Annotated in this window: 54 protein-coding genes (2 of these 54 cut by a window edge); 30 read left to right on the forward strand and 24 right to left on the reverse strand. The window is 72.5% G+C overall.

What is annotated here, in order from left to right:
• The 5 genes from lhgO to FLW16_RS30545 all read left to right on the forward strand — a co-directional run.
• Positions 1-965, forward strand: the 3' portion of a protein-coding gene (gene lhgO / locus FLW16_RS30525) for an L-2-hydroxyglutarate oxidase (protein WP_142563587.1). The gene continues 220 nt to the left of window position 1, outside the view; only the last 965 of its 1,185 coding nucleotides appear in the window; its start codon lies off the left edge, out of view; it ends in the stop codon at positions 963-965.
• 18 nt (positions 966-983) lie between these two features.
• Positions 984-1,706 carry a response regulator transcription factor gene (locus FLW16_RS30530; protein WP_142563588.1) on the forward strand — a complete coding sequence of 241 codons (723 nt, stop codon included), beginning with the start codon at positions 984-986 and terminating at the stop codon, positions 1,704-1,706.
• Between the two features lie 3 nt (positions 1,707-1,709).
• Positions 1,710-3,104, forward strand: a complete 1,395-nt coding sequence (locus tag FLW16_RS30535) for a HAMP domain-containing sensor histidine kinase (protein WP_260615736.1) — start codon at positions 1,710-1,712, stop codon at positions 3,102-3,104.
• A 61-nt stretch (positions 3,105-3,165) separates the two neighbouring features.
• Positions 3,166-3,537: a hypothetical protein gene (locus FLW16_RS30540; RefSeq protein WP_221891361.1), complete on the forward strand. Its 372-nt coding sequence runs from the start codon at positions 3,166-3,168 to the stop codon at positions 3,535-3,537.
• Positions 3,538-3,772: 235 nt separating this feature from the next.
• Positions 3,773-4,072, forward strand: a complete 300-nt coding sequence (locus tag FLW16_RS30545) for a helix-turn-helix domain-containing protein (RefSeq protein WP_142563589.1) — start codon at positions 3,773-3,775, stop codon at positions 4,070-4,072.
• Between the two features lie 166 nt (positions 4,073-4,238).
• Here FLW16_RS30545 and FLW16_RS30550 read toward each other — a convergent pair whose 3' ends face one another.
• Positions 4,239-4,484, reverse strand: a complete 246-nt coding sequence (locus FLW16_RS30550) for a hypothetical protein (protein ID WP_142563590.1) — start codon at positions 4,482-4,484, stop codon at positions 4,239-4,241.
• Positions 4,485-4,667: 183 nt separating this feature from the next.
• Positions 4,668-6,506: an efflux RND transporter periplasmic adaptor subunit gene (locus tag FLW16_RS30555; RefSeq protein ID WP_185949657.1), complete on the reverse strand. Its 1,839-nt coding sequence runs from the start codon at positions 6,504-6,506 to the stop codon at positions 4,668-4,670.
• A gap of 145 nt (positions 6,507-6,651) precedes the next feature.
• Between FLW16_RS30555 and FLW16_RS30560 the strand changes: the two genes are divergently transcribed.
• From FLW16_RS30560 to FLW16_RS30600, 9 genes are read left to right on the forward strand one after another with little or no spacing between them, the layout of a single operon-like run.
• The gene (locus tag FLW16_RS30560) at positions 6,652-7,818 is read left to right on the forward strand and encodes an efflux RND transporter periplasmic adaptor subunit (protein ID WP_142563592.1); all 1,167 of its coding nucleotides are present in this window, start codon (positions 6,652-6,654) and stop codon (positions 7,816-7,818) included.
• On the forward strand, positions 7,815-8,585 hold the full coding sequence (locus tag FLW16_RS30565; protein ID WP_142563593.1) for an ABC transporter ATP-binding protein: 771 nt from the start codon (positions 7,815-7,817) through the stop codon (positions 8,583-8,585). The genes FLW16_RS30560 and FLW16_RS30565 overlap by 4 nt, the downstream gene beginning before the upstream one ends.
• Positions 8,582-9,868: an ABC transporter permease gene (locus FLW16_RS30570; protein WP_142563594.1), complete on the forward strand. Its 1,287-nt coding sequence runs from the start codon at positions 8,582-8,584 to the stop codon at positions 9,866-9,868. The genes FLW16_RS30565 and FLW16_RS30570 overlap by 4 nt, the downstream gene beginning before the upstream one ends.
• A gap of 28 nt (positions 9,869-9,896) precedes the next feature.
• Positions 9,897-10,520: a hypothetical protein gene (locus tag FLW16_RS43990; protein WP_185949658.1), complete on the forward strand. Its 624-nt coding sequence runs from the start codon at positions 9,897-9,899 to the stop codon at positions 10,518-10,520.
• On the forward strand, positions 10,520-11,206 hold the full coding sequence (locus FLW16_RS30580; RefSeq protein ID WP_221891365.1) for a response regulator transcription factor: 687 nt from the start codon (positions 10,520-10,522) through the stop codon (positions 11,204-11,206). The genes FLW16_RS43990 and FLW16_RS30580 overlap by 1 nt, the downstream gene beginning before the upstream one ends.
• Entirely contained in the window at positions 11,190-12,767 is a 1,578-nt protein-coding gene (locus tag FLW16_RS30585; RefSeq protein ID WP_260615738.1) for a cell wall metabolism sensor histidine kinase WalK, read from the forward strand. Before FLW16_RS30580 ends, FLW16_RS30585 begins: the two co-directional genes overlap by 17 nt.
• Before the next feature lie 5 nt (positions 12,768-12,772).
• Positions 12,773-13,291 (forward strand): hypothetical protein, encoded by a 519-nt coding sequence (locus tag FLW16_RS30590; RefSeq protein WP_142563597.1) that lies wholly within the window; start codon positions 12,773-12,775, stop codon positions 13,289-13,291.
• 48 nt (positions 13,292-13,339) lie between these two features.
• A complete protein-coding gene (locus tag FLW16_RS30595; protein WP_142563598.1) occupies positions 13,340-15,067 on the forward strand; it encodes an ABC transporter in 1,728 nt (575 codons plus the stop codon).
• Positions 15,064-16,650 carry a YfjP family GTPase gene (locus FLW16_RS30600; protein ID WP_142563599.1) on the forward strand — a complete coding sequence of 529 codons (1,587 nt, stop codon included), beginning with the start codon at positions 15,064-15,066 and terminating at the stop codon, positions 16,648-16,650. Before FLW16_RS30595 ends, FLW16_RS30600 begins: the two co-directional genes overlap by 4 nt.
• A gap of 16 nt (positions 16,651-16,666) precedes the next feature.
• Here the strand turns inward: FLW16_RS30600 and FLW16_RS30605 are convergent, their stop codons facing one another.
• On the reverse strand, positions 16,667-17,068 hold the full coding sequence (locus FLW16_RS30605; protein ID WP_079319519.1) for a Dabb family protein: 402 nt from the start codon (positions 17,066-17,068) through the stop codon (positions 16,667-16,669).
• Between the two features lie 104 nt (positions 17,069-17,172).
• Here FLW16_RS30605 and FLW16_RS30610 point away from each other — a divergent pair, with 104 nt between their 5' ends.
• On the forward strand, positions 17,173-17,826 hold the full coding sequence (locus FLW16_RS30610) for a TetR/AcrR family transcriptional regulator (protein ID WP_142563668.1): 654 nt from the start codon (positions 17,173-17,175) through the stop codon (positions 17,824-17,826).
• 103 nt (positions 17,827-17,929) lie between these two features.
• Here FLW16_RS30610 and FLW16_RS30615 read toward each other — a convergent pair whose 3' ends face one another.
• The 7 genes from FLW16_RS30615 to FLW16_RS30645 all read right to left on the reverse strand — a co-directional run bounded on the left by FLW16_RS30615 (position 17,930) and on the right by FLW16_RS30645 (position 24,308).
• Positions 17,930-19,024 (reverse strand): SPFH domain-containing protein, encoded by a 1,095-nt coding sequence (locus FLW16_RS30615; RefSeq protein ID WP_142563600.1) that lies wholly within the window; start codon positions 19,022-19,024, stop codon positions 17,930-17,932.
• 3 nt (positions 19,025-19,027) lie between these two features.
• Positions 19,028-19,459, reverse strand: coding sequence for an NfeD family protein (locus tag FLW16_RS30620; RefSeq protein WP_142563601.1), 432 nt, complete (start codon positions 19,457-19,459; stop codon positions 19,028-19,030).
• A gap of 104 nt (positions 19,460-19,563) precedes the next feature.
• Positions 19,564-19,989, reverse strand: coding sequence for a VOC family protein (locus FLW16_RS30625; RefSeq protein ID WP_142563602.1), 426 nt, complete (start codon positions 19,987-19,989; stop codon positions 19,564-19,566).
• Positions 19,990-20,035: 46 nt separating this feature from the next.
• A complete protein-coding gene (locus tag FLW16_RS30630; protein ID WP_142563603.1) occupies positions 20,036-21,217 on the reverse strand; it encodes an Ig-like domain-containing protein in 1,182 nt (393 codons plus the stop codon).
• Positions 21,218-21,255: 38 nt separating this feature from the next.
• Complete coding sequence (gene fahA / locus FLW16_RS30635; RefSeq protein WP_142563669.1) at positions 21,256-22,347, reverse strand: fumarylacetoacetase; 1,092 nt, start codon at positions 22,345-22,347, stop codon at positions 21,256-21,258.
• Complete coding sequence (locus FLW16_RS30640; protein ID WP_142563604.1) at positions 22,344-23,510, reverse strand: homogentisate 1,2-dioxygenase; 1,167 nt, start codon at positions 23,508-23,510, stop codon at positions 22,344-22,346. The genes fahA and FLW16_RS30640 overlap by 4 nt, the downstream gene beginning before the upstream one ends.
• A 144-nt stretch (positions 23,511-23,654) precedes the next feature.
• Entirely contained in the window at positions 23,655-24,308 is a 654-nt protein-coding gene (locus FLW16_RS30645; protein WP_259405771.1) for a helix-turn-helix domain-containing protein, read from the reverse strand.
• A 99-nt stretch (positions 24,309-24,407) separates the two neighbouring features.
• Between FLW16_RS30645 and FLW16_RS30650 the strand changes: the two genes are divergently transcribed.
• On the forward strand, positions 24,408-25,532 hold the full coding sequence (locus FLW16_RS30650; RefSeq protein ID WP_185949659.1) for an FAD-binding oxidoreductase: 1,125 nt from the start codon (positions 24,408-24,410) through the stop codon (positions 25,530-25,532).
• Between the two features lie 17 nt (positions 25,533-25,549).
• On the opposite strand, the gene FLW16_RS30655 is transcribed toward FLW16_RS30650, so the two are convergent.
• On the reverse strand, positions 25,550-26,704 hold the full coding sequence (locus tag FLW16_RS30655; protein ID WP_260615739.1) for a CdaR family transcriptional regulator: 1,155 nt from the start codon (positions 26,702-26,704) through the stop codon (positions 25,550-25,552).
• Between the two features lie 48 nt (positions 26,705-26,752).
• On the reverse strand, positions 26,753-26,995 hold the full coding sequence (locus tag FLW16_RS30660; protein ID WP_312847167.1) for an EF-hand domain-containing protein: 243 nt from the start codon (positions 26,993-26,995) through the stop codon (positions 26,753-26,755).
• Between the two features lie 89 nt (positions 26,996-27,084).
• On the opposite strand from FLW16_RS30660, the gene FLW16_RS30665 reads away from it, so the two are divergent.
• Positions 27,085-27,999 (forward strand): SDR family oxidoreductase, encoded by a 915-nt coding sequence (locus FLW16_RS30665; protein WP_142563606.1) that lies wholly within the window; start codon positions 27,085-27,087, stop codon positions 27,997-27,999.
• Between the two features lie 46 nt (positions 28,000-28,045).
• Here FLW16_RS30665 and FLW16_RS30670 read toward each other — a convergent pair whose 3' ends face one another.
• Together FLW16_RS30670 and FLW16_RS30675 are read right to left on the reverse strand one after the other, a co-directional pair.
• A complete protein-coding gene (locus FLW16_RS30670; RefSeq protein ID WP_142563607.1) occupies positions 28,046-30,253 on the reverse strand; it encodes a sialidase family protein in 2,208 nt (735 codons plus the stop codon).
• A 170-nt stretch (positions 30,254-30,423) separates the two neighbouring features.
• Positions 30,424-31,557, reverse strand: coding sequence for a cellulose binding domain-containing protein (locus tag FLW16_RS30675; protein ID WP_142563608.1), 1,134 nt, complete (start codon positions 31,555-31,557; stop codon positions 30,424-30,426).
• 585 nt (positions 31,558-32,142) lie between these two features.
• Between FLW16_RS30675 and FLW16_RS30680 the strand changes: the two genes are divergently transcribed.
• The 7 genes from FLW16_RS30680 to FLW16_RS30710 all read left to right on the forward strand — a co-directional run bounded on the left by FLW16_RS30680 (position 32,143) and on the right by FLW16_RS30710 (position 39,871).
• Positions 32,143-33,498, forward strand: a complete 1,356-nt coding sequence (locus FLW16_RS30680) for a cytochrome P450 (protein ID WP_142563609.1) — start codon at positions 32,143-32,145, stop codon at positions 33,496-33,498.
• On the forward strand, positions 33,495-34,391 hold the full coding sequence (locus FLW16_RS30685) for a terpene synthase family protein (RefSeq protein WP_142563610.1): 897 nt from the start codon (positions 33,495-33,497) through the stop codon (positions 34,389-34,391). Before FLW16_RS30680 ends, FLW16_RS30685 begins: the two co-directional genes overlap by 4 nt.
• Positions 34,384-35,976, forward strand: coding sequence for a prenyltransferase/squalene oxidase repeat-containing protein (locus tag FLW16_RS30690; protein ID WP_260615740.1), 1,593 nt, complete (start codon positions 34,384-34,386; stop codon positions 35,974-35,976). Before FLW16_RS30685 ends, FLW16_RS30690 begins: the two co-directional genes overlap by 8 nt.
• A 230-nt stretch (positions 35,977-36,206) precedes the next feature.
• Positions 36,207-38,489 (forward strand): nitrate- and nitrite sensing domain-containing protein, encoded by a 2,283-nt coding sequence (locus FLW16_RS30695; protein WP_260615741.1) that lies wholly within the window; start codon positions 36,207-36,209, stop codon positions 38,487-38,489.
• Complete coding sequence (locus FLW16_RS30700) at positions 38,486-38,920, forward strand: roadblock/LC7 domain-containing protein (protein ID WP_142563612.1); 435 nt, start codon at positions 38,486-38,488, stop codon at positions 38,918-38,920. Before FLW16_RS30695 ends, FLW16_RS30700 begins: the two co-directional genes overlap by 4 nt.
• Positions 38,917-39,291: a DUF742 domain-containing protein gene (locus FLW16_RS30705; RefSeq protein ID WP_142563613.1), complete on the forward strand. Its 375-nt coding sequence runs from the start codon at positions 38,917-38,919 to the stop codon at positions 39,289-39,291. The genes FLW16_RS30700 and FLW16_RS30705 overlap by 4 nt, the downstream gene beginning before the upstream one ends.
• A complete protein-coding gene (locus FLW16_RS30710; RefSeq protein ID WP_142563614.1) occupies positions 39,272-39,871 on the forward strand; it encodes an ATP/GTP-binding protein in 600 nt (199 codons plus the stop codon). The genes FLW16_RS30705 and FLW16_RS30710 overlap by 20 nt, the downstream gene beginning before the upstream one ends.
• 30 nt (positions 39,872-39,901) lie before the next feature.
• Here the strand turns inward: FLW16_RS30710 and FLW16_RS30715 are convergent, their stop codons facing one another.
• Positions 39,902-40,783, reverse strand: coding sequence for an SDR family oxidoreductase (locus FLW16_RS30715; protein ID WP_142563615.1), 882 nt, complete (start codon positions 40,781-40,783; stop codon positions 39,902-39,904).
• An 84-nt stretch (positions 40,784-40,867) separates the two neighbouring features.
• On the opposite strand from FLW16_RS30715, the gene FLW16_RS30720 reads away from it, so the two are divergent.
• The 4 genes from FLW16_RS30720 to FLW16_RS30735 all read left to right on the forward strand — a co-directional run bounded on the left by FLW16_RS30720 (position 40,868) and on the right by FLW16_RS30735 (position 44,918).
• On the forward strand, positions 40,868-41,446 hold the full coding sequence (locus FLW16_RS30720; protein ID WP_142563616.1) for a TetR/AcrR family transcriptional regulator: 579 nt from the start codon (positions 40,868-40,870) through the stop codon (positions 41,444-41,446).
• Positions 41,447-41,843: 397 nt separating this feature from the next.
• Positions 41,844-43,130 (forward strand): extracellular solute-binding protein, encoded by a 1,287-nt coding sequence (locus tag FLW16_RS30725; RefSeq protein WP_142563617.1) that lies wholly within the window; start codon positions 41,844-41,846, stop codon positions 43,128-43,130.
• Positions 43,131-43,137: 7 nt separating this feature from the next.
• Positions 43,138-44,064 carry a carbohydrate ABC transporter permease gene (locus FLW16_RS30730; protein WP_142563618.1) on the forward strand — a complete coding sequence of 309 codons (927 nt, stop codon included), beginning with the start codon at positions 43,138-43,140 and terminating at the stop codon, positions 44,062-44,064.
• Positions 44,061-44,918 carry a carbohydrate ABC transporter permease gene (locus FLW16_RS30735; RefSeq protein ID WP_142563619.1) on the forward strand — a complete coding sequence of 286 codons (858 nt, stop codon included), beginning with the start codon at positions 44,061-44,063 and terminating at the stop codon, positions 44,916-44,918. The genes FLW16_RS30730 and FLW16_RS30735 overlap by 4 nt, the downstream gene beginning before the upstream one ends.
• Here the strand turns inward: FLW16_RS30735 and FLW16_RS30740 are convergent.
• Complete coding sequence (locus FLW16_RS30740; RefSeq protein WP_142563620.1) at positions 44,908-46,425, reverse strand: glycosyltransferase family 39 protein; 1,518 nt, start codon at positions 46,423-46,425, stop codon at positions 44,908-44,910. The two genes, FLW16_RS30735 and FLW16_RS30740, sit on opposite strands and share 11 nt — an antisense overlap.
• 118 nt (positions 46,426-46,543) lie before the next feature.
• On the opposite strand from FLW16_RS30740, the gene FLW16_RS30745 reads away from it, so the two are divergent.
• Complete coding sequence (locus FLW16_RS30745; protein WP_142563621.1) at positions 46,544-47,368, forward strand: GNAT family N-acetyltransferase; 825 nt, start codon at positions 46,544-46,546, stop codon at positions 47,366-47,368.
• A gap of 112 nt (positions 47,369-47,480) precedes the next feature.
• On the opposite strand, the gene FLW16_RS30750 is transcribed toward FLW16_RS30745, so the two are convergent.
• From FLW16_RS30750 to FLW16_RS46015, 5 genes are all read right to left on the reverse strand, one after another.
• Positions 47,481-48,194 (reverse strand): hypothetical protein, encoded by a 714-nt coding sequence (locus FLW16_RS30750; RefSeq protein ID WP_142563622.1) that lies wholly within the window; start codon positions 48,192-48,194, stop codon positions 47,481-47,483.
• A 159-nt stretch (positions 48,195-48,353) separates the two neighbouring features.
• Positions 48,354-50,384 carry a multicopper oxidase family protein gene (locus FLW16_RS30755; protein ID WP_142563623.1) on the reverse strand — a complete coding sequence of 677 codons (2,031 nt, stop codon included), beginning with the start codon at positions 50,382-50,384 and terminating at the stop codon, positions 48,354-48,356.
• A complete protein-coding gene (locus FLW16_RS30760) occupies positions 50,381-50,872 on the reverse strand; it encodes a DUF6220 domain-containing protein (protein WP_185949660.1) in 492 nt (163 codons plus the stop codon). The genes FLW16_RS30755 and FLW16_RS30760 overlap by 4 nt, the downstream gene beginning before the upstream one ends.
• A gap of 193 nt (positions 50,873-51,065) precedes the next feature.
• Positions 51,066-51,998, reverse strand: a complete 933-nt coding sequence (locus FLW16_RS30765; protein WP_142563624.1) for an alpha/beta hydrolase — start codon at positions 51,996-51,998, stop codon at positions 51,066-51,068.
• 20 nt (positions 51,999-52,018) lie between these two features.
• On the reverse strand, positions 52,019-53,401 hold the full coding sequence (locus FLW16_RS46015) for an MFS transporter (RefSeq protein ID WP_185949661.1): 1,383 nt from the start codon (positions 53,399-53,401) through the stop codon (positions 52,019-52,021).
• A 106-nt stretch (positions 53,402-53,507) separates the two neighbouring features.
• On the opposite strand from FLW16_RS46015, the gene FLW16_RS30775 reads away from it, so the two are divergent.
• Positions 53,508-54,428 carry a LysR family transcriptional regulator gene (locus tag FLW16_RS30775; protein ID WP_185949662.1) on the forward strand — a complete coding sequence of 307 codons (921 nt, stop codon included), beginning with the start codon at positions 53,508-53,510 and terminating at the stop codon, positions 54,426-54,428.
• Here FLW16_RS30775 and FLW16_RS30780 read toward each other — a convergent pair.
• The 3 genes in view from FLW16_RS30780 to FLW16_RS30790 are tightly spaced (at most 52 nt apart) and all read right to left on the reverse strand, a layout consistent with a single transcriptional unit that may run on beyond the window.
• Positions 54,406-54,870 carry a hypothetical protein gene (locus FLW16_RS30780; protein ID WP_142563627.1) on the reverse strand — a complete coding sequence of 155 codons (465 nt, stop codon included), beginning with the start codon at positions 54,868-54,870 and terminating at the stop codon, positions 54,406-54,408. The genes FLW16_RS30775 and FLW16_RS30780 overlap by 23 nt on opposite strands.
• A 52-nt stretch (positions 54,871-54,922) precedes the next feature.
• Positions 54,923-55,984, reverse strand: a complete 1,062-nt coding sequence (locus tag FLW16_RS30785; RefSeq protein ID WP_142563628.1) for a glycosyltransferase family 9 protein — start codon at positions 55,982-55,984, stop codon at positions 54,923-54,925.
• Positions 55,972-56,300 carry the final stretch of a glycosyltransferase family 2 protein gene (locus FLW16_RS30790; protein WP_142563629.1) on the reverse strand. The gene runs 505 nt beyond the window's last position, so 329 of the gene's 834 nt are visible here — the last part of the coding sequence; its start codon lies beyond the right edge, outside the window; it ends in the stop codon at positions 55,972-55,974. Before FLW16_RS30790 ends, FLW16_RS30785 begins: the two co-directional genes overlap by 13 nt.

The following is a 56,300-nucleotide window of genomic DNA, read 5'->3' on the forward strand; positions in this document are numbered from 1 at the left end:
GCGCCGAGCACGGCCTGCCGTACGACGAGGCGGGCAAGCTCGTCGTGGCCTCCACCCGGGCCGAACTGCCCGGGCTGCGCCGCATCGCCGAGCGGGCCAGGGAGAACGGTGTGCCCGGCGTCGCCGAACTCGACGCGATCGGCCTGCGGGAGGTGGAACCGCACGCGGTCGGGGTCGCCGCCGTCCACTCGCCGCACACCGCGATCACCGACTTCTCCGCGGTCGCGCGCCGCCTCGCCGCCGACGTGGCCGAGGCCGGCGGGTCCGTACGGCTCTCGCGTCCCGTACGCGCGATCCGGCAGACCACCGACGGCGTGGCGGTGGCCGCCGGGCCGGAGAGGCTCACCTTCGACCGGCTGGTCTCCTGCGCCGGCCTCGGCACCGACGGCGTGGCGGACCTGGCGAGAGCGGGCGGCGACGTGCGGATCGTCCCGTTCCGGGGTGAGTACTACCGGCTCGCCGGCCCGGCACGCGACCTGGTGAGGGGGCTCATCTATCCCGTGCCCGACCCCCGCTACCCCTTCCTCGGCGTCCACCTGACCCGCAGGATCGACGGAGAGGTCCTGGTCGGGCCCAACGCCGTGCCCGCGCTCGCCCTGGAGGGCTACTCCTGGCGGTCGGCGTCGCTGCGCGACCTGCGGCGGATCGTCGCCTGGCCCGGCGCCCGGCGCATGGCGGCCGAGCACTGGCGCACCGGCCTGCGGGAGGTGTACGGCTCGCTGGCCAAGCGGGCATTCGTGGCCGCCGCCCGGAGGTACGTGCCCGAACTGGCCCCGGCCGACCTCGTACGCGCCGGAGGCGGCGTGCGGGCCCAGGCCGTGGCGCGGGACGGCAGGCTGCTCGACGACTTCGTCATCGATGTGCGCGGGCGCATCGTGCTGGTGCGAAACGCGCCCTCACCTGCGGCGACGAGCAGCCTGGCGATCGCGCGGCACATCGCTTTAACGGTTCCCTTAACTTTCTAGGTCTAGAGTGCTTCCGCCATGGTCGCTGAATCTCCCGAAGCCCGGCTGCTGATCGTCGAGGACGAGCCGAACATCCTCGAACTGCTCGCGGCCAGCCTCCGGTATGCCGGATTCGAGGTCCACACCGCCTCCAACGGCGGCGAGGCGGTCGCCGCGGCACAGCGGCACCGACCGGATCTGATCGTGCTCGACGTCATGCTGCCCGACATGGACGGCTTCGACATCGTGCGCCGGCTGCGCGGCGGCGGAACCCACACCCCTGTGGTCTTCCTCACCGCGCGGGACGCCACCGAGGACAAGATCCGCGGCCTGACGCTCGGCGGCGACGACTACGTGACCAAGCCCTTCAGCCTCGAGGAGGTCGTCGCCCGGATCCGGGCCGTGCTGCGCCGCACCGCCGGGGACCCGATGGTCACCCCGCCGCGGCTGACCTTCGCCGACATCGAACTGGACGAGGAGTCCCACGAGGTCTGGCGCGGCGGCCGGGCCGTGCCCCTGTCGCCGACGGAATTCAAGCTGCTGCGCTACTTCATGTGCAACGCCGGCCGGGTGCTGTCCAAGGCCCAGATCCTCGATCACGTGTGGGACTACGACTTCCGCGGCGACGCCGGGATCGTCGAGTCGTACGTGTCGGTGCTGCGCCGCAAGCTCGACACCGCCCATTCGCGGCGCCACCCCCGGCTCATCCACACGCTGCGCGGCGTCGGCTACGTCATGCGGACACCACCCAGCGGCGTCTGAGCCGTGTCGGGGCGCACGCCGCTGCGGTTCCGGCTCAGCGCGGCCATGCTCGCGCTGGTCGCGGTCGCCCTCGCGGTCATCGGCGTGGGCAGCGTCTCGGTGCTGAGCGACTACCTGGTCAGCCGGGTCGACCGGAAGGTCGCCTTGCTGGCGCACGAGGCAGAAAGACGGCTCGACCGGGGTCCGGCGGCGCTCGCACGGCTCAGGCTGCCGCCCGAGGGCCGGGTGGAGATCCGCGACGCCGCCGGCAGGACGCTGCTCGCGCAGGCGGGCATGGGCGCGGAGACGCTGTCGGGCCCCGGCGCCGTGACCTCCCAGAACCCCATAACGGTGCCGGCGGTGTCGGGTGACGGCGAGTGGCGGGCCCGGGTGGTGCCCGTGGAGGGCTTCGGCACGGTCGTCGTCGCGGTCGACATGGCCTCGGTCGGGCAGATCACCGGCCGGCTCGCCCTCATCGAGGCGCTGGTCGGCGGCGCCCTGATGATCCTGCTCGCCGTCGTCGGCGTCGTGATCGTACGGCGCAGCCTGCGGCCCCTGGCGGAGATCGAGGCGACCGCCGAGGCCATCGCCAGGGGGAACCTCGGCAGCCGGATCCCCGACCGCGACCCGCGCACCGAGGTCGGGCGGCTCGCCCAAGCGCTGAACGGCATGCTCGCCCAGATCGAGGCGGCGTTCGAGGCCCGGGCGGCCTCCGAGGCCGCGGCCAAGGAGTCGGAGGCGCGCATGCGCCGTTTCGTGGCCGACGCCTCGCACGAACTGCGTACGCCGCTCACCTCCATCAGGGGCTTCGCCGAGTTCCACCGGCAGGCGCCGGACGCCGACACCACGCGGCTGATGTCGCGCATCGAGAGCGAGGCCGCCCGCATGGGCCTGCTCGTGGACGACCTGCTGCTGCTCGCCCGGCTCGACCAGCAGCGCCCGCTGCGCACGCAGCCCGTGGACCTGCTGGCCCTGGCGGCCGACGCGGTTCACGACGCCAAGACCCTCAGCCCCGGCCGCGACGTGTCGCTGGTGGTCGAGGGGGACGCGGCGCTGATCGTCTCGGGGGACGAGGTGCGGCTGAGGCAGGTCGTGGGCAACCTGATGAGCAACGCCACGACCCACACGCCCGAGGGAACGCCGATCACCGTACGCGTCGGCGGCCTGGACGGTAAGGCGTTCATCGAGGTGGCCGACAAGGGGCCCGGTCTCACACCCGAGCAGGCCGGCCGGGTCTTCGAGCGCTTCTACCGCGCCGACCCCTCCCGTACGCGGCCGTCCGGCGGCAGCGGCCTCGGGCTCGCGATCGTGGAGTCCCTCGTCCGGGCCCACGGCGGTGAGGTCGGTGTGGAGACGGCCCCCGACGCCGGCGCCGCCTTCCGCGTCACCCTCCCCCTCGCCCCCGAGGCCCGCACCTGACCGCTGATTCCGTTGACTCAAGCGCCCTCAGGAGCGGAGGGTTGAGGGGCGGGAGGTATTCGTGGCGATTCCCAGGAAGGGCGCACGGCTCATCACGGTCGACGGCGTCCCCTACCGGTGGCGGATCCGCCGCAAGCCCACATACGGCCAGGCGATCGGCGAGGGATCGCTGACCTTTCCGGTCGAGCCGGCGGAAGGCCCGGGCCGGGTGCTCCTGGTGTCGCTTCCCTTCTCCCGGCCGGACGCCTGGTCGGGGGAGCGCACGATGCCCGTACGGCCGGCGCTCGTGGCGGCGGTCATCCGCATGGCCCTGCACCGCGGCTGGGACCCCTGGCAGGCGGGGCCCGCAGTCGACTTCGACGTCACCGAGGACGATCTGGCAGAGATGCTGGGCGGACCGCCCGTCTACGCAGTCCCCTTCCCCCGCTCGTGACCGCTCCCGGCCCCGGTCGTCCGCTGCCATGAGACGCTGCCGGGGCCGAATCCGGCGGGGGCGTCAGATCGCTCGTCACGGACAGTGGCGATAGCAATGCGGATCGTTCTCAAGGCTCATAGCATTGATGCTATGGATTGGGACACGCGACGAGCGTGAGATAGAGCGAGCTCGTCGGGCCCTAAGTCGCTGTATCGAGGCGGGCGCACACCGTGGATGAGGAAGAAGAAGCGGTATGAGCGAGCAGGAGAGCTGGCGGGAGCTCCGGAATCGCCGGATGGCCGAGCCCGGAGCGGTTGAAGCCTATGAGGCCGCACGTCTCGCTTATGAACTGGGAAAGACGATCCGGGCGATGCGGGAGACACGAGGCTGGAGCCAGAGCGATCTGGCTCGTATCGCTGGCATGACCCAGTCAGCGGTGGCGCGGTTCGAGGCCGGAGGGACGGTTCCCACCCTGCCTGTCATCGAGCGCCTGGCGAACGCTCTGGACGCGGATGTCGAGGTCCGCCTGACACCCCGGGCTCCCGCAGCGTGACGCCCGCTGCCAAACTTGCGCGCTTCCCCCTGCCGTCCCTCCCGTATGCGGGTCACTGGAACCAGCAACGGCCCCGGGGCGGCCTGTAGAAGATCGGCGCACCGCGTGTGGTCCTTGTCGTCGGCGTCGAGCGCCGCGACCAGGAGGCCCGTATCGAGGAGGATCGTCACATCGGACGATTCAACCCCTCGCGGAGCAGCTCCTCATGGCGTTCCGCCAGATCGCCGACTCCCGACTTCATCGCGCCGATGAACCGCAACCGCCGTCGACCCTCTTGCTCCACATCTGACCTGTCTGGGCTCTCGTTGGCCTCGACCAGTCGGAGCACGACCGCATGCAGATCGCGGGCCTGCTCGGGCCGCAGCCTGTCCACCAGAGCGTGCAGATCCTCGTAATCGTGCGCCGCGGTCATGGGCACAGTGTACGTCGTCGCCATCCGCGAACCAGGTTCACGCGCACCGCTTCGGGCGACTCCGTTCCGCTGGTGGGCTGCCCGTCACAGCGTTCTGTTCATGCGGTCCTCTCCTGCGTCAAGCGAACGGCTGCCTCTCGTCCACAGGCCTGTCGCCGGGGAGCGGGGGCCGTAAGCCGGGGGTCAGCGGGCGGCGGGGAAGCCTTCGTCGGGGAAGGCGGTGGAGGCGGCGGGCAGGACGATCTGGTCGCCTTCGGAGAGGCCGCCCGTGATCTCCACGTAGCTGTCACCGCGTACGCCGACCTTGACCGTACGGCGCGACTGGGTCCCGCCGTCGGCCACCGTGACGACGGCCGTGCCGTCGCCCTGGGCGCGTACGGCCTGCGAGGGGACGTAGAGCGCGTCGGCCGCCTCGCCGGTCGTCACCCGTACGGTGGCGCTCTGGCCCAGCAGCAGCCGGGCGGGGCGGCTGTTCAGGACGATCGTCACGCCGTAACGGACCAGGCGGTCGCTGGTGGTCGCGGTCGGGTCGATGTGGGCGACCGTTCCGGGATACTCCTGCCCCGGTCGCGTGGGCAGCGCCACGGTGGCCGCCTGACCGACCTTGAGGAAGCGGATGTCCGACTCGGTGAACAGCGCTTGCACCTGCAGGTCGTCGAGGTCGCCGAGGGTGATGAACGTTCCCGAGGTGTAGCGGGAGCCGGTGGTCCCCGCGACGGACAGGATCGTGCCGTCCGCCGGAGCCTTGATCCTCACACCGGCGAGCGCCTCCTTGGCCTCGGCCAGTTCGGTCGTCGCCTGGCTGACCTGCGCCTCGGCCTGTGCCTCGGTGAGCCGGGCGCCGCCGCCCTGGCCGCTCTGCCCCGCCTGGCCTCCCTGGCTGCCCTGGCCTCCCTGGCCGCCGCCGAAGCCCGCACGCCCCTGCGCGCCGCCGCCCTGCCCTTGCCCGCCCTGGCCTTGCCCGCTCTGTCCCTGCGAGCCCTGTCCCTGGCCGCCCTGCCCGGGTGCGCAGGCGGAGGAGGAACCCCCACGGGAGGGGCTCGGCGTGGCGGACGGCTGCCGGGACGGCGCCGTGGGCAGGATCGAGACGCTCACCTCGGGGTCCGGCGCGGTCGCGCCGTCCGTGGGGGCCGGACGGTGCGGCCTGGACGGTTTCGGGTGCGGATGCGGGCGTGGCGTGACCGTGGGCGCCGGACCGGGCTCCGGCTTGGATCCGCCGTGGTCACCACCCCGGTACGCCACCAGGCTGATGCTCGCCGCGCTCGCGCCCTTGTTCGCCGCGGCGGCCGCCGGCCGGCGCGAAGGCCGGGCGGTCGCGGAAGACCGTGACGAGGGCTGCGAGGAGGGGCGTGTGGACGCCTGCCCGGAAGGCCGGGCGGAGGGGGCCGGACACGAGGCCGGGCCACCACTGCCGGAGCCGCCCGTGTTCCCCGCTCCGGCTCCGCCGCCGGTGCCGCCCGCGTTTCCCGACCCCGGTCCGGCGCCCATTCCGCCGCCGGGGGTCCTGGCCCCGCCCGCGCCTCCAGAGCCGGTTGCGCCGGTGGGCGCTCCAGCGCCGGAGCCGCCCGCATATCCCGAGCCGGTTCCGCCGCCGTACGCGCGGACTCCGGAGCCGCCGGCACCCGGCGCGGCGGCTCCGCTCGTGGTGGCGGTGCCGTTCTCGACGTCGTCGAGGGTCTCCTGGGCGGCGGCGAGGGCGGCCTTGGCGGCCTCGTAGTTCTCCCTGGCGATGGTGTCGTCGATCCGGGCGAGGACCTTGCCGCGGCGGACCTTCTGGCCCACCTTGACGTAGATCTTCTCGACCGTGCCCTCCGCTCCGAACGCGAGATCGCGCACGCCGGTGTCGATCGTGTTGCCGGCGGCCGAGACGTACGACGCGACCGTGCCCCGCTTGACCGAGGCGAGCGCTTTCCGGTCGGCCGCGGAGGTGTCGCCGCCGGTGGCGGAGATCACGGCGACGCTCGCGATGACGATCCCCGCCAGCGCGAGCCCTCCGACGCTGAGTGGAGTGCTCGATCTCATGGCGGACATCCTGCTGACGCCACGTGACCGGTGGCTTGGCCGTACCTGAGAGTTGTCTGTGGATGCGCGTTCTGATGCGGACTGTCAGCAAACCCTCAGCCTCGGCCTAGGTTGCCCGAAGCGGGGTTTGCCATGGTTCGACGTCGTGAAGCTGTCGACGAAGCGCAGGACACTGATCATCAACGGTGTCCTGGTGGTACTGCTGCTCGGCGGGATCGCGGCGGCCTGGGCGTCCGTGGGAGGCGACTCCTCAGGAAACGGCGCCGCGCCGCTGACGACCCGGGTGACCCGCGGGACCGTGCTCGCCTCGGTATCGGCCTCCGGTTCCGTCGAGAGCGCCAGGACGCGCGCCCTCGATTTCGCTGCGAACGGCACCGTCGAGTCCGTCCTGGTCGAGAGCGGCGACAAGGTCAAGAAGGGACAGGTGCTCGCGCGCATCGACGACACGGCCGCCAGGGAGAGCCTGGAGGCGGCCCAGGCGAGCCTGGACGCCGCCGAGGAGGCCGACACCTCGACCGCCTCGGGCTACTCGCAGTACATCAGCGCGAGGAACGCCTACCGCTCGGCCAAGCGGGCGCTGGCGGGCACGGTGATCAAGGCGCCCTTCGCCGGGGTCGTCACGGCGGTCAACGGAGCCGTGGGCGGCTCCTCGGGCGCGTCCGGCGGATCCGGCGGGTCCTCCCAGGGCGGCCAGGCGCAGTCGCAGAGCGGGTCCGCGGGGTCGAGCGGCACCGGCGGGTCCAGCGGCTTCATCGAGATCGCGGACCCCGTCCACCTGCGGATCGTGGGGAACTTCACCGAGGCCGACGTCAGCAGGATCAAGGTCGGCCAGGCGGCGACCGTGTCCTTCGACGCCCTCACCGGGGTCACCGCCGCCGGCAAGGTGACGGTGGTCGACCCGCAGCCGCAGACGAACAACAACGTCGTCCAGTACGCCGTGACGATCTCGCTGACCGACGTGCCGTCCACCGTACGGCTCGGCCAGACGGCCACGGTCCAGGTGGCCGTGGGCAAGGCCGACGACGTGCTCACGGTGGCGTCCTCGGCAATCACCACGGCGGGCGGCCAGACCACGGTGACGGTGCTGGAGAACGGCAAGCAGGTCGTGAAGCGGGTGGAGGTCGGCCTGAAGGGCGACACCACCACCGAGATCAAGTCAGGACTCCAGGAGGGCGACCAGGTGGTGCGGCCCCAGGCATCGACGACCGGCGGAGGCGGCGGCATCCAGTTCCCCGGCGGCGGAGGCGGGTTCGGCCGCGGCCGCGGCTTCGGCGGCGGTGGCGGTGGCGGTGGCGGCGGAGGCAACCGATGAGGGCCGGCCCGCCACCGGTGCTCGACCCCCCTGTGCTCTGCCCTCCTGTGCTCGATCTGAGCCACGTCACCAAGGTGTACGGCGAGGGCGAGACCGCGGTGCGCGCGCTGCGCGGCGTGTCGCTGAGGGTGGAGCGCGGCGACTACGTGGCGATCATGGGCGCCTCCGGCTCCGGCAAGTCCACGCTGATGAACATCATCGGCTGCCTCGACGTGCCGTCCGGGGGGACCTACCACCTCGACGGCACCGACGTCGGCGGGCTCGACGAACGGCGGCTCGCGGTCGTCCGCAACCGCAAGCTCGGCTTCGTCTTCCAGTCCTTCAACCTCATCCCCAGGATGAGCGCGCTCGCCAACGTCGAGCTTCCCCTGGCGTACGGCGGGGTCAAGGCCGCGGAGCGGCGCCGCAGGGCGCTGGCCGCGCTCGACCGGGTCGGGCTCGCCGACCGTGTCCACCACCAGCCCAACGAGCTGTCCGGCGGCCAGCAGCAGCGGGTGGCGGTGGCCCGCGCGCTCGTCACCGCGCCGACCCTGCTGCTGGCCGACGAGCCCACGGGCGCTCTCGACAGCAAGTCCAGCGAGGACGTCATGAACATCTTCGACCGGCTCAGCGCCAGCGGCAGGACCTTGGTGATCATCACGCACGAGGAGGAGGTCGCCGCGCACGCCAAACGGGTCGTCCGCCTCATGGACGGCCGGATCGTGGAGGACGCGCGCTCCACGCCGGTCGGCGGGCTCCCCCCGCGGTTCGCGGAGGTGGCCTCGTGAACGCCGCGGAGGTCCTGCGTTTCGCCCTGCGCGGCCTGGCCGCCAACAAGATGCGCAGCGCGCTCACCATGCTCGGCATCCTGATCGGCGTCGCCGCGGTGATCCTGCTGGTCGCGATCGGCGAGGGATCCTCCCAGCAGATCCAGCAGAACATCCAGCGGCTCGGCGCCAACTCGCTGACCGTCACGCCGTCCACCTCGGGCGGCGGGGGCGGCCCGGGCGGCGGGTTCGCCCGCGGCGCCGGCGGCGGGGGAGGCGGCGGCCAGGCCGGGCGGCAGAACAGCGGCCCCCGCACCCAGGCCAAGAACCTCACCGTCGACGACGCGCGGGCGCTGGCCGACCCGGCGAACGCCCCCTCGGTCAAGAGCGTCTCGCCGGTCGTGACGGCCCAGTCCCAGACCGCGACGTACGAAGGAGCGAGCCACTCGATCAGCCAGCTCGTGGGCACCTACCCGAGCTACTTCGAGGCGTCCAACAAGCCGGTGGTCAAGGGCTCCTACTTCTACAACGACGACGTGCTCGCGGCGCGCAAGGTGGTGGTGATCGGTCAGACGGTGGCCGAGAACCTGTTCGGCACGGTCGATCCCCTCGGCAAGCAGATCACCGTGTCGGGCGTGCCGTTCACCGTCGTGGGAGTGCTCAAGGAGGCCGGCTCGTCCGGGTTCCAGGACGCCGACGACGTGGCCGTCGCCCCGCTGCCCGCCGTGCAGCAGAGCCTGACCGGATTCGGGCCGCTGGGGCAGATCCTCGTCCAGGCCAAGAGCGCCGAGGCGGTGGACGCCGCGCAGACCGAGGTCACCGAGGTGCTCGACCAGCGGCACGGCATCACCGACTCGGCGAGCGCCGACTACCGCATCCTCAACCAGGCGACCCTGCAGGAGACGGTCAGCGCGGCGACCGGGACGTTCACGGTCCTGCTCGGCGCGGTGGCCGCGATCAGCCTGCTCGTCGGCGGCATCGGCATCACGAACATCATGCTCGTCACGGTCACCGAGCGGACCAGGGAGATCGGCATCCGCAAGGCGATCGGCGCGCCCAAGGGCGCGATCCTCGGCCAGTTCCTCGCCGAGGCGACGATGCTCAGCCTCGTCGGCGGTCTGCTGGGCGTGCTGATCGCCGTGATCGGCGCACAGTTCACGATCGCGGGCGTGCAGCCGGTGATCGTCCCCACGTCGATCGCGCTGGCGCTCGGCGTCTCGGTCGCGATCGGCCTGTTCTTCGGCAGCTACCCCGCCAACCGCGCCGCCGGGCTGCGGCCGATCGAAGCCCTGCGCTTCGAGTGATGGCCGGACCCATGGAAGGGAGACGAATGTGAGCAGGCACGACACCGAGGAGCTTCTGGAGACCTCGCCGTTCGACGACGATCTCCAGGAGGTGCTGGCGGCGCGTCCCGCCCGGGTGGGCGGGTCGAAGCTGACGCTCGCCCTGGCCGGAGGCGTCCTGCTCGTGGCCGGGCTGCTCCTCGGCATCCAGGTGCAGAAGCTCCTGGGCGGCTCGGAGCCGGGCCGGTTCCCGTCCCGCGCGGCCGGTGCCGGTGCGTACGCCGGCGCCGGTCAGGCCCCCGGCGGCGGAGGACCGGGCGGTGGACTCGGCGGCGGGTACGCCCGGGGCGCGGGCGGGGGCGGCGGCTTCGCGGGCGGCGGCGCGGGGCGCGCGGGCGGAGGAGCAGGCGCAGGGGCAGGGCCCGGCGGCATGACCTTCGGCACGGTCAAGCTGGTCGACGGCGACAAGATCTACGTCCAGACCGTGAACGGCGGCGTGGTCACGGTGACGACCTCGGGCGACACCAAGGTGCGGGTCACCCGGTCGGGGAAGGTCTCCGACCTCAAGCCGGGCAGCTTCGTCACCGTCGCGGGGGCCGCCGACGCCCAGGGTCAGGTGGCGGCGACGTCCGTCACCGAGGGCTCGGCCATGGGCCGGAGGGCGGGATCGTGATCAGGGAAGGCCGTCTGCTGGTCGTCGACGACGAGCCCGACATCAGGGAGTTGCTGTCGGCGAGCCTTCGGTACGCCGGGTTCGAGGTGATCACCGCGTCCTCCGGCCGTGAGGCGGTCCAGATCGCCGCCAAGGTGCGCCCCGATCTGATCGTGCTCGACGTCATGCTGCCGGATCTGGACGGCTTCGCCGTCTCCGACCGGCTCCACGCCTCCGGGCGGCGGGTCCCTGTGCTGTTCCTCACCGCCAGGGACGCGAACGAGGACAAGATCACCGGACTCGGCTCCGGCGACGACTACGTCACCAAGCCGTTCAGCCTGGAGGAGGTGCTCGCGCGCATCCGGGCCGTGCTGCGGCGCACGCGCGGCGGCGACGCCGTCCCCGCCCGGCTGCAGGTCGCCGATCTTGAGCTCGACGAGGACTCCCGCCAGGTCTGGCGGGACGGCGTCCCCGTACGGCTGTCGCCCACCGAGTTCAAGCTGCTGCACTACTTCATGGTCAACCAGGGCCGGGTGGTGTCGAAGGCGCAGATCCTCGACCACGTCTGGCACTACGACTTCGGCGGCGACCACAACGTGGTCGAGTCGTACGTCTCCTATCTCCGGCGCAAGATCGACACCACCGGGCCGAAGCTGATCCACACGCTCCGCGGCGTGGGCTATGTCCTCCGTGCGCCGCGTCAGTGACCTGCTCCACGCCGGCGGGCCGGGCCGCGACGCCGGTGCGAAGGCCGGTGGGTCCACCCGCGCCCGCCGGTGGCGCCCGTTGTCGCGCGCGGTCGGTGCGCTGCGCCTGCTGAGCATCCGCGAGCTGCGGCGGCGGGCCGCGAGGACTCCGCTCTGGCTGCGGCTCGTGGCGGGGACGCTGCTGCTCGTGACGCTCGCGATCGCGCTGACCGGCGGCTTCGCCGTACAGCTTCTGCGTGGCTACCTGGTGGACCGGGTCGACGGGCAACTGACGGCCGTCGGCCGGCGCCCGGCGGAACCGCCGCCTCCGTTCCAGGCCACGGGCAACGCGTCCCGGCCGCCGCGGCAGTTCGGCTCGTTCTACATCGTCCTGCTCGACCGGAACGGCGCCGTCGTCCGCACCGTCCAGGAGCCGCCGAACGCCGATCCGCTGCCCGCGCTGCCCAGACCCCGGCAGGACCGCAGGCAGTGGCTGTTCACGGTCGAGGACCCCTCGGGAGCGCTGTGGCGGGCGATCGCCGTACGCGAGGAGGACGGCACCCGCTTCCGCGTCGCGGCCATCAGCCTGGCCGACATCGACGGCACGGTGTCCCGGCTGGCGGTGATCGTCCTGGGGGTCGGCCTCGCGGTGCTCGTCGCGCTCGGGATCGCCTGCTACTGGCTCGTACGGCGCAGCCTGCGCCCGCTGGGGGAGATCGAACGTACGGCGGAGGCGATCGCGGCCGGAGACCTGTCGCGGCGCGTCCCGCTCCGGCACCGTCGCACGGAGATGGGCCGTCTCGGCCGGTCCATCAACGGCATGCTCACGCAGATCGAGACGGCGTTCCGGGAACGGGAGGCGTCGCAGGAGCGGATGCGCCGGTTCATGGCCGACGCCTCCCACGAGCTGCGCACCCCGCTCACCTCGATCCGCGGCTTCGCCGAGCTGTACCGGCAGCAGAGTTCGCAGGACCCCGTCGTGCTGCTGCGCCGCATCGAGGACCAGGCCGTACGGATGGGCCTGCTGGTGGACGACCTGCTGCTGCTCGCCCGGCTGGACCAGCAGCGCCCGCTCGAACGCCGCCCGGTCGACGTGCTCAGCCTCGCCGCCGGGGCGGTGCTCGACGCGCAGACCCTCGCGCCGGACCGGGAGATCGACCTGCTGCGGCTGGACGACTCGGACGAGCCGGTGCGGGTGCTCGGCGACGAGGCGCGGCTGCGCCAGGTCGTCGGCAACCTCGTCAGCAACGCCCTGCGGCACACCCCCGCGGGCACCGCGTTCCGCGTCGGCGTGGGGATCGTGTCCGGATCGCAGGCCCTGATCGAGGTGGCCGACGACGGGCCCGGCCTGGCCTCCGGCGACGCCGAACGCGTCTTCGAGAGGTTCTACCGCGCCGATCCCTCGCGCAGCCGGTCGGACTCCGGCGGCACGGGGCTCGGGCTGTCCATCGCCGCCGCTCTGGTCCAGGCCCACGGCGGCACCATAACGGCCGACAGCGAGCCCGGCCGCGGCGCGGTGTTCCGCGTCCGCCTCCCCGTATGCCCTCCTCGACGAGAGGCCACCGACGAAAGGCTAGGGTGATCCCCTTGCGATACCTGTCCATCGCGGTCGCCGCGGCGGCCCTGGCGGTCATGGTGACCGGCTGCGGCGGCGGTGACGACACCCCTGCCACGACCACCACGCAGGCCGCCGCAGGCGGCGGTTCGAGCGCCGACCCCCGGGCCGCGTTCACCGAGTGCCTGCGCAAGAACGGCGTCACGCTGCCGACCGGGCGTCCGTCCGGAATGGCCGGCGGCAGGCCCACGGGCAGACCGACCGCCAGACCGAGCGGAGGCTTCGGCGGGTTCCGGTCGATGGACCCCGCCATGAGCAAGGCGTTCGAGGCGTGCCGCTCGCTGATGCCGCAAGGCGGCCGGGGCGGGTTCGGCGGCCGGCGCGGCGCCGATCCGCAGGCCATGCAGGCGTTCCGCACCTGCATGAAGGACAACGGCGCCGAGTTGCCCGCGGACGGGCGCGTGCGCGCTCTGGCCACGACGGACCCCAAGGTGGCCAAGGCGTACGACAAGTGCAAGGTGCTGCTGCCCGCGCCCACTCCTTCCGCCTGAGGGCCGGAGCGCCTGATTCGGCGGCCTTCCTCAGGGAAGGTCGTGAGTATGGCGGGGAACGACAGGCTGCGGGCCGCGCTGGAGAGCCTGCGGCGTCACCTCGAACAGGACCTGTTCCCCCTGGAGATCGGGGACGCCGCGGCCGACCGGCGCGTTCTCGGGGAGCTGCGCGGGCAGCTCGACGACTACCTGCTGCCCCGCCTGTCGGCCATCGACGCGCCGCTGCTCGCCGTGGTCGGCGGTTCCACCGGGGCGGGCAAGTCCACCCTGGTCAACTCGCTGGCCGGCATGCTCGTGACCGAGCCGGGGGTGCTGCGGCCCACCACGCTCGCGCCGACCCTGGTGTGCAACCCCGCCGACGCCGCCTGGTTCACCTCCACGACGGTCCTGCCCGGGCTGGCGAGGGTGACGGGCGGAGCGGCCGGCGGGGGACGCGGCGAGCCCGGCACCCTGCGGATCGCCCCCGTGGACGCCCTGCCCCCCGGGCTGGCGCTGCTCGACGCCCCCGACATCGACTCGGTCGTCACGGCCAACCGCGAGCTGGCCGCGCAGCTGCTCGCCGCGGCCGACCTGTGGCTGTTCGTCACGACCGCCGCGCGGTACGCCGACGAGGTGCCGTGGAGCTTCCTGCGCCTGGCCCGGGAGCGGAGCACGGCGCTCGCGGTGATCCTCCAGCGGGTCCCGGCCGAGGCCCGCGAGCCCGTGGCCGCCGACCTGACCCGGCTCCTGCGGGAGAACGGCCTGGACGGCACACCGCTGTTCGCCGTCCCCGAACTGGAACTGCCGTCGGAGCGCGCCCGGCTGCCCGGCCACGTCGTGCAGCCGATCGCCACCTGGCTCGCCGACCTGTCCGTGAACGCCAAGGCGCGGGCCGAGGTCGTACGGCGGACCCTGTCCGGCGCCCTGGACAGCCTCGGCACCCGGGTGCCCGACCTGGCCGACCGGGTGGAGCGCCAGCGGGCGGGGATCGCCGAGCTGCGCGACATCGCGGGCAGGGCGTACGACGTGGCGATGTCGGCGTTCGACGAGGGCATGCGCGACGGCAGGCTGCTGCGCGGCGAGGTGCTGGCCCGCTGGCAGGACTTCGTCGGCACCGGCGACCTCATGCGGGCCCTGGAGTCCCGCGTCGGCTGGCTGCGCGACCGCCTCGTCGCCGTCTTCCGGGGCCGCCCCGCGCCCGACAGGGAGCTGCGGGTCGCGCTGGAGAGCGGGGTGGAGTCGCTGATCCGCGCTACCGCCGACGCCGCCGCGGAGCGGGCCGTGGAGGCGTGGCTGGCCCTGCCCGCCGGGCGCGACCTGCTGGAGAGGTCCGGCGTCGCCGTCTCCGGGCGGCTCGGCCGCGCGTCCGCCGATCTGCCCTCCCGGGCCGGCGTGGCCGTACGCGACTGGCAGGGGCACGTGCTCGACCTCGTCCGTTCCGAGGGCGCCGACCGGCGCACGCTCGCCCGGGCGGCGTCGTTCGGCGTGAACAGCCTCGGCGTGCTGATCATGCTGGCGGTGTTCTCCACGACCGGCGGGATCACCGGAATCGAGCTGGGCATCGCCGGCGGCACCGGCGTGCTCAGTCAGAAGCTGCTCGAAGCCGTCTTCGGCGACCAGGCCGTACGCACGCTGACCCAGGAGGCGCGCGAGGACCTGCGGCGGCGCGTCCGCGCGCTGCTCGACGAGGAACGCACCCGCTTCACCTCGCTGGTGGAGGGGCTGGGCCCGGCTCCGGAGACGGCGGCCCGGCTGCGGGAGGCCGCCAAGGCCGTACAGGAGAGGGGCGTCCTTTGAAGCTCCCGCGCAGGAAGGCGGAGGTGTCGCTGGACGACCGCCTGGAGGCGCTCGCGGAGGCCGCCGACCTGGCGGAGGGCCGGCTCGGCCAGGAGGCCGTGGACCACGCCCGCGCCGTGGTCGCCCGGGCCGGCGCACGGCGCGGCCTGTCGGTGGAGCACACCGCGGTCGCCCTCGCCGGGGCGACGGGGAGCGGCAAGTCGTCGCTGTTCAACGCCCTGTCAGGGACCGAGCTGGCGACAGTGGGGGTGACCCGGCCGACGACCGCCAAGGCGCAGGCGGCCCTGTGGGGCCCGGACGGCTCGGGACCGCTGCTCGACTGGCTCGACGTCCCGTTGCGGCACACGGTCGAGGGCGACGCGACGGGACTGATCCTGCTGGACCTGCCCGACCACGACTCCATCGAGCTGTCCCACCGCAGGGAGGTCGACCGTCTGGTCGCCGCGGTCGACCTGCTGGTCTGGGTGCTCGACCCGCAGAAGTACGCCGACGCGGCCGTGCACGAGCGCTACCTGGGCCCGCTCGCCCGGCACCGGGACGTCATGGTCGTCGTGCTCAACCAGGTGGACCGGCTGCCGGAGCGGTCCGTCAAGCGCTGTCTCGACGACCTGCGCGGCCTGCTGGCGGCCGACGGGCTCGAAGGGGTGCCGGTGCTCGGGGTCTCCGCACGCACCGGCGAGGGCGTTCCCGAACTGCGGGCGCTGCTCGACCGTCAGGTCTCCCTCCGCCGCGCCTGGTCGTCCCGGCTCGCCGCCGACGTGGCCTCGGCCGCCTCCGAGCTCTGGGCGGACACCCCGCCCGCGCCGGGACAGGTCGCGGCGCCGGAGGCCGCCGTGACCAGGGCGCTGACGCGGGCGCTGGCTCAGGCGGCCGGGGTGCCCGCCGCGGTCGAGGCGGTCGCGAAGTCGCACCGGCACCGCTCGATCGCCGCGACGGGCTGGCCGGTGACGCGCTGGCTGCGCAGGCTGCGGCCCGATCCGCTGCGCCGTCTCCACCTGGCCAAGGGCGCCCGTTCCTCGCTGCCCGCGGCCACCGCCGTGGAGGTCTCGGCCGTGGACACCGCCCTGCGCGACGTCGGCGCCGCCGCCTCGGCCTCGGTGCCCGAGCCGTGGGCGACGGCCGTACGGCACGCGGCGCGGTCGCGGTCGGAGGAGTTGACGGACGCCCTGGACCGCACGGTCGCCGCGGCGATCTCGGGCCGCGTCTCCAGCGCCCCTCGGTGGTGGCGCGTGGCGGGGACGGCGCAGTGGCTGACCGTCGCCGCGATGGCCGGGGGCGCGATCTGGCTGCTCGTGCGCTTCGCGCTGGACTACCTCATGCTGCCCGGGCTTCCCACCCCCACGGTCGGCCGGGCGCCGTGGCCGACCGTGCTCCTGCTGGGCGGCGCGCTGGCCGGGGTGCTGATCGCCGCGCTGTGCCGGGTGTTCGCCTGGGCCGGAGGCAGGCGCAGGGCCCGCAGAGCCGCCAAGGCGTTGCGCGCCGGCATCGAACAGGTCGCCGGAGAGCTGATCGTCGCCCCTACACGCGATGAACTGTCGCGTTACACCCGTTTCGCCGATCGCGTGGCCCTTGCCGCGTCCTGAGCGCCGGGGGCCGCCGCTAACCGGAGACCCGGCCGTTGGGGATGGCGTCGAGGAGCCGGCCCCACTCGGGATAGGTCGCCACCTTCTTCAGGTGCATGGCGGTGATCTTCTCGTGCAGGCCGGGATCCGGGTCGTCCGACAGGCGCACCGCCGAGAGCCGGTCGAGGCGGGGCAGGATGTGCGGGTCGCCTTCCAGATGCACCGGGTCGTACATGTACCGCTCCAGCGCCGCGAGGTCCTCGACGGCGGCGAGGTAGGCGTGGGTGTAGCCGTCGGAGGGATCCCCCAGGTCCTGGCCGACGCTGGAGAACGCCACCGACTCGACGGACGCCGTGCGCCTCATCGCCGCCAGCACCTCCTCCTTCTCCTCGTCGGTGGTCCCGTCTCTGAAGCTGAACCGCAGGATGTTGACGATCACGAGTTTCCCTTCCAGATTGAACTTGCCGGTTTACTCTATTGATCTGAAAGGTTTTGAACAAGCAGGTTCACTTAAGTGGTCCCGCTGGTACAGTGCGGGTCGTGATGGCGGAGCTGACGACGGCGGGACGCCCCTACTCCCGGGGACGCATCGACAAGCGGCGGGCGATCCTGGAGGCCGCTTTCGCCGTCTTCGCCGAGCAGGGCTACGCGCAGGCGTCCGTGCAGGAGATCGCCGAAGCGGCGGGGGTCGCCAAGCTGACCGTCTACAACCACTTCGGCGACAAGGAGAGCCTGTTCCGGCAGGCGATGGAGGTCGCGGCCGACGCCGTGTCGGCGGAGAACCTGGCCGTGGTGGACAGGCTGCGGGATCCCGGTGACGATCTGCGGGCCGTCTTCGAGGACGTGGCGTACATCCTGCTCCAGGTGTGCTGCGGTGAGCGCTCGCACGCGCTGCGACGGCTGACCTACGGCCAGATCGCCCGAATCCCCGACATCGTCGAGATCGTGCAGGGGCGGACGGGGCGCCGGCTCGCCGAGGCCCTGGCGGATCGGCTGGCCCGGCTCTCCCTGTCCGGACGCCTACGTCCCTGCGATCCGGCGCTCGCGGCCGAGCAGTTCCTGGCGCTGCTCACCGGCCCGATGGAGGTGCGGACGGCGCTCGGCACCCGCACCGCCTCCCCCGAGGAGGCCCGCGGAGTGGCCGATGCCGCCGTCGACACCTTCCTGCGGGCGTACGGACCGGCGGCAGGCGCCTGACAGGGAACCGAGCTGCTGTGGTCCTCCCCTCCGCGGACCCCGCTCCGCGCGTCCCCGGTGGTCCCGAGGTGCGCGCCGCTTACCCGGCCATGGTCTGAGTGCGCTACGGGCGCTCGTCCGGGCGCACGGCGTGGGCCGGGTCGGGGTTGGGGACGCCGTCCGCGCCGAGGCCGGGGCGGCGGGCCTCGATCTGGCGCGGTCCGAGCTCGCTGTCCTCGGCCGCCGCCTTGGCCTCGGCGGCGGCGCGCTCGGCCTCCGCGACGGCCTCGCTGCCCGCAGTGCTCCGCTCGTGCTCCCTGCCGTCCGTCACGGTGGCCCGGCTGGCGGGCAGCGACTCGGTGAACGCCTTGGACAACGTGCCGAGCGCCGAGGTGACCTCGCTCGGGATCACCCACATCGTGTTGCCCTGACCCTGGGCGAGCTGGGGCAGCACCTGGAGGTACTGGTAGGCGAGCAGCTTGGGGTCGGGGTCGTTGCGGTGCACGGCCTGGAACACCTCGTCGATCGCCTGCGACTGACCCTGGGCCTTGAGGATCTGGGAGGTCCGCTCGCCCTCGGCGCGCAGGATCGCGCTCTGCTTCTCACCTTCGGCCGTGAGGATCTGCGACTGCCGCTGGCCCTCGGCCGTGAGGATCGCCGCCCGCTTGTCCCGCTCGGCGCGCATCTGCTTCTCCATGGCGTCCTTGATGGTCTTCGGCGGGTCGATCGCCTTGATCTCGACCCGGTTGACCCGGATGCCCCACTTGCCGGTGGCCTCGTCCAGCACGCCGCGCAGCTGGCTGTTGATCATGTCACGAGAGGTGAGCGTCTTCTCCAGGTCCATGCCGCCGACCACGTTGCGCAGCGTCGTCACGGTGAGCTGCTCGACGCCCTGGATGAAGTTGGCGATCTCGTACTCCGCCGCCCGGGGATCGGTGACCTGGAAATACAGCACCGTGTCGATGTCCACGACGAGGTTGTCCTCGGTGATGACCGGCTGCGGCTTGAACGACACCACCTGCTCGCGCAGGTCCAGCAGCGGGCGGACCCGGTCGATGAAGGGGATGACGAAGTTCAGTCCGGGGCCCAGTGTGCGGTAGTACCTGCCCAGGCGCTCGACGTTGCCGGCTCTGGCCTGGGGCACGATCCGGACCGCCCGCAGCACCGTCAGGATCACGACGAACGCGATGACGATTCCGGCGACCACTGCTGCGTCCATTGCTCACTCCCGGGGATAGACGAGGGCGGTGGCGCCCTCGATCTCTATGACGTCGACCGTGGCCCCCGGCGGGATCACGAGCGTCTCGTCGTAGGCACGAGCCGACCACTCCTCGCCGCCGATCCGCACCCGGCCGTCCCTGCCGGTGACCTCCTTGGTCACGTAGGCGGACTTGCCGACGAGCGCGGACACCCCGAAGCGCTTCGGCGGCGGCTGCCTGATGTGCCGGAGCGCGATCGGGCGCACCCCGGCGAGGCCGGCGGCGGAGGCGATGACGAACACGGCGAGCTGGATCGCGGGCGGCAGCCCGACGACCGCGACCACGGTCGTGAGCAGGGCCGCGACCGACAGCAGCCCCAAGGCCGCGGTCAGCGTGAAGATCTCCGCGACACCCAGCACCGCCGCCAGGATGAGCCATACGATCCAGGAGTCCATTGCCGCCTCCATAGCAATGAACGAACACCGCTCGGGTCGGGTTCCTCCTCCTCAAACCTAACGCGTACGGTCCCGGTCTCCCAGAGAGCCGACTCCTTACCGGGTTACGCTGCGGTGACGCGGAACTCGTTGCCCTCCGGGTCGGCCATCAGGATGTGGTCGTCGAACGCCTCCAGGATCGTGCCGCCGGCCCGGACCAGCCGGGCGGCCTCCGCCCTGATCCGCTCCCACCGGTCGGCGGCCGTGCCGTCTCCCGGCACGCGGACGTCGATGTGGAGCCGGTTTTCCGTCGTCTTCCGCTCGGGGACCCGGAAGATGGAGAGCCGGGGGCCGACCCCCTCGGGGTCGCAGAGGCAGGCGCCGTCGTCCTCGGCGCCGCCGGCCGGCAGGTCGAACCGCGCGGGCGACTCCTCACCGGTCGCGTACCGGGCTGCCGGGATCTCGTCGACGTAGCCGAGCGCCGTCTTCCAGAACTCGGCGAGGAGGCGCGCGTTCTCGCAGTAAAGGGCCAAATCGATTGCTACTGCCATGACTCGACCGTAATGCAGGACGCTGACTTGGACGCGGCGACCTCTGTCAAGAGACGGCGGAAGGGGTCTGTGCGCCGTCGTGCCGGAGGGCGCTGCCGGCCAGCCATCGGGGCCAGGAGAGCTGCCAGTAGCCCCAGCCGTTGTTCCACTCAAGGTGGCGCGTGGTGCCGGTGACGATGACGGGATCGCCGCGCAGCGCGTGCTCGTAGAACCACCGCGCCTGGTCGGGACCGACGTTCACGCAGCCGTGGCTGACGTTGACCCGGCCCTGCGCCCACACGTTGTCGAGCGCGTGGACGTACTCGCCGCTGTTGGAGATCCGTACGGCGTAGTCGATGAGCTTGTCGTAGTAGCCGGGGTCGCCCTTGTGGCGGCCCGGCGAGACCATGCGGACGGGGCTGCCCTTGTCCATCGTCAGGTGGATCCCGCTCGTGGTCGTGTACTCCCTGGTGGTCGCCATGCCGGCGCTGATCGGCATGTGCCGGACCACCCTGCCGTCCTGCCGCACCACCATCTGGTGGGTGCGGGCGTCGACCGAGCTGACCATGGCCCGCCCCACGGTGAAGGCCACGCTCCGGTCGGCGGCGCCGTACGTGCCGGGGGCGACGCGGACGCCGGCGAGATGGGCGGTGACGCGCACCTCGCCGCCGGCCGGCCACCACTTCCGCGGCCGGTAGACGACCTGGGTGGGGCTCGCCCAGTGCCAGGCGCCCTCGGCCGGGCCCCGGACCTCCAGTGCGCGCTCGACCGCCGCACGTTCCTCGACCGGTCTGGTGAACGTCACGATGATCGGCATGCCGATCCCGACGGTCTCCCCGTCGGACGGGACGACCGAGGCGACGGCGAGCTCATGGCGCGGGGTGAGCGTGCGGAACCGCCCCGCGACCTGGGTGGTGACGTTCTGGGGCCCGGTCGCGACGGCGTTGACGACATACTGCGTGCCGGGGCGCAGCGTCCACGACGACCGCCAGACGGTGCGGGCCGGGTCGAAGCCGCCGGGCACCGGCTCGCGCCCCGCGAACGCCAGCACGCTGGTCAGCCTGCCGCCCTCCGCCCTGACGACCAGCCCCGACTCCGGCGCGACCGCGACCGCGCCGGAGGCCGGGGTGATCGTGATGCGCGGCGCGGACGGCACGCGTACGGCGCAGCCCGCGGCAAGCGCGGGACAGGCCACGAGCAGCACCGCGAGCAGGGCGCGGGCGGCGGGAGGCGGGGTGCGTGGCTTCACGGGCACCCAAGATAGCGATGGGTGACGACAGGAACACGCTAAGTCGCAGGAAGGATCTTCCCCGAGACCTCGCCGAGGCTGATCCCGTGCGAGGTCCACGCGGTGATCGTGACGGTGTCGCCGTCCTCCAGGAAGGTCCGGGTCTCGTTCGGTAGTTTGACCGGCTCCGCGCCGTTCCAGGTCAGCTCGATGAGCGAGCCCGGCTGTCCGATCGAAGACACCGTCCCGCTCGCGAACAGGTCGCCGGTGCGGAGGCGGGCGCCGTTCACGGTCATGTGGGCGAGCATCTGGTCGGGCGTCCAGTACATGTCGCGGAACGACGGCGTCGAGACCGTCTCGCCGTTGAGACCGACGCGCAGCGTGAGGTCGAGCCCCCAGGGCGCCTGCCTGGCGAGGTACGGCAGGGGCTCGGGCTCCTGCGACCGGCCCTCGACCCTGGCCCCCTCCAGGGCGTCGAGCGGTGTGATCCACGCGGACATCGAGGTGGCGAACGACTTGCCCAGGAACGGACCGAGCGGGACGTACTCCCACGCCTGGATGTCGCGGGCGCTCCAGTCGTTGACGAGCGCCACCCCGAAGACGTGGTCCTCGAACGCGCCGGCGCGCTCGCCGAGCCGCGTCGGCACCCCGACGACGAACCCGACCTCCGCCTCGATGTCGAGCTTCTGGGAGGGGCCGAACGACGGCCGCTGCCCGCACGGCCGCCTGATCGGCGTCCCCGAGACGACGACGGTGCCGGCTCGCCCGTGGTAGCCGACGGGCAGGTGCCGCCAGTTCTGCTTCAGCGGCTCGTCGTCCGGCCGGAACATCCGCCCGAGGTTCGACGCGTGCTCCAGCGAGGCGTAGAAGTCCACGTAGTCGGCCACCTCGACCGGCAGGTGCAGGGTCACCTCCGCCAGCGGGACCATGTGGTCGCCCGTGGCCGCCGCCTCGCGTGCCCGCGCCCGCGACTCCTGCCAGGCCGCACGGCCCAGGGCCAGCAGCGGGTTGAGGCTGGGCGCCGCGTAGACGTCCCCGCCGAGGGCGGCCGCCAGGTCGAGGACCTGGTCCCCGACCCGGACGCCGACCCTGCGGGGCTCGCCGGGCCGGGAGAACACCCCGTACGGCAGGTTGTCGAGCCCGAAGCTCATCTCGCCCACGTCCACGCGTAGTCGGTGTCCTCGCAGGCGAGGGCGGCCTGGCCGAGGTCGAGCGGGCGGAAGGTGTCGATCATGACGGCCATCTCGGTCGTCTCGGTGTGCCCCTGGCGCACGGCCTCGACGGCGGCCTCCACCGCGCCCGGCTGCGGGCCGTGCGTGAAGCCGGCCGGGTGCAGCGAGATCGAGCCGACGTCGATGCCCGACCCCTTCCTGGCCGTGTAGTCGCCGCCCACGTAGAACATGAACTCGTCGGAGTCCACGTTGTGGTGGTTGTACGGGATCGGCACGGCCTCCGGGTGGAAGTCCAGCGGCCGGGGACAGAACGAGCAGACGACGAAGCCCGGGCCCTCGAAGGTCTGGTGGACCGGCGGCGGCGCGTGGGTGCGCTTCACGATCGGCTCGAAGTCCTGGATGTTGAACGCGTACGGGTAGAGGCAGCCGTCCCAGCCCACCACGTCGAAGGGATGGTGGGCGTAGGTCAGCCTGGTCAGCCCGCCCCGCGTCCTGACCAGGACCGGGACCTCCTCGCCGTCCACGAGCAGCGGCTCGGCCGGCGCGCGCAGGTCGCGCTCGCAGTACGGCGCGTGCTCAAGGAACTGGCCGAACTGGGACAGGTAGCGCTTCGGCGGCCTGATGTGCCCGGCCGCCTCGATCACCAGCGCGGTCACCGGGCCCTCGGGCACCCACCGGTGGATCGTCCCGGTCGGGATCACCACGTAGTCGCCCTCGGCCACGTCGAGCGCGCCGTACGCCGACTCGAACCGGGCCCGGCCGCGCGCGATGTAGACGCACTCGTCGCCCATCGAGTCGCGGTACAGCTCGCTGGGCGTCTGCGCCGCGGCGTACGAGATGCGGACGTCGGAGTTGCCCGCGAGCAGCATCCGCCCGGAGACGAGGTCGCCGTCGGGAGTCAGGTCCTGGGTGCGGAAATGGCGGGGGGACAGCGGCAGGTTGGGCGTGAGGCCGGACGCTCCCGCGTCCACGGCCTCGGCCTTGACGATGGCGGTCGGCGCGTGACGGTGGTAGAGCAGCGAGGAGTCGGAGGAGAAGCCCTCCTCTCCCATGAGCTCCTCCTTGTACAGCCCGCCGTCGGGCGCGCGGAACTGCACGTGGCGCTTGCGCGGCACATCCCCGACAACGCGGTAGTACGGCATGACGCCTCCTCTGCGTGTCCTTCGGATTGCTTGTCCGTTAATCGGACGGCAGTGTCCTATATATGTACGACGATTCGTCATGCCGCCGGGAATGTCAAGCGGTCGGCCACGAGCTCCGAGCCCCGGCCGCCGGAATGGCGACCGTCAGCGCGGGGGCTCGGACAGGGCGGACGTGAGGCGGCAGGCGGCCTCCAGGACCAGCGGGCCCACCTTGTCCCCGTCGAGGTCGGCGAAGCTGACCACGCCGACGGACGCCTCCAGCCACGGCAGGCCCGGAATCGGCGCGGCGATGCCCTGCGCGCCCTCCTGGAGGTGTCCGCTGCTCGTGTGCAGCGGCGGCTCGGTGCGGCCCTCGCGCAGCGCGAGCAGCGCCAGCCCGGCCGCGCCGCGCGTCAGCGGATGGCGCGAGCCCTCCCGGTAGGCGACGTGGAAGTCGGTCCACGACGGCTCGACCACCGCGACGGCCAGGCCCTCGTCGCCCTCGGCCACGGTCAGGTGCGCGGTGGCTCCGGCCTGCTCCGCGAGCGCGCGCAGCGCCGGCAGCGCCGCCGCCCGCAGCAGGGGGTGCACGGCCTGGGCCAGCACGAGCACCCCGAAGCCCAGATGCACGCGGCCGTGCGCGTCCCGCCGGGCGAAGCCCTCGGCCTGCAGGGTCGTCAGGAGCCGGTAGACGATCGGCCGGCTCAGGCCCAGCTCCTGGGCGAGCTCGGTCGGCGTGCGGCCCCTGTTCGCGTCGGCGAGCAGTCGCAACAGCCGTAAGCCCCGTTCGAGCGTCTGCGCCGATTCGGCCGCCATCATGCCATCGATTATCGCCGCACCGGTGCGCCTGTAGGCGAAACCCGCATCCGACGTAGCCTACGTCGGATGCAGGTTCGGTCCGCGATCAAGGAGCGATGGATGAAGTCGGCGATCGTCGTGGGGGCGGGGATCTGGGGGGCGTCGCTGGCGTTGCGGCTGGCCGACGAGGGCTGGCGGGTGACGCTCGTCGAGCAGTACGCGCCGGGTCACGTGCGTCAGGCCAGCGCCGGGGAGACCCGCCTGCTGCGCTGCGCGCACGGCTCCGACGACTGGTATCCCCGGCTGGCCTGGCAGGCCCGCGACGCCTGGCGCCGGCTGGAACAGCGGACCGGCGAGGAGCTGTACGTCGAGTCGGGGCTGATGTGGTTCGCCCGCGACCCGGACGGCTGGGAGACGCGCAGCGCCCGGGTGCTCGAGCGGCTGGACATCCCCTGCGAGCTGCTCGACCCGGCCGAGGCGGCGCGGCGGTTCCCCGGCCTGCGGGGCGACGACCTCGCCTTCGTGCTGTGGGAGCCGAACGCCGGAGTGCTGCGGGCCCGGCGGGCGACGCAGGTGACCGCGCGCCTGGCCGGCGTGGCCGGTGTCCGGCAGGTCCGCGCCCGGGCCGTGCCGTACGGACGGGGGGCCGGGGTCGTGGCGGACGGCGAGGTGCTGACGGCGGACCGGGTGGTGTGGGCGTGCGGCGCGTGGCTGCCGCGGCTGTTCCCGCACGAGGCGGGACACGTCGAGGTGACGCGGCAGGACACCTTCCACTTCGGGGTGCCCAGGGACTGGACCACGCCGCCGCTGCCCGCGTTCTGCGACTACGACCTGTCGGCGTACGGGCACGGCGACCTGGACGGCATGGGGATGAAGGTCACCGGCGACGCCGAGGGCGAGCCGTACGACCCGGAGAGCGGCGGCAGGCGGGTGCTGCGGCACACCGAGGAGCAGGCGCGCGCCTACCTGGCCAGGCGGTTCCCTTCGCTGGTGGGCGCGCCGGTGGTGTTCAGCCAGGTCTGCCAGTACGCGCTCACCAGGGACGCCGAGTGGATCATCGCCGAGGTCGAGGACGGCGTCTGGCTGCTCGGCGGTGAGTCCGGGCACGGCTTCAAGCACGCCCCGGCCCTGGCCGGATACGTGGCCGGGATCCTCGACGGCGCGCGGGAGCCGGAGGCGCGGTTCGGCCTGCACGAGCGACCGGCGGCCCGGGGCCTGCGCACCAGCGGCGGCACCCTCCCGTAGGGGAGGGCGGACCCGGCCTAGCCGGGCGGGTCCTGGCGGGCCTGGCGGGCGCGCAGGACGATCTCCAGCTCGAACCGGACGTCGGGGTCGGCGAGCGCGTCGCCGTACAGCTGCTCGATCTGGCGCAGCCGATACCGCACGGTCTGCGGGTGGACGTGGAGCGCCGCGGCGACCTCGGCGACGCCCCGGCCGTGACGCAGCCAGGCGAGCAGGGTCTCGGCCAGGCGGTCCTGCTGGCTCTGGCGCAGATGGGCGAGGGGCGCGAGGCGCACCTCCGCCAGGGCGGCCACCAGGTCCTCGTCCTTGAAGACGACCAGCGTGGCCATGTGGTCGGCGCAGCGCAGCAGTCCCCGCCGGGGCAGGACGCCGCGGGTGCCGAGGTCGAGGGCCTCCCTGGCCCAGCCGAGAGAGTTCGCGGCGGCGGCGAGCGGCACGGCGGGGCCGATCGCGGCCCGCCAGCCGCGCAGGGCGTTCTCCAGCGCCTGCACCCGCCCGAGACCGCCGGGATCCGGCACCACGAGACACGGGACGTTGCGGTCGAGCCCGGTCAGCACGTCCGGCGGCAGCACCGGCAGGGGAGAACCGCCGTCGCGTTCCTCCAGGGCCACCCCGGCGACCGTGCGGGGGAGCCGCCAGCCGGCCGCCCTGGCCAGGTCGGCGACGGCCTCCGGCGAGGCCGCGGGGCGGGTGAGAAGCAGGTCGAGCAGCCGCCGGCGGCGGCGCTCCATCTCGCCTGCCGCGTGCGCCCGCGCCTCGGCGAAGCCCTGCGCGGCCGCGTCGGCGAGCTGGTCGAGGTAGACGAAGATGGCCTCGCCCAGGTCGTACAGCGTCCGCGGGTCGAGGCCGAGCTGCTCGGACTGCTCGGTGAGCCGCCGCCACGCCACCCGCGCGCCCAGCCGCATCGCGGTCTGGAAGGGCTCGAGGTCGCGCCCCTCGGCGGCCTCGCCCCTGCCGATCGTCCGGAAGACCTCGGGGTCCCACGGCGCCCGCGGGTTCTCGATGCGTTCCAGGAACCCCTGCAGCGCCTGGTTGACCGACAGCCGCAGGACCTTGATGTAGACCTCGTCCTCCGGGCGGGCGTATTCGGGCACCCGCCGCTGGATCTCCGCGATCACCCGGTCCGCGACGTCGCCCATGCGGGGACGCAGCAGCCTCGCGACGCTCGCCGGCACCGCGCCCCAGAACTCGTCGTCGCCTTTCAGCGCGCGCTCAACGCCCGCTCAGCGCTGTTCCGCGCTGCTCAGCCAGGCGCCGAACTCCTCCAGATCGATCAGGCCGTCGCGGTCGGCGTCGACCCTGTCGATCGCGCCCTGCGCCCCCTGCAGTGTGAGCGGCCGGCCGAGCACCTCCATCAGGCGTACGAGCTCCTCGGCGGAGATCCGCCCATCCCCGTCGGTGTCGATAAGTTGAAAAGTCGCCGCATATTCGCTCATGCCGTCCTCCTCCGGGATCGCGATCAGCACCCTAGCTGAAAGCACGCGCTGCCCCCAGGGATCGCGACTAAGCCGCGGTCCCCGTTTTCTGTCGGTGGCGTGTGCCACCATGCCGTCTCATGACGAACAGCCTGACGGGAAAGGTCGCGCTGGTCGCCGGGGCGACTCGGGGCGCGGGACGCGGCATCGCGGTCGAGCTGGGCGCGGCGGGGGCGACGGTCTACGTGACCGGCCGCAGCACCCGCGAGCGGCCCTCGGAGATGAACCGGCCGGAGACCATCGAGGAGACGGCCGAGCTGGTGACCGCCGCCGGCGGGCGGGGGATCGCCGTGCCGGTGGACCACCTCGACCGCGAACAGGTGCGGGCCCTCGTGGAGCGGATCGACGCCGAGCAGGGCGCGCTCGACGTGCTGGTCAACGACATCTGGGGCGGCGAGCTGCTGTTCAGCTGGAACGACCGGCTCTGGGAGCACTCGCTCGACGACGGCCTGCGCATCCTGCGGCTGGCGATCGACACGCACATCATCACCAGCCATTACGCGCTCCCGCTGCTGATCCGCAAGCCGGGTGGCCTGGTGGTCGAGGTCACCGACGGCACGGCGGAGTACAACGCGGCCAACTACCGCGTCTCGTTCTTCTACGACCTCGCGAAGACGTCCGTGATCCGCATGGCGTTCGCCCAGGCCAAGGAGCTGGCGCCGCACGGCGCGACCGCGGTGTCGCTCACCCCGGGCTGGCTGCGTTCCGAGCTCATGCTGGAGCACTTCGGCGTGACGGAGGCCAACTGGCGTGACGCGCTGGTCAACGTGCCGCACTTCGCCATCTCCGAGACCCCGGCCTTCGTCGGACGCGCGGTGGCGGCCCTGGCCGCCGACCCGGAGGCGAGCCGCTGGAACGGGGAGTCGCTGTCCAGCGGACAACTGGCCCAGGTGTACGGCTTCACCGACGTGGACGGCAGCCGCCCCGACTGCTGGCGCTATCTCGTGGAGGTCCAGGACCCCGGCCGCCCCGCCGACGTCACCGGCTACCGGTGACGGGGGTCGACGTCCGGCGGCGGCTCGGCGAGGCGGCTCGCACCGTTCAACGGGTGCCGAGGGTGGCCGTGACCAGGGTCCAGTCGATGTGAGCCTCGGCCGCGTTGCCGCCCGCCGTCCCCGCCACCCAGTGCGCGACCTGCGGTGTCTCCCTGCTGTCCGGCACCACCCAGGTCGCGCCCGTGTCCGCGCCGTCGCGGTGCAGGCGGGCCACTCCCGCGCTGTCCACGGTCACCTTCCAGGTGGCGGGTCTCCCGGCCTCGGGGAGCGTGAGGATCCTCTCCCAGGTGCCGGATCCCTTCGTCATCGTCCACACGCCGCCCCGCTGCACCGTCAGCATGAGCCGCCGCGCGCCGTTGGCGACCTTCGTCCCGAGGCTGACCCCTCGTCCGGTCCGCGGGTCCAGGGCGCTGTCGTCGATCACCCGGGCCCGGAACTCCACAGTGAAGTCGCACGCCCTGGTCACGTCGAGGGGCAGCACGGCTGCGACGACCCCGCTCGTGGCGCTGCGCAGGCGCAGGCCGCCGCCCATGAGAGCCGCCCCCCGGTCGAGTGTCCATCCCGTCCAGGAGCCGCCCGCCACGTGGTCGGTCACCTCGACCAGCTCCAGCACGGCCTCCCCGTCGCCGCCGATCGACACGCCCGGTGAGCCGTCCGCCGACGGGACCGTCCACCGCGCTCCGGGCGGGCCGGCCGGCGGAACGGCCTGCGCGGTCGCGGTGCCCGCCGCGTCGACGATCACCCGCCACCGGTCTTCCACCCCGGGGACGGGCACCCATCCGTCCGCCGTCAGGGCGTGCGGCCCGTCGGGCCGTACGGCCATCCTGAGGAGGCGCGTGCCCGTGTTCACCTCGATCGCCAGGCCGTCGCCGGAGCTCGGGAAGCGCGTCACCCTGCCGTGGAAGGTCAGGACGAAGCCCTCAGACGGTCCGTACGGGCGGCTGATCCGCCCGGAGGTCAGGCGGAGACCGCGGGCGTCGTCAGGGGAGGAGCCCGCCGGGGCCGGGCCGTCCTCGCCCAATGATCCCATGTCTTCGGCGCCGCCGCTCATGGTCCACCCGCCCCAGCCGGGGGCGATCCCGGTGAAGACGTCGGCCAGGTCGAGGCGGGCGAGCTTGATCTCGATCTGGTTGTGCTCCCAGACGACGAAGAACCGGCCCGGCTCGTACTCGTCGGCCGACGCGTAGACGTCCCAGCCGCGGGCCGCGCCCTGGGTGAGCCGCCTGCCGTCGGCGAAGAGCCGCCCCGGGCCCCACGGTGTGCCCGGGCGCCTGACCTTGTAGTGGAGGACCTCGCGATACTGGTCGGGCTTCGCGGAGGCGGGGCCGGTGAACGGCCCGGCCAGCGTGTTGTAGACGGTCAGGTAGCGATCGAGGGCGTCCTTCGTGAAGAAGGTCTTGACGTAGTAGTTCGGCAGCTCGGGGTTCACGGCGAAGGCGGACCAGGTGAGCCCGCCGTCGGTGCTGGTCGCGGTCGCGGCGTACGCGGCGTGGGTGCGGTAGTGGGCGTCCTTGTCCGCCGCGGTGCCGCCGCGCAGCGTGCGCGCGACCATGAGCAGGGTGCGCGGGTCGTCCTGTGACACGACGACCTGCGGCTCCTCGACGGACAGGCCGGGCGGGTTGTCCGCAAGGGCGCCCGGCGTCCAGGCGACCAGGTCGGCCGAGCGCAGCACGCCCGCCCTGGTGGTGCCGCTCGCCGCCTGCCAGTACGGCACCAGCCAGACGCCCTCGTACCTGACCGGTTTGCCGGCCACGACGACCCCACGGGAGTTGGGCGGCACGGCGACGGAGACGGGGTGGTCGGCCCAGGTGCGGCCGCCGTCGATGCTCCTTCGGGCGACCATCGTGACCGGGAAGCCGTCGACGTTTCCCGCGGCGTCGCGGTCGGCCGCGACCGCGATCCGGCCGAGCAGCGCCAGCAGCGCGTCGCCGTCCTTGAGGAACACCACGTAGTGGTAGCGATGGGTGGAGGTGGCCGCCGCGAGCGTGCCGGTGGTCCAGGTGCGGCCGCCGTCCCCGGACCGGGCGTACATGATCGCGCCCTGGTCGGTGGGGGAGGGGTCCACGGGGTCGGCCACCCCGGCCCGCCAGGCGACCACGAGGCGGCGGGCGTCGAGGGCGGCGACGTCGGGGACCCGGTTGCCCTCGTGGGCGAGCTCGCGCACGGAGCCGGTGCCGCCGTACACGGTGACGGGGTCGCGGACGGCGGCGCCGACCACGTCGATATCCGGCCATGACCGGTCAGAGGGGATCACCCGCACCAGGGAACACGGCCGGGGACCGTGAGACGGCGGCTGTCACGAACAGTTCGGAACACGTGCATCCCGCCGTAAGCGCGCTCCCCCGGGCCCGCATAGGGGACACCGGGGGACGCACGCCTGCCGGGCGGGCCGACCGCGCCGGCAGAGGCCCGGCCCGAACGAGGTCAGGCGGCCGCGCAGGCGGGCGTGGGGGCGGAGTTGGAGGCGTTCCAGGAGGCGATGAAGCCCAACGTGGTGCTCGCGCCGGCGCCGAGGGAGCCGTTCCAGCTCTCGTTCTTCACGGTCACGCTCGCCCCGCTCTGGGTGGCCTTGCCGCCCCACGCCTGGGTCACCTGCTGCCCGTTGGCGAAGGTCCAGGTCACGGTCCAGCCGCTGATCGGAGCGGTGCCCGTGTTCTTGACCGTGACCTCACCCTGGAAGCCGCCGCCCCACTGATTGGTGATCTTGTAGGTCGCACTGCAGCCCGAGGGCCCGGACGACGGCGAGGCCGAGGGGGACGGTGACGGAGAAGGCGACCGGGTCGGCGAGGGGCTGGGGCTGGGGCTGGGGCTGCGGGTCGGGCTGGGGCTGGGACTCGGGCTGGGACTCGGGCTGGGGGACGGCTGCGCGCCGCCGAGCAGGGCCGCGAGAGCGGGGTACCACTTGTCCGCCATCTTCTGGTTGCCGCTGTCGCTGGGGTGCACGCCGTCGTAGGTGTCCGTGCTCGTGCTGAAGCCGGTCCACTGGTCGACGACCACGATCGGGGAGGCCGCCGTGGTCTTCGAAGCGGCCCAACCAGGGATCGCGCTGTTCAGGGTGACGGCCCGCTGGGCGCACTCGGGGCAGGTGCTCGGGTTCATCGGGATGATCTGGGCGACCAGGATCTTCATGTTCGGGTTGCTCGCCCGCATCTGGTCCACGAGCTTGCCGTAGGCCGCCAGGATCGTGTCGGTGGGCTTGTTGCTCCACACGTCGTTGGTGCCGAAGTGCATCATCACGATGTCGGGACGGGTCGCCGAGAGCCAGGCCGGGAGCTGGTTCTGGTCGGCGACGTTCGTGACGAGGAAGCCGCCGTGGCCCTCGTTGTCGCCGTCGTACGGCACCCCGCATCCCTGCGCGGGCAGCGTCCCGACCATGTCGATGTTGGTGAAGCCTCCGTTCTGCAGCTTGTTCCACAACAGGGCCCGCCAGCAGCCGGGCGATCCGGTGATCGAGTCGCCCAGGGGCATGATCCGCACCGCGGCCGCCTCGGCGGGCCGGGCGACGAGCAGCCCGAGCACCATGAGCAGGGCCGCCACCACCGCGCTTCTCTTCGACATCGCATCTCTCCCTCGTGCCGTCCGGCGCGATGGTAGAGAGCGGCGCGTCGCCCGCCCCAGGGAGGAGGCGCGGAAAAGGCCCTGACCAGCGGGGATGTATGTACGTTTCACCCGATGTCTCGCCGGTGGGCGGTCGCGTCCACCGCTGACCCCACAGGGCACTCCAGACGCGGCCGCCACCTCGTTCATCGCCTGCGGCGATGCCGGGTTCCACCTGGCAGCACGACCGAATATGCTGCACGTCGGTCTACTTTTCGCACGTCACCGAGAGGATTCGGTCCCCATGTACAAGGAGTTCCTCGGCGAGGTCGTGGTGTGGCTGATTCCCATCGTCATCCTCGTGGGCATCGCGCTGCTGGTGACCAGCCACGCCTGACGACACGTCCTGAGGAGGGCCGGGCCATGAGGCCCGGCCCTTCCCTTTTTCCCGGAAGGTCAAACCCGTCTCTAGCGGCAAATCTGGCTATGTACGCATCTACGGCCACACCGGCACAAAAGTGTCACTGACCTGCATTGTTGATCAATCCGATTGGATCATGTGATACTTCGCGAATCGGCGTGATCGTCAGGTGGGGAGCAGACCGGATGTCGATCCATGTAGGTCCGAAGCCGACCCGAAATGCGGACATTCTTCCCTTCTATCGGTCTCTCGCGAGGCATCCGCGCGATCCGGTCTCCGCCTTCGAAGAGGTCGGCAGGCAGGCCGACGGCAGGCTCGTCCGGCTCAACATGGGACCATTCCGGCCCTACCTGGTGACCCACCCGGACCACGTCCAGCACGTGCTGCGGACCAACCAGCCCAACTACGTCCGCGAGGGCATGTTCTGGGATCCGCTGGTCCCGCTGCTGGGTGGCGGCATCCTGTCGGACGGCGAGACCTGGCAGGACAGCCGCCGGGTCCTGCAGCCCCTGTTCACCGCGAAGTACGTCGACTCGCTGGCCGAGCGCATGGCCGAGATCGTCGCGGAGCAGATCGACGCGATCGTGCGCCCCGGGGAGCCGTTCGACGTCGTCGACGGGATCTCGGCCATCGTCCATCCGACGATCGTCCGGCTCTTCTTCGGCGACCGGATCTCGAGAGAGGACATCGCCCGCCTCATTCCCGCGTACGAGGTGGCGGTGACGGCCACATGGCCGCGCCTGCTGATGCCGTTCGTGCCGGACTCGGTCCCGCTGCCGGGCGACCGGCCCTTCCGCCGGTCCATCGAAACGATCAACAGTGTTGTGTACCCCCGGGTCCACGAGGCCCGCCGTACGGCGGCCGACGGCAAGGATGTGGTCTCGGCGATCTGCCGCGCCCGCGCGGGCGACCCGGGCGAGGCGGGGGACCGGCGGATCAGGGACGACATGGTCAGCATGCACGGCGCGTCGACCGAGACCTCGGCGACCGCGCTCACCTGGGCGTGGGTCGCCCTCGACGCGCATCCCGAGCTGGCGGAGAAGGTCTACGCGGAGATCGACGAGGTGGTCGGGACCGAGACGGTGGGGCCGTCCCATCTGCCCGAGCTGCGCTACCTGAAGATGTTCCTGTCCGAGCTGGTGCGCCTGTACCCGCCGGGCTGGATTCTGCCGCGGCAGGCGGTGGAGACGGACGAGATCGGCGGAGTCACGGTCAAAGCCGGCTCCACGGTGATGCTCAGTCCCTACCTCACGCACCGGCTCGAGGGGTTCTGGGACCGGCCGGAGGAGTTCGACCCCGAGCGCTTCGCGCCGGAGCGGGAGCGGCGGCACCGCTGGGCCTACTTCCCGTTCGGCGGCGGCCCCCACCAGTGTCTCGGCCAGCACCTGTTCATGATCGAGGCGCAGCTGCTCATGGCGGGCCTGCTGAGCCGCTACCGTCCCGTGCTCACGGCGTCGAGGCCGGTCCGGCCGCGGCTCGCCTCCTCCCTGCGGCCGAACCAGAAGGTGAAACTCACGTTCGTCGAGCGTGCCCGCACATGATCGCCGAGCACCTCGCGGAGCAGGAGACGGCTCTCGCCGCGGATCTGGGCAGGACGTGTGCGCTCGCCACGCGGTGCCAGCGCGATCTCCAGACCTGCGCCGCGGCGTACGGCGAGCTGTTCCCGGCCAGGCCGTTCGATCCGGCGTTCTTCGCCGCGTTGTCGATGGTCACCGCGTTCGGCTCGCCCTGGGCGTCGCCGGACGAACTGCGCGCGGTCGGCCGCGCGTCGCTGTGGATCTTCGCGGTCGACCGCCTGGTGGACCAGGTCGCCGGCTCGCGCGCGGAGGCCGAGGCTCTGGTCGCCGAGTGCCTGGCGGCGGCCGAGACCGGCCCGGGCGGGGACGCCCCCGCCGTGGTGCGCTTCCTCACCGACCTGCGGGACGACCTGGCGACGGCGCCCGCTTTCGCCGCCCTGCGGGCGGTCTGGCTCGACCGGCTCGGGCGGACGCTGCGCGCGATGGTGCGGGAGTGGCGGTGGAAGGAGGAGGGCGCGCCCGTCTCTCTGGACGAGTACCTCGACGGCGCGGACGGCTGCGGGTCCTCCTTCGTCAACGTGTCCCACTGGATCAGGACGGGAGACCCCTGGACGGTCGGCCACATCGACGAGCTGCTGCGGGTCGGCGACGAGGTGCAGCGCTACCTGCGCCTGCTCAACGACCTGGCCACCCGGGAACGGGAGCGCGGCCAGGGCGACGCCAACGCGCTGGCCTTCGGTGCCGGCGCCGAGGAGGTGACCGCGCGCATGAACGAGATCCGCGGCCGCTGCCTGACTCTTCTCGGGCCCGTACGGGCGCGCAGCCCGCGCGCCGCGGCCTACCTCGAACGACAGATCGGTTTCAACACGGGCTTCTACGGGCTCGTGGACTATTGGGGCGAGCTTGAACGTGAGTGATGTCTCCCTTGCCGGACAGGTGGACGAGCCGGTGGACGTGCCGGCGGCCGCGGGCGAGTTGATGCGGGACCTGATGTCCCGGCCGTGGGGCCACGTGTCGCCGTCCGTCTACGAGACCGGGCGGCTCGTCACCCTGGCTCCCTGGCTCCTGGGCCACGACGAGCGGGTGGCGTACCTCGTCGCCACGCAACGACCTGACGGGTCATGGGGCGTGCCCGACGGCTACGGCCTGGTCCCGACCCTGAGCGCCACCGAGGCGTTGCTGTCGGTCCTCACCAGGGGCGACCACGGCGTGGACCGGGACGTCCTGATCGGCGCGGTCCGGCGCGGGCTGCGCGTGCTGTCCGGCTGGCTGGCGGAGACGGCGGTCGTCACGCTGCCCGACACCCCCGCGATCGAGATCATCGTGCCGGCGCTCGTGTCGCTCATCAACGCGCACCTGGACGGCCTGAGCGAATGCGAGATCGGCCGTCTGCCGATCCCCGAGGGGATGAGCGAGGGGCCGCTCACCCTGATCCGGCAGCGCCTGGAGTCCGGCGCCGCCCTGCCGGACAAACTCCTGCACGCGCTGGAGGTGGCCGGCCGATCGGCGGCCAGCGCCCCGGCCGTCCACCCGACCTCGATCGGAACGGTCGGAGCCTCGCCGGCGGCGACCGCGGCCTGGCTGAGCGGCAGCGCCCTGCCCGATCCCGGCCACCACGCCCGGCGCTATCTGGAGGCGGTGGCGCTGCGGCACGGCGGCCCGGTGCCGGTGGGGCTGCCGATCACCGTGTTCGAGCGCGGCTGGGTGCTGAGCTGGCTCGCCCGGGCGGGTATTCCCTTCGACGTGCCGCCGGAGATGCTGGCCGATCTCCGCGCGGCGATCGGCCCCGAGGGCACGCCCGCCGGCGCCGGGCTGCCGCCCGACGCCGACACCACCTCGGTCGCGCTGTACGCGCTGGCGCTGCTCGGCGTGCCGTACGAGCCGGACAGCCTGTGGGCCTTCGAGACGCCGACGCACTTTTGCACCTGGCAGGGCGAGGAGGGCTCCTCGGTCAGTGTGAACGCTCACGTGCTGGACGCCTTCGGCCAGTACGCGGCGGCCCGGCCGGAGCAGGCCCCCCGCTACGCCATGGTGCTGGCCAGGCTCGCCGCCTGGCTGCGCGAGCGGCAGCGGGCCGACGGAAGCTGGGACGACCGCTGGCACGCCTCGCCCTACTACGCGACCGTGTCCTGCGCGCTCGCGCTGCACGAGTTCGGCGGGCAAGAATCGGTGGTCGCGGTGCGGTCGGCCGTACGGTGGGTGCTGGACACCCAGCGCGAGGACGGCTCCTGGGGCCGGTGGGGCGGCACCGCCGAGGAGACGGCGTACGCCGTGCAGCTCCTGCTCATGACCGGTCCCTTGACCGGCGACGAAGACCGCGCGGAGGCGGTGCGGCGAGGGTACCGCTACCTGCTGCGTTCGGCCGACCCGGCGGACGGGCCGGCGCTCTGGCACGACAAGGACCTCTATCTGCCGTTGGCGGTCGTCCGGGCGGCCGTGCTCGCCGCCCTGCATCTCGCACAGTCCAGTGGACTTGTTGTCCAACAAGCCGGTCAACTATGATCGCCTGGGCTAATCTAAATTTCGCTTAATTCGGACATGCCCTCGCTGGATCTTGCGGGTTGAGCGGTTTTCCAGCCCTTTGCTAGGGTGGCGCGAGGCGCGGCGCGGTCTTTTCGCTGGGCAGTCCGGGCTGCCCTAAACGGCGGGCGATTGTTAATGGCTGGTAAACGCGCTGTTAGGGCGTTCTGACTTCGCTGGGTGGTATGTCTATGCGCTTCCGGAATTCGCGTGTGCGAACCAAGGTCGCGGCCCTGCTGGTGTCACTGACCGCCCTGTGGGCGTTCGCGGCGTGGGTCACGGTCCGGGAGGGCGTCAACCTCATCTGGGCCACCACCATCGACAGCGGGGTCGCCCAGCCGAGCGAGCCGCTGCTGCTGGAACTGCAGCGCGAGCGCCGGCTGTCGGTGACCCGCGCCGGCGACCCCGCCCGGGTGCTGCGGAAGGAACTGCAGGACCAGCGCGCCCGCACGGACGCCGCGGTGGGCACCTTCAAGGAGTCGGCCACCAGCGACAAGGTCCGCCTCGCGGCCGACGACGCGCTGATGGTGCACCTGAACGACACGCTGCGGCGGCTCGACGGCCTGCGCGAGACCCGGTCGGCAATCGACGCCGGGCGCCTCGACCGCACGCGGACGGAAGACGCCTACAGCGACGTCATCGACGCCTTCGACGCGATGTACGGCGCGGTCGCCACGCTCGACGACGCCACGCTCGCCAAGGACGGCCGCACGCTGTCGGCCATGAGCCGGGCGCGCGAACTGCTCGCCCGCGAGGACGCGATGATCGCCGGCGTTTTCGCCGAGGGCCGGTTCACCGAGCAGGACCATCGGCAGTTCACGCAGATGGTGGGTGTCGCCCGGTTCGAGCTCGACCGGGCCGCGGCCGACCTGCCGCCGGCCGACCGCGCGGCGCTGGACAAGTGGAGGAAGTCGCCGTCGGTGACCACCCTCCGCAGTCTCGAAGACCAGCTCTCGCTCAGCAGGCAGGCCGGCCGTCCGCCGATGGTGGCGGAGACGCAGTGGCGGGGCGCCGCGGACGCGGCGATGACCCAGCTCCAGAAGGTGGTCATCGACGCCGGTGACGCGCTGGTCGAACGGGCCATCCCGGTCGCCGTCGCCGTCTTCACCCGCCTCCTGCTGGCCGGTGTGCTCGGCCTGGTGGCGGTCATCGCGTCGATCGTCCTGTCGGTCACCACGGCCCGGGCCCTGGTGCGTCAGCTGGAGAAGCTGCGCGAGGCCGCGCTCGAACTGGCCAACGAGCGGCTGCCCGGAGTGGTCGCCCGCCTCGCCCAGGGCGAGAAGGTCGACGTCAAGGCGGAGGCGCCGCCGCTCGACTTCGGGCCCGACGTCATCGGCCAGGTGGGCGCGGCGTTCAACACCGTGCAGGAGACCGCCATCCGCACCGCCGTCGAGGAGGCCCAGCTCCGGCAGAGCATCCGCGACATCCTGCTCAGCCTCGCCCGGCGTACGCAGTCGCTGGTGCACCGCCAGCTCACGCTGCTCGACGTGATGGAGCGGCGCGAGTCGGACCCGGCGGAGCTGAAGGACCTGTTCCGCATCGACCACCTCGCCACCCGCATGCGGCGCAACGCCGAGAACCTCATCGTCCTGTCCGGGGCGTCCCCCGCCCGCGCCTGGCGGCGCTCGGTGCCGATGGTCGACGTCGTACGCGGCGCGCTGGCCGAGGTCGAGGACTACACCCGCGTCACCGTGATGCCGATGGGGGAGACCGCGCTCATCGGACGCGCGGTGGGCGACGTCATCCACCTGCTCGCCGAGCTGATCGAGAACGCGGTGTCGTTCTCCCCGCCGTACACGATGGTGCAGGTGGGCGGTCAGGTGGTGGCCAGCGGCTACGCGATCGAGATCGAGGACCGCGGCCTCGGGATGAGCGCCGAGGACCTGGAGGCGACCAACCAGCGGATCTCCGACCCGCCCGAGTTCAACCTGTCGAGCACCGCCCGGCTCGGCCTGTACGTCGTCAGCCGCCTGGCCGAGCGGCACGGGATCAGGGTGTCGCTCAAGGCGTCGCCCTACGGCGGGACGACCGCGGTCGTGCTGCTGCCGCGCGATCTCGTCATCGAGGGCGGGGATGCCCTGCCCGAGGAGGAGACCGGCCCCGGTCGTCTCCCGCAGCGGGAGCCCGGCACTCGGAGGATCGCGCTGGTCGGCGCGCCCGAAGCGGTCCCCGGACCAGTTCAGGAGGTGGTTCCCGTGCCGAGGGCTCCCGAGCCGCCCAGGCCCGTGCAGAGCGCCCCACCGCCGGGCGGCGCCGATCCGGACAGGCCCGCGCCCTCGGCCGGGTTCACCCCGTCGGGTCTGCCCTTCCGGGTGCCGCAGGCCAACCTCGCCCCCGCGCTCGCCGACGAGTCGAGGAACGCGGACGAGGCGGAGGAGCAGGAGGACCGCTCGCCGGACGACATCCGGAAGATCATGGGCTCGTTCCAGTCGGGGACGAGGCGCGGCAGATCCGAGGCCGCGAAACTGCTGAGTGACGAGGAGGACAACCTGTGACGCAGAAGACCGGGGCCTCCGCGGACCTCGCGTGGCTGCTCGACGACCTTGTCGCGCGGGTCCGCGAGGTCGAGCACGGCATCGTGCTGTCCACCGACGGCCTGCTGCTGGCCGGCTCGCAGGGACTTCGCGTGGAGGACGCCGAGCACCTGTCCGCCGTCGCCTCCGGCCTGCAGAGCCTGGCGCGCGGCGTCGGCGAACGCTTCCAGGGCGGGTCCGTACGGCAGACCATCGTGGAGATGAAGTCGGCCTACCTGCTCGTGACCGTGGCGGGCCAGGGCGCCTGCCTGGCCGTGCTCTGCTCGGGAGACGCCGACGTCGGCCTGGTGGCGTACGAGATGGCCATGCTGGTCGTGCGCGTCGGGCAGTACCTCACCTCGCCCGCCCGGACCACGATCGACCGGGCCACCGGGAAAGAGGTCCGCCTGTGAACGCCGAGTGGAGCCCGGACGAGGAGCGCTTACTCGACGCGCCGACCATCCGGCCATACGTGATCGCACGTGGCCGTACGGAGGCGCAGGACCGCTTCGACCTCATCTCGCTCGCGGTGACCGTCCGGCCCACGACGGGAGCCGAGATCGGGCTGGACCCCGAGCATCAGGCGATCGTGCGGCTGTGCCGCAGGCCGCTTTCGGTCGCGGAGATCGCGGCCCATCTGGACCTGCCGGCCGGGATCGTCCGGGTCCTCCTCGGCGACCTGTTCGACCGGGGCTTCGTGGCCGTGCAGCAGCCCCAACCGGAGATGGACGTGCTCGACGAGCGGATGTACAAGGCGGTGCTCGATGGCCTTCGGGCGCTCTGATTCCGCGAAGAACCCGCCGAAGATGCCCACGGCGATCAAACTGCTGATCGCCGGAGGCTTCGGGGTGGGCAAGACCACGATGGTCGGCGCCGTGTCGGAGATCCGGCCGCTGCGCACGGAGGAGACGCTGACCGACCGCAGCGTCGGCGTGGACGACCTGTCCGGGGTCGAGGCGAAGGCGACCACCACGGTCGCCATGGACTTCGGCCGCATCAGCATCGGAGAGGACTTCGTCCTCTATCTCTTCGGCACCCCCGGCCAGGAGCGGTTCTGGTTCGTCTGGGACGAGCTCGCCCGGGGAGCGCTCGGCGCGGTCGTGCTGGCCGACACCCGCAGGCTCGCCGACTGCTTCCCCTCCGTCGACTACTTCGAGCGGCGGGGCACACCCTTCGTCGTCGCGGTCAACTGCTTCGAGGGCGCCCCGGTCTTCGATCTGGACGAGGTCAAGCTCGCGCTCAACCTCGGCCAGGATGTGCCGATCATGCTGTGCGACGCGCGCAAGCGGGAATCGGGCAAGGAAGTCCTGATCGAGCTCGTCAAGCACGCGTACGGCAAGCGCCCGACCGCCGCCGCCCGCTGAGACTCGTTCCTCCCGGCGGGTGAGGAGGCCTCAGGGCCGGACGTTCTCCAGGTCCTCCAGGAGACTGGGGTGCGTGGGCCGCCACCCGAGGACCTCGCGGGTGTGGGCGCTGGAGGCCGGCTGGTCCATGGCGAAGATCGGGCCGAACGGGCCGAAATTCTCCTGCGGCACCGCCTCGACCGGCAGGCCGAGCCGCCGGCCGATGACGGCCGCGATGTCCCGCACCGCGTCGCCCTCGTCGGCCACGGCGTGCCAGACCGTCCCGGCGGGCGCCGACTCGAGAGCCAGCCGGAACAGGACCGCCGCGTCGAGCGCGTGCACGGCCGGCCAGCGCTGGGTGCCGTCGCCGGGATAGCCGGACACGCCGGTGCGGCGCGCCTGATCCGTCAGCAGGCCGGCGAAGCCGCCCTCGCCCTCGTTGTGGACCGTGCGCGGCATGCGGACGGCCACGCTGCGCACACCGCGCGAAGCCAGAGCCAGCAGCGCGTTGACCGAACGGCCGCGACCGCCCACAGGTCCCTCGGTCGGGGCGGGGTCGGTCTCGGTGGCGAGGCGGCCCGGTACCCAGGGCGTGCCCGAGACCGCGACGATCGGCCGATCGCTGCCGAGCAGCTCCTCGCCCAAAGTGGCGAGAGCGGCGCTCTCCTCGGCGATCGACCGGGCGAGCGCCTCGTCGGTGCTGTAGTCGGTGCCGAACGCCAGGCTGATCACGCCGTCTGACTGCGCGGCGCCGGCCCGCAGCGCGTCGAGGTCGGCCAGCTGTCCGCGCAGCACCTGGGCGCCGGCGTCGGTAAGGGCCTGCGCGGACTTGTCCGACCGGGCCAGCGCGAGAACGGTGTGCCCGTTGGCGAGCAGTTCGGCGACGACGGCGGAGCCGATGGTGCCGGTGCCGCCGGTGACGAAAACGTGCATGAGAATCTCCCGAAGTGACGAGACCTTTGTCCCATCACCATACACACCCACGGGACAACTGTCCCATCACCTATGATGGTGGTCATGGCCCGATGGCAACCGGAGACGACCCAGCGACTCGTCGTCGCGGCCGTCGACCTGTTCACCGAGCAGGGGTACGACGCCACCACGGTGGCGCAGATCGCCGAGCGTGCCGGTGTCACCAAGAGCACCTTCTTCCGGCACTTCTCCGACAAGCGTGAGCTGCTGGTCGCCGGCCAGGAGACCCTGAGCCGGCTGCTCGCCGAGGGGATCGCCGAGGCGCCCGCGGACGCCAGCCCGCTCGAGGCGGTCGCGGCCGGTCTCGAACGCGCGTCCGGCGCCATGGGGCCGGCGAACCGCGAACTCGGCCCCCGCCTGAAAGCAGCCGTGGCGGCCAGCACCGAACTTCAGGAGCGAGACGCGCTCAAGAGCGTCGGCCTCGCCGCCGCCATGACCGACGCGCTCGTCGCCCGCGGTGTCCCGGACCCGACCGCGCATCTCGCGGCCGAGCTGGGCGTCCTCGCCTTCAAGCGGGGTTACGCCCTGTGGTCGGAAGGCGATCGTGATGACGCGAGAGGGCTCGCGCACCACGCGTTGGCCGCCCTGCGGGAGCTGCGCGCGGCGACGGCGTCGCTGGGCTGATCGATCTCGTGCCGCCGCCGGGGGTGTTCGGCGGGCGGGATGACGTCCTCGTTCGCCGGTGAAGTTTGGGCATATACGCCCGGTTTTTCCCACCCCTACTGCGATCACTGTTTACGTTTCGTGACAGGGTGAGGTTTGCGTACCTCGCTCCTCGCGCGGCCTGCGCCCGAGCGGGCGCCCGTTCGGTTTCGGCCGCCCGTTAATGCCGCCTGATTACTCCTCATTCATCCCTTTTGGACGTCGTCGACCGGCCGTACTTTCCTTCGCCGTCGACCGTGCGTAACAGGTGCACAACAGCCGTTGATATGAACCTAACCCCCCTGTAACCTCGGCCCCATCGCAGAAACTATCGGGCGACTGCCGAAAGTTTCGGTCGGAATCCAGAAGGGAAACCACCGTGAAGTTGAGTCGGCGAGGTGCGGCGCTCTTAGCGGCGTCGGCACTGGTCCTCGGGGGATGTGGTAGTACCGGGAACGACGCCGGCGAGAGCAAGAGCTCAGCCGGCGGCAAGGTGACCGTCGAGTTCTGGAATATCTGGACCACCGAACCCCTGAAGAGCTACGGCGCTCAGGCGATCAAGGATTTCCAGGCCGCGCACCCGAACATCACGATCAAGAGCGTTCCCTACGAGAACGAGGCGTTCAAGGCGAAGCTGACGACGCTCACCCAGTCCGGCAAGGCGCCGGACATCTTCCAGACCTGGGGTGGTGGCGTGCTCGCCCAGCAGGTGGACGCGGGCCTGGTCAAGGACCTCACCACCGACGCCGCATCCTGGCTCGGCACCTTCACGGACGCCGCCCTGTCGGCGTACAAGGTCGGGGACAAGCAGTACGCCATCCCGGACGACATCGGCATGGTGGGCTTCTGGTACAACAAGGCGCTGTTCAAGAAGGCCGGGATCGCCGAGCCCCCGGGGACCTGGTCGCAGCTCATCGACGACGTCAAGAAGCTGAAGGCCGCCGGGGTCACCCCGATGGCGCTCGGCGGCAAGGACAAGTGGCCGGGCCACTACTACTGGGCCTACCTCGCCATGCGGATCGGCGGCCTCGACGCCCTCAAGCAGGCCGGTGACAGCAAGGACTTCACGGGTCCGGCCTTCGTGCAGGCGGGGCAGAAGCTCAAGGAACTGGCCGATCTCCAGCCGTTCCAGAAGGGCTACCTCGGCGCGACGTACGGCGACCCGGGCGGCCAGGCCGCCACGATGGGCGACGGCAAGGCCGCCATGGAGCTGATGGGCCAGTGGGCGCCCGCGGTCCAGAAGGACGCAGGCAAGGGCCTCGGCGACGACCTCGGCTTCTTCCCCTTCCCCGCGGTCGACGGCGGTAAGGGCGCGATCACCGACGCCTTCGGCGGCGGCGGTGGCTTCGCGATCGGGGCCGACGCCCCGGCTGAGGCGATCGAGTTCCTGAAGTTCCTCACCGACAGCACCGAGCACCGCAAGCAGGTCGCGACCGGCGGCGTGCTCCCGGTGCTGAAGGGCGAGGAGGACGCGGTCACCGACCCGAACCTGAGCGTGGTCGCCAAGAACCTCGCCGGGGCCACCGGGTTCCAGCTCTACCTCGACCAGGCGTTCCCGCCGGCCGTCGGCCAGGAGGTCAACGACTCCGTGGCCCAGCTGATCGGCGGGACCAAGACGCCCGAGCAGGTGGCGCAGGCCATCACGGAAACCGCGAAGTCGGAGTAACTGTCGCGTGAAGACGACGAGACCCCGGAGCCTCAGGCTCCGGGGGTTCACCACGATCCTTCTGTTCCTGCTGCCCGCGCTCGTGCTCTTCTTCGGCCTCGTCGTGGCGCCGATCCTGCTCGCCTTCTACGCGAGCGTGTTCAAGTGGAACGGCATGCGCGGGCTGCCGACGGACTTCGTCGGCATGGCGAACTTCACCCGCCTGCTGGCGGACGAGGTCTTCCTGGGCGACCTGTGGCGCGGCCTGCTGCTGATCATCCTGTCGGTGGCGATCCAGCTTCCCCTCTCGCTGGGGATCGCCATGCTGCTCAACCAGAAGATCCGCGGCCGGGCGTTCTTCCGCCTGCTGTTCTTCGCCCCGTACGTGCTGTCCGAGGCGATCACCGCGGTCCTGTTCATGATGATCCTGTCGCCCACGGACGGCCTGGCCAACTACATCCTCGGCTGGTTCGGGATCGACCCCCTCGACTGGTTCGCCGACCCGTCGACGGTCATGATGTCGGTGTTCATCGTCATGACCTGGAAGTACTTCGGCTTCCACATGATCTTGTACATCGCCGGGCGCCAGGGCATCCCGAAGGAGCTCACCGAGGCCGCCCAGATCGACGGCGCGACGGGGTGGAAGGTCTTCCGCTACGTCACGCTGCCGCTGCTCGGACCCACGATCCGCATCAGCGTGTTCCTGTCGGTCATCGGTGCGATCCAGCTGTTCGACCTGGTCTGGATCATCACCGGCGGAGGCCCCTCGCACTCCTCCGAGACCATGGCCGTCACGATGTTCCAGTTCGGCTTCAAACGCTTCCAGGTCGGCTACGCGAGCGCGATCAGCGTGGTGATGTTCTTCATCAGCCTGGTGTTCGCGCTCTTCTACCAGCGATACGTCATGCGCCGCGACCTCGAAGGAGCCTCCACCGTGTTGAGGGATCAGCGATGAGTGCCAAGCGCCACAGGCAGTCGCCGACGTCGGGCGGTCCGCTGCGCAGCCTGTCCCTGCACGCGATCGTCGTGGTCACTGCGTTGTTCGTCGGTATCCCGCTGCTGTACGGCGTGCTGGGCGGCTTCAAGACCACCCGGCAGCTGTCGAGCAACCCGATCGGCCTGCCCAACCCCTGGGTGCCGGAGAACTACACGAGCATCCTCGCCTCGTCGTCGTTCTGGCGCATGCTCTGGAACAGCACCTACATCGCGGTGCTGACCACGCTCGTGGTCGTCGCGGTGTCCGCGCTGGCGGCCTTCGTGTTCGCACGCTTCGCCTTCCGGGGGCGCGAGGCGCTGTTCACGATGTTCGCCGCCGGGCTCATGTTCCCGTTCGCGGTGGCGATCCTGCCGCTGTTCGTGCTGCTGCGGATGTTCGGGCTGCTCGACAACCCGCTCGGCGTGATCCTCCCGCAGGCCGCCTTCGGCATGCCGATGACGATCATCATCCTGCGCGGTTTCTTCCGGGCCATCCCGGGAGAGATCGAGGAGGCGGCGATCCTCGACGGGTGCTCACCGTTCGGCTTCTTCTGGCGGATCCTGCTGCCGATGGCCCGGCCCGCGATCGCCACGGTCTCCGTGCTGGCCGTCGTCAACAGCTGGAACCAGTTCATGCTGCCGCTCGTGGTGTTCAGCGACGACAGCTTCTTCACCATCCCGCTGGGCGTCCAGCAGTTCCAGGGGCAGTATGCGACGGACATCGCCCGGGTCATGGCCTACATCGTGGTCGCGATGCTGCCCGCCCTCGGCTTCTACGCCGTGGCCGAGCGCCAGCTCGTCAGCGGCCTGACCGCGGGGGCCGTCAAGGGCTGACCCGCGTGTACAGCCGTACGGCGTAGCCGAGCACGCGGACGGTCCGCTCCCGGCGGTAGCTCTCCCGCAGCAGCAGCCGCTTGGCGGAGTCGCGCGAGGACGAGAGGTCGGCGGGTGCGGGGTGGGGACGGCTCACCACCCATACCCGCGGCGCCGCGCCCAGCGATGCGGCGATCTCGCCCGCGGGCAGCTCACGCCCGGCGAGCGTGCCCGACGCCGCGCCGCCGGTCCGCAGCGCCGCGTCGCGGACACCGCGGAACGAGGCAGGGTACGCCTCGGCGACCAGGCGGCGGATCGAGGGCAGGAACAGCACGGCGTCTCCGGGTCGCCGGCTCGACTCGATGATCCGCGCCACGGCGGCCGGGTCGTCCGGGCGGCTGTCGATCCGCCTGACGGCGGCCTGGTCCGGCAGGGACGCCCCCAGCATCAGAGCGGGCAGCGCCAGCGCCGCCGCCGCCCGCACCCACCCCGTCCGCGGCAGGAGCCGTACGGCCCGGGCGAGCCCCGCGCCCAGCGCCGGCGCGAGCCCCGCCATCGAGAACAGGACATAGCGGTCCTGGTAGAGCGGGTGGATCTGCGATACGACGAGCAGCAGGGTGGGCGGCAGGAGCGCCAGCGGCACGGCGAACGCGGCGATCCCGGGCGGCCGGCCCGCGCCGCCGGGTGCTCGTCCTGCGGCGGTTCCCGCCACGCCTCCCTCCCGATTCGTCGTCAGACCGAGCGCCACGAGCACGACGGTCGCCACGAGCAGCACACCGGTCCCGGCGAACCGCGTCACGAGGGCCTTCACCTCCGGCAGGCCGGGCCGCTCCAGCCACGCCACCTGGCCGCGCTGGCCGAACGCCGTCCACGCCACCGGCAGGACGGCGAGCAGGGCGCCCGCGGCGGCGCAGGCCCAGCGCGACGCCACGCCCTTCCCCCCACCTCGCGCCGCGGCGACGAGCACCGTGACCGCGTGCGCCGCCAGAGCCAGGACGGCGAGCAGGTTGAGCAGGCACGCCACGGCGATCGCCACGCCATAGCGCGCCCAGGTCGTCCGCCGCGACGGGGCGTGCAGCGCTTCGGCGAGCAGGCGCGTCGCCTCCACCACCGCCGCCGCGACCAGCGCGTACGGCCTGCCCTCCTGCGCGTGGAAGACGACGACCGGGGCGGCGGCGTAGGCGAGGCCCGCGTACAGACCGGCCGGGGCCGAGACCAGCCGCCGCCCGACGGCCGCGACACCGGCCGCCGCGACGGCCGTGGCGAGGACGGACGGAATCCGGATGACCACCTCCGCGGGGACGGCGTCCCCCACGAGCCGGATCAACGGGTGGAGCAGCAGGTAGTAGCAGCCGTGGACGGCGTCGACGTTCCCCAGCGTGCGCCACAGGCCGGGCAGCGCCCGCCCCGCCACGACGTAGGTCGTGGCCTCGTCCTGCCACATCGAGCCGCGCCGGACGCCCCACAGACCGCCCAGCAGCGCGGCCAGGGCCGCGGTGATCGGCACGGCCCGGTCGCTGATCCTCACGTGTCCTCCGCCTGCTCCGCCCGGCTACGTCCCGATCGGATGCCCTGGCGGGCGACGGGAGGATGAACGCGCCCTAAGGTGATCGGAACAAGGGGAGAACTCGCAGGGGGGAGCACCGATGGGGGAACCGATCGTCCGCCCCGCCGCCGACGCCGACATGCCCGGCGTTCGCGCCGTCGCCGGCCACTTCGGCCTCCTGGGCCTGTGGCCGGAGCGGCCGGACTTCGTGGACGCCGAACGCGCGTTCGGCGAGGTGCTCGTCGGCGAGGTGGACGGCGCGATCGTGGGGTTCGGCGGCACGCTGCGCCGGGGAGCGGTCACGCACCTCGGAGACCTGTTCGTCCTGCCGGACCACCAGTCGTCGAGGGTGGGCCGCACGATCCTGTCCCGCCTGCTGCCGAGCGGCACGCCCAAGGTCACCTTCGCGTCGGACGACAACAGGGCGCTCGCGCTGTACGTCAGGAACGGGATGCGCCCGCGCTGCCCGCTCTTCTACCTGAAGCGCAGGCCGCTAGGCGACCGGCCGGTGCGGCGCGACAGCGGTCAGGCGGCGCCGGGGGAGGCGGACGTCCACGCGGCGGCGGCCATGGACGCCCACGTCTCCGGTGGCGACCGGACCTCGACGCTCACCTGGTATGCCGGGCTGCCCGGCGTGACCCTGCACCTCAGCGGCTCGGGGTACGCGTTCGTCAGGACGGCGGGAGACAAGGTCGTCATCGGGCCGGCCGGGGGCGCGACCCCGCAGGACTGCGCCGACATCGTGCTGGAGTCGGCGAACGCCCACCCCGGCGCCGGGCTGGTCCACGTGGCGGTGCCCGGCACGCATCCGCTGCTTGCCCTGCTGCTGGACGCGGGCTGGCGCATCGGCGACATGGACACGCTGCTGACCAGCGAGGACTTCATGCGGATCGACTGCTACGTCCCGCACCCCGACCTCGGCTGAAGGCCGGCGTCCCTCGTCCCCGGCCAGGGGGACGCCGGGGACGAGGGCAGCGCGGCTTCAGCGCGTCCGGCGAGTGCCGGCCGGCGCGTCCGGGGCCTTGCGGCCCGGGACGTCACACCTTGCGGAGGAAGTGGGCGGAGGCCCATCCGGGAATGCCGCCGGCGCCGTCCACGGCCACCCAGCCGTGGGTGGCGTCGCAGGCTCCGGCGATGTTCCCGTCGGCCGGCCGCAGCTTGCCGACGCGAGCATGGCGGATGCCGGCGCCCTCGCGGACGTTGAGGAAGCTGCCCTCGCGCACGTGCCGGAGGCGGTAGCTGCACGAGAGCGAGGGCCGTCCGCTCAGGTCGAGCCTGTGGAGGTAGCGGGCGGCGGCAAAACCCGAGGTCCCGGCGGCGGTCTTCACCGCGATCCAGCCGCCGCTGGCGGTGCAGGCGCCGGAGAAGCCTCCGTCGGCCGGCCGCAGCTTGGCGACGGGGGCGTGGCGGACGCCGGCGCCCTCGCGCACGTTGAGGAAGCCCCCCTTGCGCACTCCCCTGAGCCGGTAGGCGCACACGACGCCGGGCCCCTGCCTGGCCTCGTGCACGACCTGCCCATAGGGCCCCGACGCGGTGGGTTCACCGGGGCCGGGCGGCCGGACCGTCACGAATCCCGAGGCGGGATGCCCCCGGACACCCGACGCCGGCTCGGCCGCGATCCCCGGCGTGAGGCGCCCCCCGGCGTCGGAACCGGCCTCGCCCGCGAGGGCCGGCGCGGGATGGCCTGCGACGAGCCACCCCGTGGCGGCCCACGCCGCCAGCGCGGGAACGATGCTCTTCGCCACTGTCACGATCTCTCCCTTCGGTCGGCATCGCCCACGCCCGGCCGGGGGGGATCCGGGCCGGTGATGCTCACCCGAAGTTCTGATCTGATTACCGAGCGTTTACACCTCGGTTGAATTCCCGCCTGGATTTTTTACTCGACACACTGGGGAAAAAGGGTGATTCACTCACCCGCTGTGCGCGCCGTGGAAGGGCGTGGTCACTCCCTCGTACGCCAGGTGCAGCATCATTCCCAGGTCGGCGTGGCTGAGGTTGTGACAGTGGTTCATCCACAGCCCCGGATTGGCGGCGCGGAAGGCCACCTCCCACACCTCGCCGGGCCGCACGTCGAAGGTGTCGAGCCACAGGGGGCTGCCGGTGACGGGGCGGCCGTCGCGCGAGAGCACGAGCACCCGATGGCCGTGGAGGTGCCAGGGGTGGGTTTCCCGGCCGCGGTTGACCACGGTGAGCCGGACCAGGTCGCCCTCCCTGACCACTTCGGTGGGGATGTCGGGGAAGGCGGCGCCGTTCACCGTGTGCGCGTACATCGGCCGGCCGTTCGTCAGCGCGAACCCCCTGTCGAGGACGAGCGTGAAGTCCCGGTCGAAGCGGCTGCGGGCCGTGTACGGCGTGGGGGCGGGGGCGCCATACCGGGTGAGATCGAGCTCAGGCCAGTCCGCCGTCCGGCTGCCGGCGGCGGGAACGGCGCCGGCGTCCGCCGTCGCGCTCGCGCCCTTCGCGCCGGCGCCGTCGCCGGGCGGTCCGCTCGCCGGGACGAGCCGTACGGAGTCGGTGCGGTCGTCGATCCGCAGGACGGCGGGGCCAGGCGGCATCGTGAACGCGAGGTCGTACCGGCCGCCCGCCGCGAGTCGCAGGCCGACGCGGCCGAGCGTGCCCGGCCCGTTCAGGTCCGTCCCGTCCACCGCCACCAGCCGGTAGGGCGTGCCCTCCAGCGTGAACCGGTGCGGCGTGTTGTCGGTGTTGATCAGGCGCAGCCGTACGGGCGTGCCGGGCGCGGCCTGCCGCACCAGGGGCTGGTCGCGATCGCCCGTCACCGTCGCACCGCCGAGAGTGTGCACGGGCAGCGTGAGGTCCAGTCCGGTGGCCGCGGTCCCCTTCGGCGTGACGACGAGCGTGCCGTAGAGCCCCATCCGGACGCCGAGGTCGGACACCTCGTGGGTGTGATACCAGTACGTCCCGACCTGGGCGGCGACGAACCGGTAGACGAACTCCCCGCCGGGCGGCACGGCCTCCTGGGTGAGGCCGGGCACGCCGTCCTCGCCCGAGGGCACGTCGTAGCCGTGCCAGTGCAGCGTCACCCCGGACGTGATGTCCGCGTTGCGCAGCCGCACCTCGACGAGGTCGCCCTGGACCGCGGTGAGCGGCGGCCCGGGGACCTGGCCGTTGAAGGTCCACGCCGACACCTTCCGTCCCGAGGACAGCGTGACGGTCGCCGTACGGGCCGTCAGCTCGAACCGGCGCACGGCGCCGCCCGGTGGAGGCACGGCGGGGCCGCGCAGGTCGGTCACCGGACGGGTCGCGCCTCCCATGACGGAGGCGGATCCGCCCGAGGCGGAGTGATCGTGGGAGGCGGAGCCGGTGGCGGCCATCGCGGCGGTCCCTCCGGGAGCGGAGCCCTCTGCCGTGGTTTCCGCGGAGGGAACGAACGCCAAGGTGGCTCCGAGCACGGCCGCCGCGGCGGTGGCCGCCGTCGCCGTCCGCAGCCCGGGGACGCGAGTGCTCATCGCTCTCCAGGTCCCCAGGACGGCCCCCGCGGCGACGGCCAGGAGAAGGAGAGCGGTGCCCGGGTCCGCCGGATATCCGATCAGGAAGGTCTGCACGATCCCGGCCGCCGCGGCGTACCCGGCGCCGAGCAGCGGGACCACGACCGCCGGCGCTCTGACGGCGTCCCGCGAAGCCGCGTCCGCTCGCCGGGCGGCGCGAAGCAGGCGCGGTCCGGCGAGTGCGGTGGCCGCGGCCCCCGCCGCGACGAGAAGCGGCAGGACGACGGTGATCTTCTCCTGCACGAACCACCAGCCGGCCCCGGCCAGGGCGAGGACGGACCAGACCCGGGCCAGGGACGCGACCAGGGCCACCGCGAACAGAGCCCCGGCCGCCCTCGGACGGCGGGCCGCGGCGGCCACGCCCGCGCTCACCCACGCCGCCGCGGTCAGGACCGAGACGAGCAGGTCGAGCGCCATGAGCCGGTCGGTCGTCATGAGGCGCGAACCGGACGGCCCTCCGCGGCGGCCTCCGACGGGGCGGGCTTGGCCGACGCGAGCCGTCGTGCGTTGCGGAACACCATGCCGCAGACGCCCATGACCGCCATGCCGTTGATGGCGTGCAGGCCGAGGATCGCCAGGGAGAGCGGCGTCGTGTTGCCGGTGCTGTCGTCGAACAGGCCGCCGAGCGCGACGATCAGCGCCTGCACGACGACCAGCCCGACGGGCAGGACGGTCAGCCCGATCTGGCGTCCCGGCGCCTTGGCGGCCGCCGCGGCGGCGGTGGCCACCAGCGACAGCACCGGGATGACCATCATGCCGTTCATGCTGTGCAGGGCGAACGAGGAGTCGTCCTGCGGTTTGTCGAACGCGCCGACGGCCGCGAGGTACATCTGCACCACGGCGGCGGCGAGCAGCAGTCCCGCTAAAGCGGCGTAGACCTTGCGCACGCTCTTGCTCCCTTCGGTCAGCGGATTGCGGGTCACGGGGATCCTGTCCCACGTGGCCGGCGGTGTCGTCCCTCGTCGAGAGACACGTCGGCTACCGCTGGGGGAGTACGCGGGCCTGGGCGCCGTCCGCCCCCTGGCGGTGTCTCGATGGTGCCGCCGGGGGCCGTCGGCGTCGTCGCACCCGGGGAGGCTCCCGGTGCTACCGCCGCCGTATCAGCGACGTACGCCCCTACGACCGGGGGAGTACGGCCGCCAGGCCCCGGGCCAGGGCGTGCGCCATCTCGGCGCGGGCGCGGCGGGAGACGGCGGCCTCCGGGGCGACATGGTCGAACACGTGGAACGTCCCGGTGGTCTGGTGGAGCTCTACCGAGACATTCGCCTGGAGCAGGCGGACGGCGTAGTCGACGGCCTCGTCGCGGAGGGGGTCGTACTCGGCGGTGAGGACGTAGGCGGGCGGGAGGCCGGTCAGGTCGTCGGCGCGGGACGGGGCGGCGTACGGCGAGACCCGCCCGGCGGGGAGATAGAGCGGCCACATCTGGGCGGCGGCGCGCGAGTCGAAGGCGGGCGTGCCGGTGAACCGGGTCGCCGACCAGGTCAGCAGACGGTCGTCCAGCGCGGGGCACAGCAGGAGCTGGAACGCGATGGCGGGGCCGCCGCGGTCGCGGGCCAGCAGCGCGAGCCCGGCCGCCAGACCGCCCCCGGCGCTGCCGCCCCCCACGGCCACGCGCGCGGGGTCGACGCCCAGCGACGCGGCGTTCGCCGACGTCCATTCCAGCACGGTGTAGCCGTCGTCGAGGCCGGCGGGGAAGGGGTGCTCGGGCGCGAGCCGGTAGTCGACGGAGATGACGACGCAGCGGGCCCTGCGGGCGAGGTCGAGCGCGCGGCGGTGCTCGCTGTCGAGACTGCCCATCACAAAGCCGCCGCCGTGGAAGTCCAGCAGGACGGGCGCCGGCTCGGCCGCCGTCGTCGGCCGGTAGATCCGGACCGGGACGCCGTCCGCCTGGTGGTCGGTGATCTCGACGTCGCCGGCGGGAGGAAGGGCGGCGACCGTCGCGCTCGCCACGGCGTACGCGGCCTTCCGCGCCGCGACGGGATCGGTGAAATCGGTGCGTGGCAGGCCGGCTGCGACGACGGCCAGTTCGGGGTCGAGGCGATAGTCCATATGAGGTCCTGTCCGAGAGATCAGCGGGTGGTCGTGCGGGCGAGGATGCCGGTGAGGACGGCCAGGGCCAGGACGGCCGTGCCGGTGACCGCGGTGGCGTGCGCGTAGTGGGGGAAGCCGACGCCGGCGGTTCCCGGAGCGCCGCCCAGCACGGCGGCGAACAGGCCGCCTATCAACGTCACCCCGCAGGCGTTGGCGACCTGAGTGGCGGTGAGCAGGATCCCGCCGGCCGCGCCGGCGTCGCTGGGAGCGACCTGGGCGAGGACGGCGCCGATCAGCGGCGCGGCCACCAGTCCTTCCCCGATGCCCGACAGGGCCAGCGCGGGCACCAGCCAGGCCACCTGCCCGGATCGCGGCACCATGAGGGCGACGACGACCACGCCCAGGAGGCTCAGCGTCATCAGCGCGGCGCCCGTGACGATTCTGCCGGACCGCCTGCCCGCCACGCTGGCGGCGGCGAACCCGATGCCGAGTGGCGCGAACACCAGAGCGCCCGCCAGCGGGCTCAGTCCCAGGCCCGCCTGCAGGTGGTAGGCGAGCAGCAGGAAGAAGCCGGCGTTGCCCGCGTAGAAGGCCAGCACGGTCAGCAGGCCCGGCACGACTCGTCCGAGCAGCCGGAGCGGCACCAGAGCGTAGGCCCGGCCCCGCTCGGCGAACCAGAAGGCGGCCAGCGCAGCCGCGCCCGCGACCGCCGGCGCCCATCCCCACGCGGGCCAGCCGAGCGCGGCCGGAAGCAGCAGCCCGGCCAGCGCGGCGGCGAGCAGGACGGCCCCGGCCAGGTCGAGCCGAGTGCGCGGCCCATGGCTCTCGGCGACCGTGCGGCGCGCGACCGCCACCGCCAGCACGCCGGCAGGGACGTTGACCAGGAAGGCGGCCCGCCAGCCGAGATCGAGGAGGTTCCAGGTCAGCAGCCCGCCGCCGACGATCTGGCCCGAGATCGCAGCGAGGCCGACGGTGGCGCCGTACATGCCCAGCGCGGTCTTCCGCGCGGGGCCCGCGAAGGACGCCTGAATGATCGACAGCACCTGGGGCAGCATCACTGCCGCGGCGAGGCCCTGGAGCACCCGGGTCCCGATCAGCACAGGGGCAGTGGGGGCCAGCGCGCAGGTCGCGGAGGCGGCGACGAAGGCCGCCACTCCGGCGGTGAACAGGCGGCGGCGGCCGTAGAGGTCGCCCAGCCGCCCGCCGGTCACCAGCCCCACCGCGTACGCGAGCGTGTAACCGGCGATCACGAGCTGCGCTTCGCCGAAGGAGGCGTTCAGATCGTCCTGGATCGACGGCACCGCCACCGTGACGATGCTGCCGTCCAGCAGCCCCATGAACGTCGCCAGCAGCACTGAGGCGAGCGCGATCCATTGCCGGGTGCCGACCGCCGCCTCCGCGCGGGGCCCCGGCCTTGTCATCAATGCGACCATGGCAGCTATTTCGCCGGATCGGCGTGGCCGGTGTCCAAGTCCGGCCTCTTCCCCTGTGAGAAGTGCCGCTTATCACCGAGATAACCTGAGGCGCATGGAGTTGCGCCATATGCGGTACTTCGTCGCCGTCGCGGAGGAACTGCACTACGGGCGGGCCGCGCGGCGCCTGCACGTGGCCCAGCCCGGCCTAAGCCAGCAGATCAAGGCGTTCGAACGCGAGCTGGGCGTGGAGTTGTTCGCCCGCAACCGACGGGGCGTGGCGCTCACCGAGGCCGGCGCCGCCCTGCTCCCCGCGGCCCGGGACGTCCTCGCCCGCGCCGACGCCGCTGTCGCGCTCGCCCGCGCGTACGGCGGAGGGCAGGCGGGACGGCTGGTCGTCAGCGTCACCCGGTCGGCGCCGCGCGGTGTTGTGACCCCGCTTCTCGACGGTTTCCGCTCCGCCTGCCCTGCGGTGGAGCTGACGGTGACCAGCGGCTTCACCGCGCGGGACGAGGAACGCCTGCGTGAGGGCTCCATCGACCTGGCCTTCGTCCGGCTCCTCGACGACCCCGGGGACGACCTGGCGACCCGTACGGTCGGCGTCGAGCCCATCGTGGCCGCCGTTCCCAGGGCTCACCCGCTGGCCCGCAGGCGGCGTCTCCGCAGGGCCGACGTGGCCGGTCAGCCGATGGTGTGGTGGCCGCGGGAGCACGGCCCCGCGATGTGGGACCGGATGCTCGACGAGATCTTCGGCGCGGGTGTGCGCCCTCCCGTGGCCCACTGGGAGCCCGAGGAGGAACACATGCTGCACGCTGTCGCCGGGGACCGCGGCATCACCTTCATCACCGAGGGCAAGGCCGCCACGCTGCGCGTTCCCGGGGTGGCGGTCAGGCGCTTCGCCGAGCCCGTCCCCCTCGTCCCGGTCGACGTCGCCTGGCGCCGCGACAACCCCAACCCCGCGCTGCGCCGGTTTCTCGCCTACCTCGGCCCGGCTCCCGGCGCCGGTGACCGCCTCACTGCGGCCAGTTCGCGATGATGGCCGGGGTGATGGCGTCGGCGTAGCAGTTCAGGGTCGCACGGCGAGCCCTGTCGTACACGCAGACCTTGACGTCCACCCGCGTGATCCGGCCGTCCGACGACAGCCGGATCGGCTTCTTCGGAGCGCAGGTCGTCTTCGGCGGGGCCCACCCGGTGCCGCCGCCTGCGTAGTGGAAGCGGGCCCGGACGTAGGCGCAGTGCTCACCGTGCGCGTCGCGGTCGTACAGCGTGCCCGAGACGACGAAGGTCTCGGCGGTGAAGCGCGTGATCCACACGTCGGCCTTGGCATATCCGTGGTGCCCGCTCCGGGACTGCACGGGTCCCCAGTGGATCAGCGGCGCCGCCGCCCGCGTCGTGGTGGTGGCCTGAGCGGAAACGGCCGGCAGGCTCCCGGCGATCACGAACGCCAGCAGGCCGCCGATGACGAGGTTCTTTCTCATGCCGCCGACCGTAGGCCGGGCGACTTGGAGGGACCTTGCATCCCGCTGGTCGTCAGGGCGTCCCAGGGCGGCCACGAAGCAGGTCTTCCGCCTGCTCGACCACGTCGTCGACCGGGACCTCGGCCACCCACGACTCGTCGTGCGGGCACCGCCCCACCCGTTGATCGTGTCCGCTGACGCCGCAGACCGGGCACCGCGCGGTCCAGGAGACCAGCGGCCGGTGGAGAGTCCGGGTGAGGGGCCCGGCGTTGATGAGGTTGCCGCACCAGAAGATGCCGACGGTGGCCGTCCCGACCGCTGCGGCGAGGTGGCGGGGGCCGGTGTCGTTCGAGATGACCAGGTCGCACCGCTCGTACAGCGCGGCGAGGCCGCCGATGCCGAGCGTGCCGACCGCCGTGACGGCGGGCCGCCGCATCGCCGCCGCCACCTCTTCGACCACCTCCCGCTCCTTCTCGATGCCGGTGATCACGACCGGGCGGCCGAGCCGGTCGGCCGCCTCCGCGAAGGCGCGCGCCGGCCAGCGCCGCCGGGGGTCGCTCGCCCCCGGATGCAGCGCGACCAGGCCGGGCGGCGGCTCGCCGTACACGCGGGCGAGTTCGGCGCGGTCGGCGTCGGTCACGGCGATGCTCGGTTCGTACGCCTCGGCCGTCCCGCCGACCAGCGCGGCGACCTCCAGGTAGCGCAGCGTCTCGTGCTGGTAGTAGACGTACGGCACCCACAGGTCGAGCCGTTCGGCGTCCGGCGTGCACAGACCGGCCGTCACCCGGGCGCCGATCGCCTTGACGAAGGGGTTGGAGTTGCGCCCGCCGCCGTGGATCTGCACGGCGAGGTCGAACCGGTGCTCGCGCAGCTCCTCGAACAGGCCCTCCGGAGCCTTGTGGCCGCCGTCCGCCGACGACACCCCGGAGATCGGCGGCAGGGCGATGACGTCGTCGACCGGTCCCGGCCTGCCGTCCAGGAACCGGGCGTGCCAGGGGATGCCGAGGAGGGTCAGCCGGGCCTGTGGGTAGGCCCGGCGGAGCGCCTCCAGGGCGGGCATCGCGAGGACCAGGTCGCCCAGGGCGTTGGCCCGCAGCACCGCGATGCGGCGCACGTCCTCGATCAGCGCGCCCATGCCGTCTCGAACACGTAGTCGTAGCACTCTGCCCTGCGGTCGGTGACCGTCGTGGGCAGCTCCAGGTGGTAGGCCCGGCTCGGCAGCAGTCCCGCGCCGCCGTGCCTCTCCATGACGCGCAGCTGCGCCACGACGTCCTCACCCGCGTGCCGGGACGGCACCGACCGCCAGAAGTCGAAGCCGCCGCACTCCGTCAGCCGTTCCCGGTCGTACAGCACGCAGCCGCCGATCCAGGCCACCTTGTACGGCCGCCACTCCCGGGGACCCGGCGAGCCGAGGTGTTCACGGGCGAGATGCAGCGGGTTGGAGGCGTTGT

The sequence above is a fragment of the Microbispora sp. KK1-11 genome (genome assembly GCF_006874435.1).
Lineage (GTDB): Bacteria > Actinomycetota > Actinomycetes > Streptosporangiales > Streptosporangiaceae > Microbispora > Microbispora catharanthi.

What these genes read in the sequence shown, in the direction of transcription:
- FLW16_RS30735 (WP_142563619.1), top strand. Translation starts at nt 44,061, where the DNA reads ATGAGTGCCAAGCGCCACAGGCAGTCGCCGACGTCGGGCGGTCCGCTG.
- FLW16_RS30685 (WP_142563610.1), top strand. Translation starts at nt 33,495, where the DNA reads ATGATCGCCGAGCACCTCGCGGAGCAGGAGACGGCTCTCGCCGCGGAT.
- FLW16_RS30780 (WP_142563627.1), bottom strand. Translation starts at nt 54,870, where the DNA reads ATGAGAAAGAACCTCGTCATCGGCGGCCTGCTGGCGTTCGTGATCGCC.
- FLW16_RS30565 (WP_142563593.1), top strand. Translation starts at nt 7,815, where the DNA reads ATGAGGGCCGGCCCGCCACCGGTGCTCGACCCCCCTGTGCTCTGCCCT.
- FLW16_RS30640 (WP_142563604.1), bottom strand. Translation starts at nt 23,510, where the DNA reads ATGCCGTACTACCGCGTTGTCGGGGATGTGCCGCGCAAGCGCCACGTG.
- FLW16_RS30745 (WP_142563621.1), top strand. Translation starts at nt 46,544, where the DNA reads ATGGGGGAACCGATCGTCCGCCCCGCCGCCGACGCCGACATGCCCGGC.
- FLW16_RS30645 (WP_259405771.1), bottom strand. Translation starts at nt 24,308, where the DNA reads ATGATGGCGGCCGAATCGGCGCAGACGCTCGAACGGGGCTTACGGCTG.
- FLW16_RS30755 (WP_142563623.1), bottom strand. Translation starts at nt 50,384, where the DNA reads ATGACGACCGACCGGCTCATGGCGCTCGACCTGCTCGTCTCGGTCCTG.
- FLW16_RS30625 (WP_142563602.1), bottom strand. Translation starts at nt 19,989, where the DNA reads ATGGCAGTAGCAATCGATTTGGCCCTTTACTGCGAGAACGCGCGCCTC.
- FLW16_RS30675 (WP_142563608.1), bottom strand. Translation starts at nt 31,557, where the DNA reads ATGTCGAAGAGAAGCGCGGTGGTGGCGGCCCTGCTCATGGTGCTCGGG.
- FLW16_RS30550 (WP_142563590.1), bottom strand. Translation starts at nt 4,484, where the DNA reads ATGACCGCGGCGCACGATTACGAGGATCTGCACGCTCTGGTGGACAGG.
- FLW16_RS30620 (WP_142563601.1), bottom strand. Translation starts at nt 19,459, where the DNA reads ATGGACTCCTGGATCGTATGGCTCATCCTGGCGGCGGTGCTGGGTGTC.
- FLW16_RS30545 (WP_142563589.1), top strand. Translation starts at nt 3,773, where the DNA reads ATGAGCGAGCAGGAGAGCTGGCGGGAGCTCCGGAATCGCCGGATGGCC.
- FLW16_RS30650 (WP_185949659.1), top strand. Translation starts at nt 24,408, where the DNA reads ATGAAGTCGGCGATCGTCGTGGGGGCGGGGATCTGGGGGGCGTCGCTG.
- FLW16_RS30665 (WP_142563606.1), top strand. Translation starts at nt 27,085, where the DNA reads ATGACGAACAGCCTGACGGGAAAGGTCGCGCTGGTCGCCGGGGCGACT.
- FLW16_RS30720 (WP_142563616.1), top strand. Translation starts at nt 40,868, where the DNA reads ATGGCCCGATGGCAACCGGAGACGACCCAGCGACTCGTCGTCGCGGCC.
- FLW16_RS30710 (WP_142563614.1), top strand. Translation starts at nt 39,272, where the DNA reads ATGGCCTTCGGGCGCTCTGATTCCGCGAAGAACCCGCCGAAGATGCCC.
- FLW16_RS30615 (WP_142563600.1), bottom strand. Translation starts at nt 19,024, where the DNA reads ATGGACGCAGCAGTGGTCGCCGGAATCGTCATCGCGTTCGTCGTGATC.
- FLW16_RS30680 (WP_142563609.1), top strand. Translation starts at nt 32,143, where the DNA reads ATGTCGATCCATGTAGGTCCGAAGCCGACCCGAAATGCGGACATTCTT.
- FLW16_RS30785 (WP_142563628.1), bottom strand. Translation starts at nt 55,984, where the DNA reads ATGGGCGCGCTGATCGAGGACGTGCGCCGCATCGCGGTGCTGCGGGCC.
- FLW16_RS30530 (WP_142563588.1), top strand. Translation starts at nt 984, where the DNA reads ATGGTCGCTGAATCTCCCGAAGCCCGGCTGCTGATCGTCGAGGACGAG.
- FLW16_RS30715 (WP_142563615.1), bottom strand. Translation starts at nt 40,783, where the DNA reads ATGCACGTTTTCGTCACCGGCGGCACCGGCACCATCGGCTCCGCCGTC.
- FLW16_RS30555 (WP_185949657.1), bottom strand. Translation starts at nt 6,506, where the DNA reads ATGAGATCGAGCACTCCACTCAGCGTCGGAGGGCTCGCGCTGGCGGGG.
- FLW16_RS30610 (WP_142563668.1), top strand. Translation starts at nt 17,173, where the DNA reads ATGGCGGAGCTGACGACGGCGGGACGCCCCTACTCCCGGGGACGCATC.
- fahA (WP_142563669.1), bottom strand. Translation starts at nt 22,347, where the DNA reads ATGAGCTTCGGGCTCGACAACCTGCCGTACGGGGTGTTCTCCCGGCCC.
- FLW16_RS46015 (WP_185949661.1), bottom strand. Translation starts at nt 53,401, where the DNA reads ATGACAAGGCCGGGGCCCCGCGCGGAGGCGGCGGTCGGCACCCGGCAA.
- FLW16_RS30765 (WP_142563624.1), bottom strand. Translation starts at nt 51,998, where the DNA reads ATGGACTATCGCCTCGACCCCGAACTGGCCGTCGTCGCAGCCGGCCTG.
- FLW16_RS30775 (WP_185949662.1), top strand. Translation starts at nt 53,508, where the DNA reads ATGGAGTTGCGCCATATGCGGTACTTCGTCGCCGTCGCGGAGGAACTG.
- FLW16_RS30595 (WP_142563598.1), top strand. Translation starts at nt 13,340, where the DNA reads ATGGCGGGGAACGACAGGCTGCGGGCCGCGCTGGAGAGCCTGCGGCGT.